Genomic DNA, 57,428 nt, shown 5'->3' with positions numbered 1-57,428 from the left:
TAATCGCCCACCAGTTGCCATCGCCTCGCCATCGCCTTGCCATCTCTCCCCGGATAAATAGCCTCCGATGACCGCCACCGATCCCGTCGCCAATCTGCAAACCCTGATCCGCTGCGCTTCCGTGACGCCGGCAGAAGGCGGTGCGCTCACCGCGCTCGCCGATATGCTGCTGCCGCTCGGCTTCAAGGTCGAGCGCATGACGGCCAGCGAGCCGGGCACGCCCGATATCGAGAACCTCTATGCCCGTCTCGGCACCGAGGGGCCGCATCTGATGTTCGCCGGCCATACGGACGTCGTTCCGGTCGGCGACGCCGCCTCTTGGAGCCATCCACCCTTTGCCGCCGATATCGCTGGTGGAGAACTCTTCGGCCGCGGCGCGGTCGACATGAAGGGCGGCATCGCCTGTTTTGCCGCCGCTATCGCCCGCCATATCGAGAAGCATGGGCCACCTGCCGGCTCCATCTCCTTCCTGATCACTGGCGACGAGGAAGGCCCTGCCATCAACGGCACGGTCAAGCTGCTGCAATGGGCAGTCGAACGCGGCGAGCGTTGGGACGCCTCCCTCGTCGGCGAACCCACCAATCCGGATCAGCTCGGCGACATGATCAAGATCGGCCGTCGCGGCTCGATCTCCGGTTTCATCACCGTTCACGGCGTACAGGGCCATGCTGCCTATCCGCATCTCGCCGACAATCCGGTGCGCAGCATCATCAAATTGACCGAAGCGCTGCTCGATCCGCCCTTCGACGCCGGCACCGACAATTTCCAGCCGTCGAACCTCGAGGTGACGACGATCGATGTCGGCAACGCCGCCACAAACGTCATCCCCGCCAAGGCGACCGCTGCCTTCAACATCCGCTTCAACGATACATGGACCGTCGAGACCCTGAGGGCGGAGATCCTCGCACGTCTCGATGCCGCTTCGGCCGACCAGACGCTTCGCCCCGGTCGTGAGCCGACTAAATATGATATCGTCTGGTCCGAACGCCCGAGCCAGGTCTTTCTTACGCGCAACAACGCGCTGATCGCCTCGCTCTCCTCAGCGGTCGAAAACGTCACCGGCAACACGCCGAAGCTTTCGACGACCGGTGGCACCTCGGACGCGCGTTACATCAAGGACTATTGCCCCGTGGTGGAATTCGGCCTTGTCGGCCAGACCATGCACATGGTCGACGAGCGGGTGGCACTGGCGGATCTCGAAACGCTGACCGAGATCTACGAGACTTTCATCCAGCGCTGGTTTGCGAATGCCGAGTTTTAAGGAAGTCCAATATTATCTGGCAGGCCTTTGGCTTCTGCTACGCATGGACGCGCGCGGCTTCCAATATCTCGACATATCGGACCGTGGCATGCTGCGCTCCTTCTGGGCGATCCTCTGGAGCCTGCCGCCGATCGGCATTTCCTGGCTCTGGTGGCAGCAGGCCTATCTTAGCGCTATGCCGCCGGAAACCTCCACCGGCATGGCCTTCTTCCTTCGCCTGGCGCTGGTCGAGGCGGCAAGCTGGCTGACGCCGCTGGTTCTCGCCGGCGTGCTACTGATGATCTTTCGCTTCGGCGACAAATTCGCGCCAGTCGTCGTTGTCGTCAACTGGCTCGGCCTGCCGATCTCCTATCTTAATGCCTTGCTGATCGCGCTGCTCGCCTTCATCCCCGGCTCCAGTGGGCTGGTAAGCTTCCTGTTGCTCGCGCTGATAATGGTGATCGTCTTTTCGCTCGCCCGCATGCTGAGGATGATCTGCGGCACGCATCCGCTCTTCAACGGTACCCTGACGCTGGTGCTGCTCATTCCGAACATGCTGCTGACCGACTTCCTCCAGCGCTTCCTCGACATCTATCCACCGGGCTAGATATCTGATCCCGGCATTTGATGGCGCATCGTTCACGTTGGAACGGAGAGATGCGCTGTGACCGGATTTTTCACGACCATAAAAGCAGTGCGCCGAGCGATATAACAAATGAAAAGAGCCGTAGCGCTCTTTCGAAGCGCTACGGCGTTGCGACCTGGTTCCACGGACGTCTCAGAGCCGATCGTGCCGGAGCACAATCAGAGCGCCATATCCGGAACATGCTGGACTGCACCCTTCGGAGCGCTCGTCCCATCAGGCTTTGCAAGCGCGGACGTATCGATGACCGGTGAAGCGATCACCAGTTGCAGCCGATCGGCCGTGGCGGCCCATTCCTCGGCAAGTGCCTGCGGGGTCTCGTTCAGTTTCACGCCGTAGCTCGGAACGATCTTGTGGATCTTTTCCTGCCATTCGGCCGTCGCGAGCCGCTCGGCGAATACCTTCTTGAGCAGATCGAGCATGATCGGTGGCGCAGTGGAAGCCCCAGGCGAAGCGCCGAGCAGTGCGGCAATGCTGCCGTCCTTCGATGCAACGATTTCGGTTCCGAGCTTCAGGACGCCACCTTTTTCTTCGTCGCGCTTGATGATCTGAACACGCTGACCAGCCTGCCACAGACGCCAATCCTCGGCCTTGGCATGCGGGAAATATTCACGCAGCGCCGCCAGACGGTCCTCATCGGATAGCATCAGCTGACCTGCCAGATATTCGACGAGGCTGAACTCATCCAAAGCCACCCGGATCATCGGCCAGATATTGTCGAGCGTCACCGAGGCAGGCAGGTCGAGGAAGGATCCCTCCTTCAGGAATTTTGTGGAGAAGGTGGCGAACGGTCCGAACAGGATCACGCGCTTTCCATCCAGCACGCGCGTGTCGAGATGCGGCACGGACATGGGCGGTGCACCGGTTGAAGCCTGGCCATAGGCCTTTGCCAGATGCAGGCTTGTCACATCGGGATTGTCGCAGACGAGGAACGAGCCGCCGACGGGGAAGCCGGCATAATCGTCGCCTTCGGGAATGCCCGACATCTGGAGCAACGGTAGCGCCGCGCCGCCGGCACCGAGGAACAGGAACTTGGCGTTGATCGTACCCTTGTTTGAGCCGTCTTTGGTATCCGTATAGGTGACGCGCCAGGTGCCGTCTTCGTTGCGCGTAATCTCCTGCACTTCCGAAGAGGTGTGCAGCTTGAAGGTCGACTGGCTCTTGAGATGCGCGACATATTGGCGGGTGATTTCGCCGAAATTCACGTCGGTTCCCAGCGGGCACCATGTGGCTGCGATGTTCTGCGAACGATCGCGCCCTTCCATCATCAGCGGAACCCATTTCGCGATCTCATCGTGATCGCGCGAGAACTTCATGCCGGAAAACAGTGGGCTCGCCTTCAGCGCCTGGTGACGCTTTTCCAGGAAGTCCGTATTCTTGTCGCCCCAGACAAAGCTCATATGGGGTGTCGAATTGATGAAGGAACGCGGGTTTTTCAGGACACCCACATCCACCTGATGGGAGAAGAACTGGCGGGAGATCTGGAAGGATTCGTTGATCTCGACCGCCTTGCTGATATGGACGACGCCGTTCTCGTCCTGGGGCGTGTAGTTGAGTTCGGCTAGAGCCGAATGGCCGGTCCCGGCATTGTTCCAGCCGTTGGAGCTTTCCAACGCGACATCGTCAAGCCGCTCGATCATTTCGATCGTCCAGGAAGGCTCGAGCTCGGTCAGGAGAACACCGAGCGTCGCGCTCATGATGCCACCGCCGACGAGGAGAACATCCACTGCCCTCTCGGCAGGGGCAGCCCAGCTGGGCAGTGCGGGAAGGCTGAAAGCAGCGGCGCTGGCGGCTGCGGATCCAGAAGTTGCCGCCGGCTCATCTCAATGGTGGGAGAGCGTTCGGCGCGCGTCTTGATGTTCTTGGGATTATTGGGCATCGCAAACCTCATATCATTCGGCTGTCGATCCTCCCGGGGAGGCCTATAAGCCATCGATTGTGCCGTGACAAGTATGCGCGCGACATAATGTAGCGCTCCACCCGGACCTAGATGGGGCACCTCATGAATCGTCGGATTCGTCATCGAGGATCGGCGGCCCGGAACCGGCATCGTCGCGATAATCCACCTGCATGAAATAAAGCCCGTTAGGCGGTGCGACTGGGCCGCAGGCCTTGCGGTCGCGCGCCTCCAGGGCGGCACGCACATCGTCCGGCGTCCACTTTCCTTCGCCCGCAAGCTTCAGCGTTCCGGCAAAGGAGCGGATCTGGTTGTGCAGGAAGCTTTGCGCCGTGGCGCGGATCTCGATCAGCTCGCCATTGCGGGTCACATCCAGCCGGTCGAGCGTACGCACAGGGCTGTTCGCCTGACAATGTACCGATCGGAACGTCGTGAAATCATGCCGGCCGACCAAGGTCTGGGCCGCCGCGTGCATGACCTCATGATCCATATCCTTCGCCACCCACCATGCTCGCCCGGCCTCCAGCGCCAGCGGCGCGCGGCGGACAATGATGCGATAGAGATAATGCCGGCGGATCGCCGAGAAGCGGGCGTCGAAGCTGACATCGACCTCCGTGACATTCAGAATGGCGACACGGTCGCCGGCCTGTCGTAGATGGGCGTTCAAGGCATTGCGCAGCTTGTGCGGCTTCCATTCCTTGGAGAGATCGGTATGGGAAACCTGGCCCACGGCATGCACGCCGGAATCGGTGCGTCCCGCGCCGCGAACAGAAACCGTCTCCCCCGTCAACGACAGGATGGCACGCTCGATTGCGCTCTGCACGGAAGCACCATTATTCTGACGCTGCCAGCCGACATAGGGGACGCCGTCATATTCGACGGTCATGCGGTAACGCGGCATCAGACAGATCCCGTCGCCAGCATCGTGCCCGGTGCAATCGGCGTGCCGCGTAGGAAATCAGCCGCCGCCATCGGCTTGCCGCCGGCCTTCTGCAGCTTTGTCAGCCTGACCGCACCGGAGCCGCAGGCAATGATAAGATCGTCGCTCAGCACTTCGCCAGGCGCGCCGGTACCTTCGGCAAGTTCGGAGCCAAGCACCTTCAGGCGTTCCGGCTTACCGGCAAGCTCTGCTTCGAACCATGCGCCTGGAAAGGGCGAAAGGCCGCGAATATGATTGTGAACATCGGTAGCCGGTTTGCCGAACTCGATGCGGGTCTCGCCCTTGTCGATCTTGGCGGCGTAGACGACGCCCTCGGCGGGCTGCTCGGTCAACGGCAGCTCATTATATTCCAGCTTGTTCATCGCCTCGGCCATGGCCTTGGCTCCACTGAGCATGAGCTTGTCGTGCAGTTCGCCGGCGGTCATGGTACCGCCGATCTCGACTTCGCGGGTCAGAGCGACCGGGCCGGTATCCAGCCCCTTGTCCATCTTCATCACCATCATGCCGGTCTTCTTGTCGCCGGCCATGATTGCCCGCTGGATGGGTGCTGCCCCACGCCAGCGCGGCAGCAACGAGGCATGGCCATTGTAGCAGCCGAGCCGCGTGCCGGTAAGGATCGCCTCGGGCAGCAGCAGGCCATAGGCGACAACCACGGCGACATCGGCATCGAGCTCGCGAAAACGCTGGCGCTCTTCCGGATCCTTGAAATTGACCGGCGTGAATACCGGCAGACCCAACAGCTCCGCCGCCTGATGCACCGGCGACTTCTGCAGGTCGAGCCCACGCCGGCCGCCTGGCCTTGGCGGCTGCGTGTAGACGGCGCGGATCTTATGACCGGCGTCGATCAGCGAGCGCAACGTCGCCACGGAAAATTCGGGCGTTCCCATAAAGATGATGCTGAGCGACATGCGATCCGTCCGGCTGAGAGGTATCTAGTTTGGCATGATCTTGTCCAAAAACCGCTCTGCAATTTTCGGGATCACGCATGCCCGTCTTCAAACGGGTTTACGAGCCTGATATCAAGCCCCTGGAAGTCTTTTATGTTCCGGGTCGCCAACGTTGCGCCGTGAGCTAGACAAACAGCAGCGATCATGGCGTCCTGGACGGAAATCTGGTGGCCGAACCGTTCGCGACGAGCACGAATGCGGCCCGTCAGCAGCGCACTGTCTTGATCAAACTGCAAAATGCGACCTGCAAATTGATGCTCCATAAGGTAACCAAGGCCTTCGAAAAATCGTTCCGAACGATCCCTCAGCAACACCTTTTCCGCACCATAGGACAGTTCCATTAGAATCGGAGAGCAAAGATAAAGGCTCTCAATATCTTGTTGCTCAAACCATTCGCCGACGTTCGGAGACAAATTGGCCTTCGTGATCTCCGAAACCACGTTCGTATCAAGAATAATCATTCGGAACCGCGGCGTTCCGCCTCTTTGCGACGCGCTTCATCCGTAGCAGACATAAACTCGCGATGTTCCTCATCGCTCAACGCAAAACCGGTAAAGGCCGAGCGTAATTGGCTCAGCGTCGAACCAGCTTTCGCGCCATCTTCCAATCGCGTGACGTTGAGGCCTTTCCGAACCTGAATCTTAATTTCTTCCGAGAGGCTGCGACCGGCTCGTTTCGCCTCATCGCTAAGCTCTCGCTTCAAGTTTTCGGACACGTCTCTGACCAAGATATCAGCCATCCGGCACCTCCATTTGATATCACTGATATCATAGGCGCTTCAGACCCATCTTTCAACAGCCGCTCCTCAGAGCACCTTCGACTTGGCCGCCTTGGTGAACTTCTTAATCACCATCTCGCGCTTCAGACGCGAGATATAGTCGATGAACAGCACGCCGTTCAGGTGGTCGATCTCGTGTTGCAGGCAGGTAGCAAGCAGGCCGTCGGCTTCGATGAGCTGTTCCTTGCCGTCGCGGTCGATATGCTTGACCGTGACGCGGGCCGGGCGCTCGACTTCGGCGTAGTAATCCGGAATGGAGAGACAGCCTTCCTCGTAGACCGAACGCTCGTCGGACGAGGCGACAACCTCGGGGTTGATGAAGACCAGCGGCTGCTTGTCTTCACCTTCACGCGCCACATCGATCACCAGCATACGGCGGGCAACGCCGATCTGGACGGCGGCAAGGCCGATGCCCGGCGCGTCATACATGGTTTCCAGCATGTCGTCGGCAAGGCGCAGAATTTCGGTATCGACGCGCTCGATGGGCTTGGAGGCCTGGCGGAGCAGCGGATCGGGCAAAATGATGAGTGGCTTGATCGTCATGACGTTTCCCATAACGCATCTTTTGGCGCGATGGAATTATCTAGTTGGCAGTCGAAGCGTGTTTTTTCAACGATTGCCGCTCCGGGTCGACAAAGACAGCCTGAAACTTTGTTCACGTTTTGATCTGGATATTCTTCGCGGTTTTGTTATGGTGCCCGCAAGAGTTCCACGAGTATATACGATATCATGTCCTTTACCCTGCTCGGCCAAGCAATTCCCGCAGTCCCGGCTCTGGCCGGCCTCACCATCCTGCTCCTGATCATCATGATCGTTCTTGTCATCAATGGCAGAAGGCGACAGTCGGAGGACGACTTGCTGCGGGCCGAAGATGCCGAGCATAACATGGCGGCGATCCTCAGGGCGCAGGCGGAGATGCAGGGGCGGCTTGCCGCCATGACGGAGGTGTTCGGCTCGCGGCAGGCGGAGCTCAATCAAGCCATTGGTCAGCGTCTGGATGGCATGTCGCAGCGGGTAACGGCGACGATCGGCGAACAGACGCGCTCGACGCATGAGAACCTCCGCCGCCTGCAGGAGCGGCTGGCCGTCATCGATGCGGCGCAGACCAATATCCAGTCGCTGGCAAAGGATGTCGTAGGCCTTCAAGCGATTCTCTCCAACAAGCAGACGCGCGGCGCCTTCGGCCAGGCGCGCATGGAAACGATCATCGCCGATGGGTTGCCGATGGGCGCCTATGCGTTTCAGCCAACGCTGTCGAACGGTTCGCGGCCGGACTGCACAATCCGCATGCCGAACGGCTCGCCGCCGTTGGTCATCGACGCTAAATTTCCGCTGGAAGCCTGGAACGCCATCCGTAACGCAACTGCGACAGGCCCAGAGCAGGGCAAGGTTGCCGCGCAGCAGTTCCGCCGGGATCTCGAGGTGCATATCCGCGATATCGCCGAGAAATATCTCATCCCGGGCGAGACGCAGGACACCGCTTTTCTCTTCGTTCCCTCCGAATCGATCTTTGCCGAAATCCACGAGAATTTCGAGGCGATCGTGCATAAGGCACAGCGCTCGCGCATCGTCATCGTCTCGCCATCGCTGCTGATGCTGTCGATTCAGGTCATCCAGGCGGTGTTGAAGGACCAGCGCATGCGCGAGCAGGCGCATGTGATCCAGGGTGAAGTAGCGCATCTGATGGACGATCTCTCGCGCCTCGACGAGCGGGTGCGCAAGCTGCAGGGGCATTTCGCCATGGCGCAGAAGGATGTCGACATGATCGTCACCTCCGCCGACAAGCTGGCGCGGCGCGGCGAGCGGATAGAAGCGCTGGAATTCGAGACCGCCGCCGAGCCGGCAAAGCCCGCCGCTGAGGACCGGCCGAAACCGATCGACAATCGCACCGGCCAACTCAAGCTAAGGGTGGTTGACGAGGACTGACCGCTTCGGGCAGTGTCGCGCCAAATCAATGCGTGCCCTGCCGAAGGATGAAGCAATTCTTGGATGGGAGCATGCAAGACCAGCAAGCAGGGCAGGACATCCCATGATCACCATTTTCGGCTCCATCAACATGGACCTCATCGCCACCACCGACCGTCTGCCGAAGCCGGGCGAGACGGTGGCCGGCAACGGCTTTTCCACCGCCGCCGGCGGCAAGGGCGCCAACCAGGCGCTGGCCGCGCGTCGTGCCGGCTCCACCGTGCGCATGACGGGCGCCGTCGGCAATGATGGCTTCGCCGAGCCCGCCCTTGCTCTGCTTGACGCTGCCGGCACCGATCTTTCCACCGTCAGCCATGTCCCCGAGCCGACCGGCACGGCACTGATCCTGGTCGGCGGTGACGGCGAGAACATGATCGCCGTCGTTCCCGGCGCCAACGGTACTAAGACGGCCGACGACGCGACCGCCGTCGTCGATGCGCTGAGCCCTAGCGATACGCTCATGCTGCAATTCGAAATCCCGGTTGCGGCCGTCGAAACGGCGCTTGTTGCCGCAAAGGCCAAGGGCGTTCGCACAATTCTCAATCTCGCGCCGCTCATTCCCGAAGCAGCGCGCCTCGGCCGCCTCGCCGATATCGTCATTGCCAATGAGACCGAATTCGAGCTGCTGGCAGGTCAGGACAATATGTCGGCCAGCGATCGCGAGGCGGCGCTGGCCCGCCTGCATGCCGAGACCGGGCAAACATTGATTGTCACCCTCGGCGGCGACGGCGTCATCGCCATCCGCAATGGCGAGCTTTCGCGCGCCAAAGGCCTCGTCATCGAACCGATCGATACCGTCGGCGCCGGTGATACTTTCTGCGGCTATTTCGCCGCCAGCCTCGACCAGGGCCTGGATTTTCACACGAGCCTGCGCCGCGCCGCCGTTGCCGGTTCGCTTGCCTGCCTGAAGCCCGGCGCACAGCCTGCCATTCCGGTTGCAAGCGAAGTCGCCGCTCGTCTTTGAGACCCCGTGCCTGAGTACCCCGTTTGCAGGCAACTCCGCCTGAAAGCGGGGGTTATTTCCCATCAAGTTAATTATTTTTTGCGCTTCACCATCACCCTCCTCTCGTCTGCCGTGTATCGCCATCTAACGGCGGCAGACGCCCTCCCGGCGAGTGCGGCAGGGGCTTTTCCGTCGTGGCGCAGGAGGTGCCTGAGCTGGCACAGAGATCCGCCAGCGCCGCCAAGGAAATCAACTCGGCGGTCAACCAGATGGACCAGGTGACGCAGCAGAACGCGCCGATGGTGGAGGAAACCACCGCCGCCAGCGTCACGCTGAAGGCGCTTGTGACCCGCTTTCGCGCCTCGCATGGTACACAGGACAAAGCCACAGCACTGCGTGCCACAGCCCAGCAGATGCGCGCACCCGCTCCTGCCCGTCGCGCTCCTTCCACTCCGCCTGCCCGCAAGGCACAGCCTCAGACTCAGGGTGCCAATGCGCTGGCTCGGGATGACTGGGAAGAATTCTGAGTCGACTAAAGAGAAATGCAAAGGCCGCCGGTTCGTCCCGGCGGCCTTTGGCGTTCATACAGGCCGACGTAAATGTCAGATGCGCGCGAAACGCTCCGTCAACAGCGCGAAGAAACCGTCGGCATCGACGTCGCGCATGACCTTGGCGTTGCTCTTGCGGTCGGTGACATGCCACCAATCGACAACGGTCATGCCAACGGTCAGTTCCGAGGTGATCTCGATCTCGACATTGCACTCCCGACCTTTGAAGAGCTCCGGCTTCAGCAGATAGGCAACAACGGTCGGGTCGTGCAGCGGACCGCCGTCGGAGCCGTACTTCTCGATGTCGAAACGCTCGAAGAATTCCAGCATCTCGACCATGGCCTTGGCCGGCGCCGAACCGATGGCAGCGATACGCGCCACGCGATCCTTGCGGGTGAGAAGCTGGTGGGTCACGTCGAGCGGCATCATGACGATGGGTACGCCAGAGCGGAAGACGACATCGGCGGCTTCCGGATCGACATAGATGTTGAACTCCGCAGCCGGCGTGATGTTGCCGCCCTCGAAGAAGCCGCCACCCATCATCACTAGTTCGCGGACACGGCCGACGATGTCGGGGGCCTTCTGGAAGGCAAGCGCGATATTGGTGAGCGGACCGAGCGTGCAGAGCGTGACGGCGCCTTCGGGCTCGCTGCGCAGCGTCTCGATGATGAAATCGGCGGCATGGCCCGGCTGGAGCGCCATGGTCGGCTCAGGCAGTTCTGGACCGTCGAGACCAGTCTTGCCGTGGACATGTTCGGCGGTAACCAGCTTGCGCTTAATCGGTGCATCGGCACCGGCGAAGACCTTGACGTCGCGGCGATTGCAAAGCTCGCAGACGATGCGGGCATTACGGCTCGTCAGCGCCAGCGGCACGTTGCCGGCGACCGTCGTAATGCCGAGAACGTCGAGTTCCTCGCGGCTTCCGAAGGCAAGCAATATCGCGGCGGCGTCATCCTGGCCGGGATCGGTATCGATGATGATTTTTCTGGGCTCGGTCATATCTGTGGCTTCCCTCCGGTGCAGATCGGCAGGTCTTGATGCGAGCCCGCCGGAGCTTTGTCAAGCAGCCACAGGGGCAGAACGACGCCTGACGTTTCCTGAGCGAAACTGATTTCGCAGGTGCGAAGCCGGACCTTCTTGCACTCCCCTCCCCATGCCCCCATATTAGCGACAGCCGGGTGCTGAAGATCAGGTCCGGAAAGGTCGCTTGCTACCCAAGGACTTGACGATGAGCCGGACGACTCCTTTTGCCAGCCCTCTTCTTCTGGGCTTCGATACCATGGAAAAGACGCTGGAGCGGATTTCCAAGGCCAGCGATGGTTATCCCCCCTACAATATCGAACGCATGCGCCCCGATCGTATTTCGGGCGAGCCCGAACGCCTGCGCATCACGCTTGCGGTTGCCGGTTTCTCCGAAGACGAGCTCGACATCACTACGGAAGAAAACCAGCTTCTCATCCGCGGTCGGCAGGTGGAGCAGGAGGAACGCGATTATCTCTATCGCGGCATTGCGGCTCGTCAATTCCAGCGCGTCTTCGTTTTGGCAGACGGCATGCAAGTGCTTGGCGCCGTTTTGAAGAATGGCTTGCTCGCCGTCGACCTCATTCGGCCGGAGCCGGCGCGTATGGTAAAGAAAATTAACATTTCGGTCTCACAGTAGGACAACGGCTGATTGCCGTTGGTCCCTCATACTGGAGGTACGAACATGCTTATGAGAGAAGCCACTGCCCGACTGACCCAATCCGAGCTCGCCCATCTGGGCAGCGGTGAGGTAGCCTATATCCGGAAAATACGGTCCGAAGAAGTTTCCCGCTGCTTCCCGGAAGCGCCTTCCGATATCGATCCCGATATCGATCTCTGGGCGCTCTTCGGCGCCGACGGCACCCCGATCCTTCTGACCGATAACCGCTCCAGCACCTTTTACAAGGCGGCCGAGGACGAGTTGAAGACGGTCAGCCTGCATTAAGTGCTGACAAGACGGTGCGGCGGAACGCATATCGCCGCGACTTTCGCAACTTCCGATGCGCGCAGCCCGATGCGGCACAGGAAGCCTTAGCCGGAACATCTGGAGATCAATCTCCGGTGCCGCCGAAACGGCCGCTCAAACTCTCTTGAATGTCAGATAGGCGGAAGACCGCCCCTCGCGCCGGGCCTTCGCCTCATAGCGCGTGCTCGGCCAGCCCTCATAGGGCGTCAGCCAGTCGGCGGCGTTTTCGGCCGTCCACTCGAAGCCGCCATGGGCATGGCAATGCTGCAGCGTCCAATTGACATAGGTGTCGATGTCGGAAGCAAAGCAGAAGCGCGCACCGGGCTTCAGGACGCGGTGGAAACGATCGAGGTTCACCTGCGAGACGAAGCGGCGCTTCCAGTGCCTCTTCTTCGGCCAGGGATCGGGATAGAGCAGATCGATCTGGTCGAGGCAGGCGTCCGGCAGCCAGTCGAGCAGCTGCGTCGCATCGTCGTTGTAGACGCGGATATTGCGCGCGCCGGTCTCACCGACGCTGGCAAGCAGCTTCTGCATGGAATTAACGAAAGGCTCGACGCCGATGAAGCCGGTTGTCGATTGCTCGAGCGCCCGGTGGATCAGATGCTCGCCACCGCCGAAACCGATTTCCAGGCGCAGACGTTCGGTCGGCACCGGAAACAGATCATTCAGCGGCTGAGGCGCCGGCGTGGAAAGGTCAACGAGATACTGCGGCAGGAGCGTTTCAAGCTTTTCAGCCTGCTGGCCGCGCAAGGCTTTACCCTTGCGCCGCCCGAAGAATGCTTCCGTCGCCCGCGACCGGCGCTCCGTATCGATCATGCAGCTTCCCGGGTGCTCACCGATTCCTTGAGCGCCTTGACGAGGTCCGTGCGCTCCCAGGAGAACGAACCGTCACGGCCCGCCTTGCGGCCGAAATGGCCGTAGGCCGAGGTCTTGGCGTAGATCGGCTTGTTGAGGTCGAGATGGCGGCGAATACCGGTCGGCGAAAGATCCATGTTCTTGCGGATCGCTTCTTCGACCTGGTCCTCGGTAACGCCGTTGCCGGTGCCATGCAGGTCGACATAGATCGACAGCGGCTGGGCAACGCCGATGGCGTAGGAAAGCTGGATCGTGCAACGGTCGGCAAGGCTGGCGGCAACGACGTTCTTTGCCAGATAGCGCGCGGCATAGGCAGCAGAACGGTCGACCTTGGTCGTGTCCTTGCCGGAGAAGGCGCCGCCGCCGTGCGGTGCAGCGCCGCCGTAGGTGTCGACGATGATCTTGCGGCCGGTCAAGCCTGCATCACCATCCGGGCCGCCGATGACGAACTTGCCGGTCGGGTTGATGTACCAATTGCAATCCGACGCAATCTTCAGCTCACCGAGGGCTTCGCGGATATAGGGCTCGACGACTTCGCGAACCTTGTTCGAATCCCAGCTATCGTCGAGGTGCTGAGTGGAAAGCACGATCGACGTCACTTCCGCTGGCTTGCCGTCGACGTAACGGACGGTCACCTGGCTCTTGGCATCCGGGCCGAGCTTGGCAACGTCGCCGTCGCCCTTCTTGCGGGCGGTCGCGAGCAGTTGCAGGATCTTGTGGGAATAGTAAATCGGCGCCGGCATGAGATCCGGGGTTTCGCGGCAGGCGTAGCCGAACATGATGCCCTGGTCGCCGGCACCCTCGTCACCCTGCTGGTCGGAGGCGTTGTCGACGCCCTGGGCGATATCGGCAGACTGCGAATGCAGGAGCACGTCGATGCGCGCCGTCTTCCAATGGAAGCCGGCCTGCTCGTAGCCGATGTCCTTGATGGCGCGGCGAGCAGCAGCCTTGAACTTCGAGGGGTTGATGACGTCGTTACCGTCCTTGTCTTTCTTCATCAAGCTCGGCGGCAGGCGAACTTCGCCGGCGATGACGACACGGTTGGTGGTGGCAAGGGTCTCGCAGGCAATGCGCACGCCCCAGGGGTTGATGCCGGTCTTTGCAGCTTCGCGATAGACCAGATCGACGATTTCATCGGAGATACGGTCACAAACTTTATCCGGGTGACCTTCGGCAACAGACTCGCTGGTAAACAGATAATTCGCGCGCATGCGGGATTCCCCTCAAAGAACAAATCTTCTCTTTTGATATTCGTGTCGGGGCCGAAAAACAAGACACAGAAGGACATAAATATATCTTTATATCCCTGTGGACGTAATAAATTTTTGCGCCAAACACGCAAAAGGCGGCCAAAATGGCCGCCTTTCGACTTTTCCATCATGACGCTACCGGAAAATTCCTACTCCGCGTCAGCCTCGGCTGCGAGCGCCTTGACGAGCTCGACCACCTTGCGGCGGACTTTGCCGTCGGAAATCTTCACGAAGGCGCGGTTAAGCTGCAAGCCCTCGGAGGACGAAAGGAAATCAACCACATAGTTGGAGCTGGAGGCCTCGGCCAAGCCGCCGGCGCTCGTCGTGTTATCGCCCGGAGCATCCTCGAAGAAGAAGGAGACGGGAACGTTAAGAATGGTGGAAATATTCTGAAGGCGGCTGGCGCCAACGCGGTTGGTGCCCTTCTCGTATTTCTGGATCTGCTGGAACGTAATTCCAAGGCTCTCGCCGAGCTTTTCCTGGCTCATCCCCAGCATCGTGCGGCGGAGGCGAATGCGGCTACCGACATGAATGTCGATCGGGTTAGGCTTCTTTTTATTCTCAATCATCTCATTACCCTAACATAGGTTGAATACAGGTCCTGTCACCCGGTGCCCTTAACCGCCCCTATTAACGCCACGTTGCAGCCGACGCCCACCCGGCTTCCAATCTACGTGCAAAATGGCGTACGGCAACCACTATGCAATTTTAGGGTTTTTTGGTCAATTCACCCTTGAAATAAAACCCATGCGTGAAATCACAGCGATCATACCGACTATCCCGATGATCAACCAGAAATAGACCTTCCTTACCCTATCGTCGATTCGCGATACGGTTGCGCTACTCAAGGTAGCATCAACGAACCCTTGCTCATTAAAATCGATTCCGGAAATCAAACGTCCATGCGCGTCGACATAGGCCGAAACACCGGTGTTCGCGCTGCGAATCAACGGCAGCCCCTGTTCGACCGCCCTCACCCGCGCCTGCAGGAAATGCTGGTAGGGGCCGGGCGTATCTCCGAACCAAGCATCGTTCGTAACGTTCAGAATGGCATCTGCCTGCCGGATTTCGGGCGTCATCTCATTCGGAAAGATGATCTCGTAGCAGATCAGCGGGTAGAGTTTGACGCTATCAGGCAGCGTCAGCAACTGCCGGCTCGCGGCGGCCGAAAAGCCGCCCGGCAGCTCGACGACATTCTGGATGCCGAGATAGCTGAGGACGTTTTCGAAGGGCACATACTCGCCGAAAGGAACGAGATGGGTCTTGTCGGAAGCGCCGATGATCTGGCCGCGACCGTCGATGACATAGACAGAATTGTAATAACGCGGCTCGACACCCGGACCCATGTCCTCGACACGAACCGCGCCGGTGATCAGGATCTGGTCGTCGTCGAGCTGGTCGGCGATGCGGGAGAGCGCATCCTGATTATCGGTCAAAATGAAGGGTATCGCGGTTTCCGGCCAAACGATGATGTCGGGCCGCTTACCGCCATTCGCCGCCGGCTGGACCGAAAGCGAAAGGTGCTTGTCGAAGATGGTGTTGCGATCGGCCGCCGTATCCATCTTGGCTTCCTGATCGATCGCCGGCTGCACGATGCGCACCACCGGGGCGGGTTTGCCAGGCACCGGCGGCTCCGGCAGATTGAGGGCGTAGTAGCCGTAGCCGAAATGCGCCGCCACGATCAGCACCGCCAACCCAATCCCCGGCACTCGGCCCTGGCGTGTTCCCAGCAAGGCCGGGGCGGCGAAAACGAAGACGGCGAGCACGGTGACGCCAAGCACGCCGATCACATGCGCAGATTGCATCATCAGCGGCATGGGCATGGCGCCATAACCGATGGCATTCCAGGGAAAGCCGGTGAAAAGAAAGCTACGCAGCCATTCCAGCAGACCGAAACCGAAGGCGAGTGCGGCAATACGCCCCATGCCATCAGACCAAAGCAAGCGGGAAAGCGCTGTCGCCAAGCCGTAAAAGATCGCCAGGAAGGCGGGCAGGCCAAGGATTGCCAGCGGCAATGCCCAGGCGAATTGATCCGCATCGATCAGAAGCGCGTGGCCGAGCCACCAGAGACCGGCGACGAAATAGCCGAAGCCGAACAGCCAGCCGGTGACGAAAGATGGCCAGAGGCGACCAATAAAACCACTGTCAGGACCGGCCGCAGCGCCATCCAGCAGCCAGACGAGCAGCGTGAAGGACACGAACATCGCCGCGAAGAAACCGAAGGGCGGCAGTGCCAGGACACCGATGGCTCCGGCAACAATCGCAAGCAGCGCGCGTTTAAAACCCCAGACGAGGATCACCTTGCCCGAAAGCCGTTCCATGCGCGCGCTCCGTCAAACTGCGAATCAATTGGCCGCAGTCTTTCAAAAAAGCAGCGATTTGTCCTGTTGAAGCACCACCTGAAGCAATTCCAGGAAAAGTGCGTAGCGGTTTTCCGTCCGGAATTGCGTCAAACAAGGGGATAGAGCGGCGAAGCGATTCCATGAAGCGCTGAACCGCTCTATTGGCTGGCGGCGTTCTGCTTGGTCGAAGATCCCTCGGAAAGAGTGTCCGGCGACGGCAGATCGCGATCAAGTGCACCTGCCTCGCCATCCGCCTTGGTCGGGCGGCGACGCGCGGCGTGACGCTTGCGGGTGATGCGCACCTTTTTGATGCGGCGCGGATCGGCATCGAGAATATGGAACTCGAAGCCCGGCAGCGCCTGGACGACCTCACCACGCACCGGAATGCGACCGAGCGCTGAGAAGATCAATCCGCCCAACGTATCGACCTCGTCCACCTGCTCGCTGATGTCGAAATCGGAGCCGATCGCGGCGGCGATCTCTTCCAACTCGACACGGGCATCGGCAACGAAGACGTCTTCGGAGACGCGCTTGAACATCACCTCGTCGTCATCATGTTCGTCGTCGATATCGCCGACGACCATTTCGACGATGTCTTCATGCGATGCGAGACCATCGGTGCCGCCATATTCGTCAATGACGAGCGCCATCTGCGTACGGTTGACCTGCATGCGACGGAGAAGATCCGAAGCAAGCATCGAGGGCGGCACGAACAGGATTTTCCTGATGATGCCGGCTTCGGCCAGCGTCTTCTGGAGATCGACGCGCGAAAGGTCGAAATTCGGCTTGGCCGAACGCGCCGGCTTTTCGGCCGGGCTTGCGGTTGATGCAGACGCAGCAGCTGCTGCTGCTGCCGTCTTGCCATTGCCGCCACGGCGCTTGTTGCGCGCCTGCTTGGCGATATAGGACAGGAGATCGCGGATATGTATCATGCCGCGCGGATCATCCAGCGTTTCGGCATAGACCGGCATGCGCGAACGGCCGCTCTCCTCGAACAGGATCATCAGCTCGCCAATGGCGATGTTCTGGTCGACCGCCTCGATATCGGCGCGCGGCACCATGACATCCTCGACACGCACTTCGCGGAAGCGGAGGATGTTGTGCAGCATCGCCCGCTCGTCCGGCGAAAAGGCATCGTCATCGGTGGCCCCGGCGATCAGCGCGTCGGCGAGATCCTCGCGCAGCCGTGCCGATCCCTGAGCCGGGCGCAGGATGCGCGCGGCGCGTGCCCAGAAGGAAGATTGCGATCGTTTGCCGTTGCTACTACTGCCCGCCTCATCGGAGGAGGCATTGTCGGCGCCGTCTTTGGCCTCAGAGGCCGGTCTTGTCGTAAAGTCGCTCATTGTTCCTGATCAGACAGGGTTCAAGTCAAATGGGGTCCTGCCCCGCATAGGGATCAGATAGGCTAAGCTCCGCCAAAATGCGAGTCTCCAGCCCCTCCATTCTTTCGGCTTCGCTATTATTCATATGGTCGTAGCCGAATAGATGCAAGAAACCATGCACCATCAAATGGGTCAGATGGTCGTCAAAGCTCTTTTCCAGCTCGACCGCCTCGCGTTCCACCGTCTCCCTGGCGATGATGATATCGCCGAGCATCGGGCCGGGCTTGCCGCCGGGCACCAGCGGAAAAGCGGGGAAAGACAAGACGTTGGTCGCCTTGTCCTGCTGGCGCCATTCCGAATTTATCTCGCGAATGGAGGCATCATCGGTGAAGACGAGCGACAATTCCGGCGCCGTTTTTGGAAAAGGCTGCTTCTCAATTTTCTTGAGATAGGTAGCCGCCGCGCCAAGAACGCGTTCCGCCAAAGCCTGCAAAGCGTCTTCGGAGGGCCAATCGCCCTCCTCGACGCTGATCTGAATATCGAGTTCGGCCATCAGATCTGCGAATCGGCCTCACTGCCACCGCCCACAGCAGGGACGGCATAGGTCGCATCATAGGCCCTGACGATGCGTCCCACCAGCGGATGGCGGACGACGTCTACGTCCTTGAAACGGACGATGGTGATGCCCTCGACACCGGCCAGAAGATCCAGGGCTTCCACCAGGCCGGATTTGACGCCGCGCGGCAAGTCGACCTGGCTCGGGTCGCCGGTGATGATCATTCGCCCATTGTCGCCGAGACGGGTCAGGAACATCTTCATCTGCATCGCCGTGGTGTTCTGCGCCTCATCGAGAATGATGACGGCGTTGGCGAGCGTGCGGCCGCGCATGAAGGCAAGCGGCGCGATTTCGATGACGCCGGCAGTAATGGCGCGCTCGACCTTGTCGGCTGGCATCATGTCATAGAGCGCGTCATAGAGCGGACGGAGATAGGGATCGACCTTCTCCTTCATGTCGCCAGGCAGGAAGCCCAGGCGCTCGCCCGCTTCAACAGCCGGGCGCGAGAGGATGATCTTCTCGACGGCGCCACGCTCCAGAAGCTGGCAGGCATGGGCGACGGCCAGATAGGTCTTGCCGGTGCCGGCCGGGCCGACGCCAAAAACCATCTCGGAACGCTCCAGCGCCCGCATATAGGCATCTTGTGTCGGTGTGCGCGCGATGATCGTCTTCTTGCGCGTCGAAATCTGCGCCATCGTCAACTTGGCTTTTTTCTCCATGGTCGGCAACGTCAGTTGGTCGTCGGCGGCAACCGCCATACGGATTGCCCCTTCCACGTCGGAGCGCTCCACATTCCCACCTTTCTGCAGCTTGTCATAGAGATAATCGAGCGTGCGGCGCGCCTGGTTGGTGGCCAAGACATCGCCGGTGATGACAACAGAGTTGCCACGGGCGCGGGCGTCTATACCCAGACGCTCCTCGAGCAGCTTTAGATTCTGATCGAACTGTCCGAAAAGTTCGCTGGCGAATCGATTGTTCTCGAACGTCAGGATGAAGTGATTGGCGTCGCTCGCGATGCGGGGCTGGCGCGATGATGAAGAAACCAATTCCTGTCCGTTCAAGCGGTGTGGCTCCTTGTGCCGTCCGAAACCTAGAGCAACTCAGCAAAAAGGCTGTTGGTGCTGGTCCCGGTGATTCGTACGTTTATAATGTCACCGATTTGCGATGCTTTTGCATCAATATTCACAGACTGAAGCCAGGGAGAGCGACCTATCAACTGTCCCGGCATGCGGCCAGGCTTTTCCAGGAGCACATCGACCACTTTGCCGACACAGGCATCGGCGAAAGCGTGTTGCTGCTTCAATAGCAACGCCTGCAACCGTTCAAGCCGTTCCGCCTTGATCTCTTCCGGCACCTGGTCTTTCAGCTCCGCGCCGGGCGTACCCGGACGAGTCGAATATTTGAACGAGAAGGCTTGCGCATAGTTCACCTCCTCCACCAGACGAAGTGTATCCGCAAAATCCTGTTCTGTCTCCCCCGGGAAACCGACGATGAAATCGCCAGAAATGGCGATATCCGGCCGTGCAGAGCGGATTTTCTCGATCAGGGCAAGATATTCGGCGGCCGTATGACGCCGGTTCATCGCCTTCAGAATACGGTCGGAGCCGGACTGTACCGGCAGGTGCAGATAGGGCATCAGCGTGCGCAGGTCGCGGTGCGCCTCAATCAGCCTGTCGTCCATATCGCGGGGGTGGCTGGTTGTGTAGCGCAGCCGGGCAAGGCCCGGAATTTCCGACAGCCGGTACAGCAGATCGCCGAGGCTCCAGGCCTCGCCATTGAGGCCAGCGCCATGCCAGGCATTGACATTCTGGCCGAGCAGCGTGATTTCGCGCACTCCGCCATCCACAAGTTTTTCAGCCTCTTCGACGATTTGAGCGACAGAACGGGAGACTTCGGAGCCGCGCGTATAGGGCACAACGCAAAAAGTACAGAATTTGTCGCAGCCTTCCTGCACCGTCAGGAAAGCCGTAACGCCGCGAGCGCGGATTTTCGACCTCTCGGGCGCCGGCAGATGTTCGAACTTATCCTCAAGCGCATATTCGGTATCGACGACCCGGTGACCTTCCTTGGCGCGGCGAAGCGCGTCCGGCAGGCGGTGATAGGTCTGCGGGCCGATGACGACATCGACGGCAGGCGCTCGGCGAAGAATTTCTTCGCCTTCGGCCTGGGCGACGCAGCCGGTGACGCCGATCATCATCTCGCGACCATCGGCGGCCTTACGCTTCTTCATATCGCGCAGGCGCCCGAGCGCGGAATAGACCTTCTCGGCGGCCTTCTCGCGGATATGACAGGTGTTCAGCAGGACCAGATCGGCATCTTCCATGTCCTCGGTCGGCTCATAGCCGTCGCGGGCGAGCGCATCGCTCATCCGCGTCGAGTCATAGACGTTCATCTGACAGCCGTAGGTCTTGATGAAAACCTTGCGGCTGTTGGAACCATCGCGGAGGCCGAGCTGCAGGGCGTTCGGCTCCGGGGCGTCGAGAATTAAGCTGTCCTTGGTCATGGCCGCTATGTAGTGGCTTTTGCTCCAAGAGAAAATGAAAAAGTTGGAATCGCCGGGATATCAGGCAATCTCGCGGCCAAGCAGCCGGCTTGAGAGCATGTTGCGGATCCGCCGCGCGACGGTGGCGCTGACATCCTTGCGTTTGGTGTCGGCGCGATACTCCACCGCTTCGCCAAAACAGACATCCACATCGATGGCGCCACAGGCGACAATATCCTTCAGGTGTGGCACCAGTTCGATATCACCGGGCCAGGCAGCGATCGGGCGATAGTAGCGGCCCATGGCGATGCCGTGAATGCGGGTATAGGCAACTGCCACCGGCTGAACATGCACGACGGCGTCAGGCGTTTTCGGCAAGGCGGCGGCAGCGGCGCCAAACAGCGAGGATTTGACCTCCAGCAGGCGGTTGCCATCCGAGGTCGTGCCTTCGGGAAACAGCACCATGATCTCGCCATTGGCCATGCGCTCGGCGATCTCGTTCACCTGATCGCCGGTCTTGCGCTTCTGCTCGCGCTCGATAAAGACGCTTTTCTGCCACTGGGCGAACTGACCGAAAATCGGCCAGTCCCGCACCTCAGACTTGGCGATGAAGGCGACGTCGACAACCGAGGACAGCACGAGAATATCCAGCCAGGATGAATGGTTGGCGGCGAGCATCAACGGCCGGCTGCGTTCCGGCTGTCCAATGACATGGACGCGAACGCCGAGCCAGTAGCAGGCGATGCGGTGCCAGTAGCGCGGCAGATAACGCCTGAGCTTCCAGTCAAAGCGCAGGCAGAGGATCTGCAGCGGCAGCATGACGAGACTGACGACGCAGATAGCGATGACGGCACAGCCGACGCGCAGCCAGGTCACCAAATCATTCGCTCCGGCACGACAGTCATCACCTCAGCCTTCGTCCTTCTTCAGCGGGATACCATAGAGCTCCAGCCGGTGATCGACGAGCTTGAAACCATGTTCGCGGGCGATACGCTCCTGCAGCGCCTCGATCTCCGGCGAGTGGAACTCAATCACCTCGCCGCTCTTCAGATCGATCAGATGATCATGGTGCTCTTCCGGCACGGTTTCGTACCGAGAGCGGCCGTCGCGGAAATCATGGCGCGCAAGAAGGCCGGCATCCTCAAAAAGCTTTACCGTGCGATAGACCGTCGAAATCGAGATCTTCGCGTCCACCTTGACGGAGCGACGATGCAGCTCCTCGACATCGGGATGGTCCTCGGAACTTTCGATGATGCGGGCAATAACCTTGCGCTGCTCCGTCATGCGCATCCCGCGCTCGGCGCAAAGCTCCTCCAGAGATTTTACGGGATCGATCATCAAATACGGTCTTCGGTCGCTTCGTCTATGACAACGGACTAGCGAAGAACGCGCCGCATGACAAGCGCCGTCGATTTCGCACCGTTTTCATCGACATAATAGGCCTTGCGCTCGCCGACCGTCTCGAAACCGAGCTTGCGGTAGAGCCCGACGGCCGGCTGATTGACGCCGTCGACCTCGAGAAACATGGTTTCGCCGCCACGATTGCGCGCCTCGCGCAACGCCGCCTGCATCAGCCTCCAGCCAAGGCCTGTACGGCCAAGCTTGGCGCTGACGGCAATCGTCAGGATCTCGGCTTCGCCCGCCATATGCCGCGCCAGCACGAAGCCCGGAAGCGACTTTTTCAGAATGGCGTTGGTCTGCCGAGCGACGAAACCGAAGGTCGTGTCCTGCGACAGCAGATCCTCGAACTCGGTATCGCCCCAGACCCGCGCGAACCGTTCGCCATGCAGGGCGGCAACTTCGACGCAATCCCGAAGCTGCATCGGGACGATCTCATATTCGGCTTTCAAGGTAAGATAGGATTCGAGCATGTCTATAGCCTGGCAACAGCGTACCCGGCCTGCGGTCTGGCATCGGGTCCGCGAAGATAAAGTGGTTTCGGCTTGTCGCTGACAGGTTTGGCAGCGCCCAGCCGGGCAACGACGGCAATCGGAAATGCGTCGGGCCGCTCCGCGGGCGGCGTATCGCTGAGCCGGGCGACAGCTGTACCAGTGACGATACCGTCGAAGGCACCAGCGATCACTAGCGCTTCATCGATCGTCACGGCACGGGCCTCGTCCAGCGGGCGGCCATCGGCGTCGAAGGACTGGAGATAGATCTCCTCGCGCTTGGCGTCGATGGCGGCCAGAACCGATTGACCCGGATTTTGCTCCCGCGCAGTGGCGGCCATGACCTCAAGGGTCGTGACGCCGATGGCGGGAATGTTGAGGGAAAGTGCGAAACCACGAGCGGCAGCGACGCCGATGCGAATGCCGGTGAAGGAGCCAGGGCCGACGGTCACGACGATGCGCTCGACCGCTGCGAGCGCTATATCGGCTTTCGCCAGCGCCGCGTCGACAACATCCATCAAATGCTCGGCATGCCCCCGCCCGATCGTCTCCGTGACCTCCCCCATCACAGAATCACTGCCGCTATCATACACCGCGGCAGCGCAATCTACACCTGCCGTGTCGAGCGCCAGTACAATCATCTTTATTTTTCCGAAATGCGAAGATTAGACGGCTTCGACTTCCTGAACTTCCGGAACGAAATGGCGCAGCAGATTCTGGATGCCATGCTTCAACGTTGCCGTGGACGACGGGCAGCCGGCGCAGGATCCCTTCATGTTGAGGTAGACCTTGCCATCACGGAAGCCGCGGAAAGTGATGTCGCCGCCATCCTGGGCCACGGCCGGACGAACGCGGGTCTCGAGCAATTCCTTGATGGTCAGCACGATCGTCTCGTCGCCTTCATCAAAGAACTCGCCGCTGGCGTCCTGCGCTTCAGAGAGGACCGATGCTGCGCCCATGACCGGCTTGCCGGACATGAAATGCTCCATGATCGAGCCGAGGATGGCGGGCTTCAGATGCTGCCACTCCTGGTCATCCTTGGAGACGGAGATGAAATCGTAGCCGAAATAGACGCCGCTGACGCCGGGGATATCGAACAGGCGAGCGGCAAGCGGCGAGACTTCCGCCTCGTCGGCGCTACGGAATTCGGCCGTGCCGCTTTCCATCACTACCTTGCCCGGCAGGAACTTCAGGGTCGCGGGGTTCGGCGTCGCTTCGGTCTGAATGAACATCTTGATCTCCATGCGGCGGGCCGAAAGCCCTGCGCCGACTTTAGAATATTTCAAAAGAAGATAGGCTTTTTGGCTGCTCTAATCAAGAGACTAGCCCTCAAGAAATGGCCTTGCCAACTCAACTCAGGGCGTCGATTTCCTCGTTCGTCAACGTATCCGGCAGCACCGTCACGGGGATCGGGAAGGCAGCGGCGCGCCCTGCGATCGAAGACACCAGCGGCCCTGGCCCTTCCTTGGCCGAACCGGCGGCCAGAACGAGCAGGGCAATATCCCGGTCTTCCTCGATCATCGCATTGATCTCATCGGCGGCCGACCCTTCGCGGATGACGATCTCCGGATCGATGCCGATATTCTCGCGCACGATCTGCGCCGCCTTTGCCGTCGTCGCCTCGGCCTCCTCACGCGCTTCCGCCCGCATGATCTCCTCGACACCCAGCCATTGCTGGAAATCGCCCTCGGGGATCACATAGAGAAGCACAAGGCCACCATTGGAATTCTTGGCCCGCCGGCCGGCATAATGGACGGCGCGCTGGCATTCAGGCGTGCCGTCGATGACCGCCATGAATTTGCGGCGGTGACCTTCGAGCCGTGAGAGACGTTTTGATACCATGGGGCGACTCTGCCACCTGAAGGAGGCGTTTTGCAAGCCCCCGTTTTTCAACGGGGGCTGCCGTCATGAGATGGTCAGTAAATAAAGCCGACGATGTCGCGAACCTGGTTCATCGTCACCTCGGCGCGGGCGCGGGCGCGGGCGCCGCCGTCGCGCAGGATCGCATCGATATGACCGGGATCTGCCATCAGGCGGCGCATCTCGCCGGTGATCGGCGACAGAACATTGACGGCGAGATCGACCAGAGCCGGCTTGAAGACGGAGAACTGCTGACCGCCAAACTCCGAGAGAACATCCGCCTTCGACTTGTCGGCAAGGGCTGCATAGATGCCGACGAGATTATCGGCTTCCGGGCGGTTGGAGAGGCCAGCAATCTCGCTCGGCAAGCCATCCGGATCGGTCTTGGCCTTGCGGATTTTCTTCGAGATGTTTTCCTCGTCATCGAGCAGGTTGATACGCGACAGGTCGGAGGCATCCGACTTCGACATCTTCTTGGTGCCATCACGCAAGGACATGACGCGCGGCGCCGGACCATCGATCAGCGGCTCGACCATCGGGAAATAGGCATGCACCGGCTCATCGCCGACCGTGATGTCGATGCCGTAGCCCGAGCGGCGGATGTGCTCCATGAAGTCCAGATTGAACTTCATGGCGATGTCGCGGGTCAATTCCAGATGCTGCTTCTGGTCGTCACCAACAGGCACATGCGTGGCGCGATAAAGCAGAATGTCGGCGGCCATCAGGCTCGGATAGGCGTAGAGGCCGAGAGAGGCCTGCTCGCGGTCCTTGCCGGCCTTATCCTTGAACTGCGTCATGCGGTTCATCCAGCCGATGCGGGCGACGCAATTGAAGATCCAGGCAAGTTCGGCATGCTGCGGCACAGTCGACTGATTGAAGACGATATGCTTTTCCGGATCGATGCCGGCGGCAAGGAAGGCGGCGGTGATCGAACGCGTCTGGCTCCGCATGTCCTCATGCACGAGCTGGGCGGTCAGCGCATGCATGTCAACGACGCAATACATGCAATCGTTATTTTCCTGCAACGCCACGAACTTGCGGATCGCGCCGAGATAATTGCCAAGATGGAGATTGCCGGTCGGCTGGACGCCGGAGAATACGAGCGGCTGGAATTCGGTCATGTCGTCCTCGAAAGGCTGGTGGAGGGCCCGGGCGAGCTCGCGCTCGACCCTTGGTGTTCGGCGGGCTTATGCACGGCGGACAGGCGGGGATCAAGAGGATATGTGGCAGGAACTCAGGAAGAATGCTGGATCAGATCCCAGCTGTTGCCGTAGGGGTCCGCGAAGACGGCGACTATACCGTAGACCTCATGGCGCGGCTCCTCCAGAAAACGGAGACCTTTCGCGACCATCGCCGCATGATCACTGGCAAAATCGTCGGTCTTGAGGAAGAAACCGACACGGCCGCCGGTTTGATTGCCGATGGCCGCCCGCTGCCCGTCGTCGGCGGCTTGTGCCAGCAGGAGCGCCGCGCCATCACCACCCTTCGGCTTCACCACGATCCAGCGTTTGCCTTCGGGCTGCGGCTCGTCAGTCACGCACTCAAAGCCGAGGCAATTGCAATAGAAGGCCTTGGCGCGATCATAGTCATCGACGACGAGGGTGATGAGGAAGAGGGATTGGGGCATGCGTGGGCTCCGGAATCAAATTGATTGCGAGTGTGTGGAGAGAGCACCCCCCTCTGTCACTTCGTGACATCTCCCCCACAAGGGTGGAGATTGGTATCGCGTCGCACCCTCTCGCACCAAACAAATCTCGCGTCTGCCGAGGCTTGGCTTATTGCTTTGCAGGGGGAACGCGACCAACTCCCAATAATCTCCCCCCTTGTGGGGGGAGATGTCCCGAAAGGGACAGAGGGGGGTGCCGGAGGTCCGACAAACACTGCTCTCTGATTTGCCTCTTACTCACCGTTCGCCGCATCCGGCGCTGGCGCTCGCGGCTTGCGCTTCACATTGCGGCGGATCATGCCGATGTCGGCGCCGCCGATGAGGAAGGCGACGGCGAAGTAGACTAACATGGAGATGCCGATCAAAAGGCCGAGCGTGCTGACCTTGGTCAATAGCGACGCGCCCGAGGCGAGCCATGGCTCCCAGCGATGCTGGAGATAGACGACCATGGCCGTCATCACGCCGGCTGAAACGAGCAACAGCGCGGCGCGACGGGCAAGCGCCCATTCCCAGGTCAGATGACCCCGACGCAATAGCGTCGTGAACAGCAGTACGGTGCTGATCCAGCCGGCCGTCGCTTCGGCCACGGCGATGCCGGGCGCCCCCATGTAAGGGAAGAGGCTGAGTGCGATCGCGCAGTTGGTGGCAACAGCGACACCGGAGAAGCGCATCGGGGTCTTGGTATCCTCGCGGGCATAGAAGCCCGGCTGCAATGCCTTGATCAGCACGAAGGCCGGCAGACCCAGGCCGTAGATCGCCAGGATCGAGCCAACGATGATGGTGTTTTCCTGATGGAAGGCACGGCGTTCGTAGAGAACGCGAATGATATCATCGGAGAGCACCCAGAGCGCCATGGCCGCCGGCAAGGTCAGGAACAGCACGAATTCTATCGAGCGGTTCTGCAAATTGCCGGCCTCTTTCAGATGGCCTGACTTCAGGGAGCGCGCCAACTCCGGCAGCAGCACCACGCCGACGGCCACGCCGACGACACCGAGCGGCAGCTGATAGATGCGGTCGGCATATTGCAGGGCTGCAATCGCGCCCTCGCGGCTGGAGGCTATCGCCTGGCCGATCATCTGGTTGATCTGGGTGATGCCGCCGGTGACGGCGGCGGGAATGGCGAGGATCAGCAGACGTTTCACATTCGGTGTGAAGTGCGGCCAGCGGAAGCCGATGTTGATGCCGGCATAACGCACGCCGATATAAACGACGAGCAATTGCAGGATACCGGCGACAAGCACGCCCCAGGAAAGATACCAGGCGGTTTGCAGCGGCACGGCGCCGAAATAGAGCGAATAGAACAGCGCTCCGATCATCACCACGTTGAGGAAGACCGGCGCAACGGCGGCGGCAAAGAAATGATGCAGCGAATTCAGCATGCCGCTCATCATCGCCGTCAGCGACATGCACATGAGATAGGGAAACATCACGGCTGCCAAGCGCACCGTGATCGAGAATTTATCCGGATCGTCGGCAAAGCCCGGCGCGATGATCCAGCGCACGATCAGCGGCATGCACAATTCCATGACGACAGTGATCAGGAACAGCACGGAGAACAGAACGCCGAAGACTTCCTCGGAAAAACGCTTGGCGCCCTCGATACCGTTCGCCTCGATCTCCTTGGCAAACAGCGGCACGAAGGCGGCGTTGAAGGCACCCTCGGCGAAAAGGCGGCGAAACAGGTTCGGAAAGCGGAAAGCGGCGTAGAAGACGTCGGCCATCGGCCCGGTACCGAGGGCGGCTGCCATCAGCGTTTCGCGGGCGAAACCGAAGATGCGGCTGCCGAGCGTCGCGCCACCAACGGTGATGAATTTCTTGACGAGGCTCATACGGCTGAACCGGCTTTCTTTTCAGTACTGGGCTTTTCGGTATTGAGCGACCGAGTTGAGGCGGGCGCGATCATACCGGACGGCATGCGCTCACGCATCTCGTCCTCCTCACCCGCCATCACCGGCTTCAGGCGCGCGGTAATGTTGGCTCGCTTGTTTTCGTTGGTGATCTTCTGTCCGACGAGGTCGGTCACATAGAAACTATCGATGACCTTCTCGCCGAAGGTTGTGATCCGCGCCGAGTGGATGTCGAGCGACAAGTCCGAAAGAACCGAAGTGATTTCCGACAAAAGACCGGTGCGGTCTAGGCATTCGACCTCGATGACGGTGAACTTGTTGGACAGACTGTTGGAGATCGTCACCGATGGCGGAATGACAAATGCCTTGTTCTTGCGGCGGTTCTTGGTGCGCGTGGCGATCACTTCCGGCAGGCGCTTGCGGCCCGCCAGCACGTCCTCGATCATCCTGCCGATGGTGCCGGCCCGGCGCAACTCGTCGGCATCGTCGGTGAATTCACGGCTGACATGGATGGTGTCGAGCGCGCGGCCATCCGCCGTCGTGAAGATCTGTGCGTCGACGATGTTGGCACCGGCAGCGGCGCAAGCGCCGGCGATGACGGTCAGAAGACGCGGGTGGTCGGGCGACAGCACGGTGATTTCGGTGATGGCGTGGAAACTGTCGGTCCGTACCATCGTCGCCAACACTTGGCCCGATTTGTCGGTCTGGCGGATGAACCGCGTATGGCGGATCTGGTCTTCCAGCGGCACGGACAGAAGATAGGGCTGGTAGTGCAGCTTGACATAGGCCTTGCGAGCCTTCTGACCCCAATCATCCAATGCCGCTTCGAGCGCCTTGGCGGCGGCTTCCGCCCGCTCCTTGCGCGATACTTCCGAGAAGCCACCAGCCAGCAGCAGCTCGGTCTCGTAATAGAGCGTGCGCAGCAACTGCCCCTTCCAGCCGTTCCAGACGCCGGGGCCGACAGCGCGGATGTCGCAGACGGTCAGGATCAGCAGCATCTTCAAGCGCTCAAGCGACTGCACCCGGTCGGCGAAATCGATGATGGTCTTGCGGTCGGTCAGGTCGCGGGTCTGGGCGACCATTGACATGGTCAGATGCTCCGCGATCAGCCAGACGACCAGCTCGGTCTGTTTTGGCGACAGGCCGAAGCGCGGGCAAAGCTTGCGCGCCACCTTGGCGCCGGCTTCGGAATGATCTTCCTCCCGGCCCTTGGCGATGTCGTGCAGCAGCACGGCAACATAGATCGCGTCACGATCCTCGATGCCGGGCATCAGCTTGTTGACAAGCGGATGGATGTCCTCGGCCTTGCCCTTGTCGATCTCCGACAGCACCTCGACGGCGCGGATCAGATGCTCGTCGACCGTATAATGATGATACATGTTGAACTGCATCATCGAGACGATCTTGCCGAATTCCGGAATGAAACGGCCGAGCACGCCGGCCTCGTTCATGCGGCGCAGGATCAGCGCCGGATCGCGCTTCGAAGTGAGGATCGCCAGGAACAGGCGGTTTGCCTCCTCGCTCTCGCGGAGATCATTGTCGATCAGGCCCAGCGAGCGGGTAACACGCTTCAGCGCATCGGGATGGAATTCCAGCCCGTTGATATCGGCGACGAAGAACAGGCGGATGAGGCTAACCGGATCGCGCTTGAAGACATCGGGATTGGCGAGCGCGATGCGGCCGCGATCCTCGACGAACTCGATCGTGCCGGGGATCTTGCGCGAGCGATGGGCAAAGCGGCTGATGACGCCGGTCAGGCCCGGCGTCGCCTTGGCCTGCTGGTCCTCGAGCGCCGCGCAGAGAATGCGGGTGAGATCACCGACATCCTTGGCGACGAGGAAATAGTGCTTCATGAAGCGTTCGACGGCGGAAAGGCCAGGCCGGGCGTGATAGCCGAGCGCCTCGGCGATCTCGCGCTGAATGTCAAAGGACAGCCGCTCTTCCGCCTTGCCCGTCAAGAAATGCATGTGGCAGCGCACGGCCCAGAGAAAATCCTCGGCCTTTTCGAAGAGGCGGTATTCCTGCTTCGAGAGCACCCCGAGCTTCACCAGTTCGACCGGATCGCGGACATGGTAATAATATTTGGAGATCCAGAACAGCGTATGCAGATCGCGCAGGCCACCCTTGCCTTCCTTGACGTTGGGCTCGACCAGATACCGGGTGTCGCCGGCCTTGCGGTGGCGCTCGTCGCGCTCAGCAAGCTTGGCGGCGATGAATTCCGGGCCGGTATTGGTGACGATTTCCTTGTCGAACCGCGTCTCCAACTCGTGCGCCAAGGGCTCGTTGCCGCAGATATAGCGCGTCTCGAGGATGGCGGTGCGTATCGTCATGTCCGACTTCGCCTCGCGTATGCACTCCTCGACGGTGCGCGTGGCGTGGCCGACCTTGAAACCCATATCCCAGAGCATATAGAGGATGAACTCGACCGCCTTGTGCGTCTCCTCCGCCGGCTTCGGCTGGAAAAGGAAGAGAAGGTCGATGTCCGAGCCCGGCGCCAGCGTGTCACGGCCATAGCCGCCAACGGCGGTGACAGTGAAGCTGCCCTTCTGCTTCGGATAGAGGTGGTGGACCGTGAAGTCGTAGAGAACGGTGATGATTTGATCCTGCAGCCAGGAAATCCTGTGCGCGCAATCCAGCCCGCCGCCATCTTGCGAGAGCAGGCGGCGTGCGTTTGCGCGGCCTTCCTGGCTCGCCTTCTTCAAGAGAGCGAGAAGGGCGGAACGCTCGTCCTTCTTGTCGTCATGACGCTTTGCAAGGGTCTCGCATTCCGCCCTTAGTGCGGGGACCTCGAGAATGACGGAGAAATCGATGTCATGCTTAACCATGCTCGGCCGACCGGAATCCTGTTCAATGACCGCGGCCAATTGCCGGCACGCCTGTCTTTTCGTCTGCATGCGCTATAGCCTCTTTGCCCGGCGATTGACACAGGCATTCTACGCCCGAATCCTGTAATCCGGCTTGAAGCCAAATTTCCCAAACCAGCGCTTTCGGGAGTTCTATCGGGTCAAGGTTGACGAAGAGTGACGGCTGTCGACGCAGAAATCGGCGGTTTTAGGGCTGCGGCACCACAAGCGACCGTCTCAACTCATTTATGCTATGCAATATGTTTCGCGATTGGGCACCGATCTGCGTCACCATTTCCCGCTCGCATTCCCAATAGCCAGCCTTGGCGATTGCCGAGGTGATGTCGGAAATCCGGCTGCAGGACAGGGCGATGTTCAGAAGCCCGCGGTCGGACTCACAGTCCGGTGCTTCCCCCCTCGCCGCAGATCTTGCCACGCGCCGCAATCGGCGAAAAACGGTCGGCGAGAACGCGGACCTCGGCAAGAAGATGTTCGATATGCATCGGATTGTCCTTGGAAATCGCCTGTTATCAGCCGGCCTTGTTCAGGGTCTTTTTCAGTTCATATAGCGCATCGAGAGCTGCGCGCGGCGTCAAATCGTCAAGATCGAGCACTTTCAGCGCCTCCTCGACCTTGGACGGCCCTCGCCTGCCGCCCGCCTCCTCGCGGCGAACCGCGATCTGGAAGAGCGGCAGATCATCGATGAGCTGGCTTGCCGGATTCTTACGGTCGGCATCCTCCAGGCGCGTCAGAACGTCGCGGGCACGCGCCACCACCGAGGCAGGCAGGCCCGCTAGCCGCGCCACCTGAATGCCGTAGGAACGGTCGGCCGCACCCGGCCCGACCTCGTGCAGGAAGATGACATCGCCGTCCCATTCCTTGACGCGCATGGTGGCGTTGGAGAGCCGCTCAAGCTTTTCCGACAGCACGGTCAGCTCGTGGAAATGCGTGGCGAACAGGCCGCGGCAACGATTGGCCTCATGCAGATGCTCGACCGACGCCCAGGCAATCGAGAGACCATCGAAGGTGGCGGTGCCGCGACCGATCTCGTCCAGGATGACCAGCGAGCGGTCGGTCGCCTGGTTGAGGATCGCCGCAGTCTCGACCATCTCGACCATGAAGGTGGAGCGGCCGCGCGCAAGATCGTCGGAGGCGCCGACGCGCGAAAACAGCCGGTCGACTATGCCGATATGAGCGGAAGCGGCGGGCACGAAGGAGCCCATCTGCGCGAGGATGGCGATCAGCGCGTTCTGGCGCAGGAAGGTCGATTTACCGCCCATGTTCGGGCCGGTCAGCAGCCAGATCGCTCCGTCCTTGCCATCTGATGTCGGCGACAGGTCGCAATTATTGGCAACGAAGGGACCGCCCGCCTGCCGGCGCAATGCCTGCTCGACCACGGGATGGCGGCCACCCTCGATGGCAAACATCCGACTGGCGTCGACCACGGGCCGACAATAGGCCTGCTCTTCAGCCAGCAATGCCAGCCCGGCGGCAACATCGATCACCGATAGTGCGCGGGCGCCAGCCTTGATCGCCTCGGCCTCGGCAACGACCGCCGCGACCATGCGATCGAAGGCTGCCAGCTCGATGGTCAGCGCCTTGTCGGCGGCATTGGCGATGCGGCTTTCGAGATCGGCAAGCTCAGTCGTGGTGAAGCGCATGGCATTGGCCATGGTCTGGCGATGAATAAAGCGCGCCTTGGCTTCGGCGCTATCGGTCATTGGCCCGGCATTGCCGGCGGTGACCTCGATGAAATAGCCGAGCACGTTGTTGTGCTTGATCTTCAGCGACTTGATGCCGGTTTCCTCGGCATATTGCAGTTGCAGCCCGGCTATGACCCGGCGCGACTGGTCGCGCAGCGCCCGCACCTCGTCCAGCTCGGCATTCGCCCCCTCCCGCAGGAAGCCGCCGTCGCGCTTCAGCAAGGGGAGTTCGTCGGCAAGCATTTCGGCAAGCAGAGCTTCGAGATCGGCGGGCAACGCCCGCAACCCGGCAAGGGCTGTTTCCAGTTCTTCCGGCAGAAGTGCCGAGCCGAGCATGCGGGCGATATCGGCGGCCGCGCCGAGACCCTGCCGGATCGCCCAGAGATCGCGTGGTCCACCACGGTCGAGCGCCAGACGCGACAGCGCGCGCGGCATGTCGGGCACATGTTTCAGCGCCGTTCGTAAATCGCTGCAAAGCGACGGCTCTTCGGCGAGGAAGCCGATCGAATCCAGCCGTTCGTTGACACGCAAGGGATCGGTCAGCGGCGACATCAGCCGCTCGGCCAGCAGGCGCGCGCCGCCGCCGGTTACCGTGCGGTCGATCGCCTTCAGCAGCGAACCATTGCGGTCGCCGGAAAGCGTGCGCACCAGTTCCAGATTGGCACGAGTGGCGGGATCGATAAACAGCGTCGAGGCGCCACTTTCGCGCTCCGGCATCCCAAGCGGCGGTCGCTCCGCGATCTGGGTCTTTTCGACGTAGGCAACCGCTGCCGAAGCGGCAGCGAGCTCGGCGCGGGTGAACGTGCCGAAGCCATCCAGCGTGGAAACGCCGAAATAACGGGTAATGCGGCCCTCGGCGCTAGCGCTGTCAAAGAGGACTGCCGGCTGCGGCACGGCCACGCGACCAAGCACATCGAACACCGGCTTCAGGTCCGGATCGTGGAACATCGTGTCCGGCAGGATCAGCTCGCGCGGATCGATGCGCAGGATATCGGCGAGCAGCCGAGATGCCTCCGTCTCCGCCAGCCGGAAAACCCCGGTCGATATATCGATCCAAGCCAACGCCAGTTGCGGCTCCGTGCCGCCGCGAATGCGGGTGAGCGCCATCAGATAGTTGGATTCCGAGGGCGAAAGCAGTTTTTCCTCAGTAATGGTGCCTGGCGTCACAAGACGGACGACATCGCGTCGAACCACCGACTTGCCGCCGCGCTTCTTCGCCTCGGCCGGGTCCTCGATCTGCTCGCAAACGGCGACGCGGAAACCCAGTGAGATCAGCTTCTGCAGATAATCATCGGCGGCATGGACCGGCACGCCGCACATCGGAATATCCTGGCCCATGTGCTGGCCGCGCTTGGTGAGCGTGATGCCAAGCGCGCGCGAGGCATCGACAGCGTCCTCGAAGAACAGCTCGTAGAAGTCGCCCATGCGATAGAACAACAGCGAACCGGGATTGTTCGCCTTGATCTCGATAAATTGCTCCATCATCGGAGTCGCGGAGGCACGACTTTCCTCCGAGGCAAGCTCGGCGGCCGAGAAAGCATCGACGCTGGTCATTATTCGTTCATTCACGGATGTGCAGTTTTTCCCAAAAATGAGGTGTCACCCTATCCGCGTGCCGCTATAGAAGACAACAGCTATCGGGCAAGAGGAACCGGTCGCCCACAGGAGGTTTGGAGGAAACATGCCTGACACCAACAGCACATCGCGTCCGGGAACGGGGATTACGGATCAGGAAGCACTCGACTTCCACAAGCAGGGCCGCCCCGGCAAGCTTGAGATCAACCCGACAAAACCGATGGCGACCCAGCGTGATCTTTCGCTCGCCTATTCGCCCGGCGTCGCCGTTCCCGTGAAGGCGATCGCCGCCGATCCGGCAACGGCTTACGACTATACCGCGCGTGGCAACATGGTGGCCGTCATCTCCAACGGCACCGCCATTCTCGGCCTCGGTAATCTGGGCGCGCTCGCCTCCAAGCCGGTCATGGAAGGCAAGGCCGTTCTCTTCAAACGCTTTGCCGACGTCGATTCGATCGATCTTGAGATCGATACCGAAAATGTCGACGAGTTCATCAATTGCGTCCGCTATCTCGGCCCCTCCTTCGGCGGCATCAATCTCGAAGACATCAAGGCACCGGATTGTTTCATCATCGAACAGCGCCTGCGCGAGCTGATGGACATTCCCGTCTTCCATGACGACCAGCACGGCACCGCGATCATCGCCGCCGCCGGCCTGATCAACGCGCTGGAGCTTACCGGCCGCGACCTCAAGACCACCAAGCTCGTCTGCAACGGCGCGGGTGCTGCCGCGATCGCCTGCGTCGAGCTGATCAAGGCGATGGGCTTCAATTCGGAAAACGTCGTGCTCTGCGACACGAAGGGCGTGATCTACCAGGGCCGCAGCGAAGGCATGAACCAGTGGAAATCGGCGCATGCGGTGAAAACCGACAAGCGGACGCTGGAGGAGGCGATGAAGGGTGCCGACGTGGTTTTCGGCCTGTCGCAGAAGGGCGCCTTTTCCGCCGAGATGATCCGCTCCATGGCCGACAAGCCGATCATTTTCGCCATGGCCAATCCCGATCCGGAAATCACGCCGGAGGAAGTCGCCCGCATCCGCGACGACGCCATCATGGCGACCGGGCGCTCGGACTATCCCAATCAGGTCAACAATGTCCTTGGCTTTCCCTACATCTTCCGCGGCGCGCTCGATGTCCGCGCCTCGACGATCAACGATGAAATGAAGATCGCGGCCGTCAAGGCCTTGGCAAGCCTGGCGCGTGAAGATGTGCCTGATGACGTGGTCGCCGCCTATCAGGGCGCAAGACCGCGTTTCGGCGCGCAATACATCATCCCCGTGCCCTTCGATCCGCGCCTGATCTCGGCGATCCCGGTTGCCGTGGCGCAAGCGGCGATCGAAAGCGGCGTTGCCCGCCTCGTCATTCCCGACATGGCAGCCTATGCCCGCGAGCTCTCGGCCCGGCGCGACCCGATCGCCTCGACGCTGTCGCAGCTTTACGAGCGCGTGCGCCAGCGTCCGAAACGCATCGTCTTTGCCGAAGCGGAAGAAGAGCAGGTCATGCGCGCGGCACTATCCTATGCCAACCAGGAGCTGGGCACCGCCATCCTGCTCGGCCGCGAGGATCTGATCCACGCCACCGCCGAACGCGCCGGCATCGACCTCAACCGTCCGGGCCTCGAAATCGTCAACGCCCGCATTTCCAAGCGGGTCGACGCCTATATCGATTATCTCTACGCCCGGCTGCAGCGTAAAGGCTATCTGCACCGCGACGTGACGCGCCTGATCCATAACGACCGCAATCACTTCGCTGCCTGCATGGTGGCGCTCGGCGATGCCGACGGCATGGTGACAGGCGTAACGCGTAACTATTCGACCGCGCTCGAAGACGTGCGCCGCTGCATCGACGCCAAGCCGGGGCACCGGGTCGTCGGCGTGTCACTGGTGCTTGCCCGCGGCCGCACCGTCTTCGTCGCCGATACTGCCGTGCACGACATGCCGACGGCGCAAGAGCTCGCCGATATCGCCGAGGAAGCCGCCGGCTTTGCGCGGCGCATGGGTTACGAGCCGCGTGTCGCCATGCTTGCCTACTCCACCTTCGGCCACCCCTCGGGCGAACGCTCCGAGCGGGTACGCGAAGCCGTCAGCATCCTCGACAAGCGCTATGTCCACTTCGAATTCGATGGTGAAATGGCGGCCGACGTGGCGCTGAACCGGAAGATCATGGAGAGCCAGTATCCGTTCTCCCGCCTCTCCGGTCCCGCCAACGTGCTGGTGATGCCGGCCTTCCACTCCGCCGCGATCTCCACCAAGATGCTGCAGGAACTCGGCGGCTCGACCGTCATCGGCCCGCTGCTCGTCGGCCTCGACAAGCCAGTGCAGATCACCTCGATGGGGGCGAAGGATTCGGACATCGTCAACATGGCGGCGATTGCCGCCTATGGCGCTGGATAGTAATCTAGAGCCAGTATCCTGGGATCGGCGGCCAAAGAAAGACCATGGCCGCCGCCTCAATTGGGTGTAGAATATCGGGATGAGTGAGGCTCGTTCCCTGTTCGGAGTGCTGCGCCATTCAGCGCGGCCAGATATTGTCGACGCTATCGAGCGGCTCGTCCTTGAGGCACCCGACCGCAAGCTCAACCGCGTGAACGCCCTTGCCTTCGCAGCCGAGCATGGCTTCGATGAAGAGCAGGTTATTAACGCATTCCTTCACGCATCCCGCCTCGGCCTCTTCGAGATATCGTGGAATGTTCTTTGCCCAGGTTGCGGTGGAGTGCTGGATGCCAATACCTCGCTGAAGACGGTACAGAGCGAAACCTACAACTGCTCGCTTTGCGCGGCTGGTTATGAGCCGACCCTCGACGAGATGGTCGAGGTCACCTTCACCATCAGCCCGCGCGTGCGCCACATCGAAGCACACAATCCGCACGAGCTGCCGCCCCTCGAATATTTTCGCCAGATCTATTGGGGCTCCGGTGTCGATCTCCCCGACGAGGGTTATGAGGCGAAGGTCGAGCAATTCGTTCTGGAGTCGCTGGAGCTGCCCGCCGGAGAAAAAGCGGTCGTATCGCTACAATTGCCGGCGGAGTTCGTCATCATCTTCGAGCCCGTCACCCACGCGGCGCAATTCCTGGACGTAAAAGGCGAGCCGTCGAAGGAGCGGCAGACAGTTTCGCTCGTCTTCGACCGCCTACATCGGCACGGCGAAGCCATTACCTTGCGCCCCGGCCCCCTGCGCATCCTGATGGAGAATCACACGGAGGTCCGCGCGCTGCCATCAATCTGCGTTGCCAACGACGCGCTTCATGCCTTGCTAAGCCGCCGTCGCCCCTTCCTGACCGCCAAGCAACTGCTTTCCAACCAGACCTTCCGCGATATCTATCGCACCGATACGATCGACGTGAACCAGCGGCTGAAAATCACCAGCCTCACCTTTCTCTTCACCGATCTGCGCGGTTCGACGGAGCTGTACGAAAGGGTCGGCGACCTCGCCGCTTTCGATCTGGTCAGAACCCATTTCAGCATCCTGCACGAAATCGTGGGCGCGGAGGCAGGCGCAGTGGTGAAAACCATTGGCGACGCGGTCATGGCTACCTTCCCCACTCCGGATCGGGCATTGGTCGCGGCCATGCGGATGCGAGACGCCATGCTCACCCTCAATAGCGAACGCGGCAACGACGATCTGCTTCTAAAAATCGGAATCCACGAAGGACCGTGCATCGCGGTCAGCCTGAACGAGCGGCAGGACTATTTTGGACAGACGGTCAACATCGCCTCTCGCGTGCAACATCTGGCTACATCACGCGAAATATTCGCGACCGGCTCGGTCGTCGATAATCCCCGCGCCGCCGAGTTCCTGACGATGCATGATCTGAAGCCGGTATCCCATCACGTCTCGCTCCGCGGCATCACGGATGAAATCGACATTTTCGCAATCCCCTGAGGAACGGCCGCCGAGCGCGTGAGGCTTGTTGATCAGCTAGCGAACCGGCCGGTCGCCGCACCGTAGTAGTTGACGTAGCGATCCGAAATGCTGGCGATCGGCAGAACGATCAGCACGTCCGTCGTGTTGAAGGCATGGTCGACGACGGCGTCGGAGCCGACCATCGCGCCGAGGCGCAGGTAGCCCTTGATCAACGGCGGCAGCGCCATCAGCGCCTTCTTGGAATTGATAGCCTCGACGGGCATCAGGTCCATGGTGCGCGCGAGCGACGGCAACGCGCCAACAGCCCACTCATCCTTGGCAACGACGTTGTGATAAAGGAAGGACAGCGCCAGCGCATGCTGCTCCGGACGGACGCCGGGGAAGGAAGCGCAACCGAACATGGCGCCCATCCCATGCTTCACCGCATAGGCCCAGTTGCCCTGCCACAGCAATTCGACGGTGCGCTTGTTACGATAGGCCGGCAGAACGCAGGAGCGGCCGAGTTCCATGAACTGCTTGTCGGGATGGCGGGCCATAAGCGCGCCGATGTCGAATTCCGACGAGGAGTAAAAGCCGCCATTTGCCATGGCCACTTCCTGGCGCAGCAGACGATAGGTTCCGACGATCTGGTCTTCCGTATCGCCTTCCAGCGACTGGTCGAGCACCAGCAAATGGTCGCAGATCGAATCATAGCTATCGACATCGCGCTGGCGACGCATGGCGTCAGCCGGCAACTGCGCGTTCATCTCCTCGACGAAAACGCGATAGCGAACGGCCTGAGCGGCGTCAATTTCCCGCGCCGTGCGAGCAAGGCGGGTCTCTAGATTTCCGATGCGTCCGAACACATCGCTTGCAACCGGTGCGATCGTCGCCTTTGAAGACTGAACCATTTCGCCCTGAGCTTCGCGATTCAAAATTTCGATGGACATGACGCCTCCCCCCTTCTGCAGGTTGATATAGCGCCATAAAGCAAATTCTTGCGACAGGAAAGTGACATGGCGCTTTGCGAAAAGCAAGAAGCGTGCCTGTTGCAAACATCTAATAAGCAGGAAGTCCCCAACTTCCGGGGGCCTTTATCGAATAGTGCCACGCGGCTTCAGCGTAAGATCGTACTTAAATAAGAAGACAAAACGAAACGTTGATTCGAAATCGAATTATTCGTTCTAGGCGCTTTCCGAAGCCACCCTGGACAGGTTTCGTACCGCGGCAATGAGGCGTTGCGGATCGACCGGCTTGACGATGACGGCATCGGCGCCGGCAAGCAGTACCTGGCGACGGATGGCGTCACGGCTGTCCGCGGTCAGCACGATCACCGGCAGAGGCGAAAGGCCGGCCTTGCGCTCCTGCGCCCGCAATTGCGCAAGCACCGTCACACCATCGCCGCCGGGCATGGTGAGGTCGGTGACGATGATATCAGGCCGGTTCTCGCCCTTTTCCACGCGGGCAAGCAAACCGGTAAAGTCCTCGACGAGGCGAACCTTGTGACCGGCCTTGGTGAGCATGGCGCGGACCAGCATCGCATTGACCGGATCGTCCTCGCCGAGCAGGACATTGAAGGCGATGTCCGTCGCTTCGGGCGCCATCAGATCGAAGCCGGGCGGATTGTCGATCAGGGCATCCCGCTTTTCCATGCCGCGCATGCGGCCGCTGAGCACATCGATCAGCGATTGTTCGCGCAGCGGCCTGATCAGCCAGGCGTCGAAAAGATCGAGCGGATGCGTGTTGCGCTCCTCCGGATTGACCAGGAAAATCTTCCGCAAGCCGGAGGCGGCCAGTTCGCTTCCCTCACGGAAGTACCATGGGGCCATGCGGTGATCGACGATCAGATCCGTCAACGGCCCGTCTTCGCCGTATGATGCGGACAGGTGCAGGCTCTCGACATCGTCGGGACCGATCAGGTGGCAGCGGCCACCAAGCGTTCGGATGGTCTCGGCGATCGCCGTGCTTGCCGCCCCTACCGGCGCGAGCAGCAGGATGCGGGAGCCCTTGAGCAGATCGTCCCGCCTGCCGGGCGCATCCTCGCCAACGACGAGGGAAACGGGGAAACGGATGGTGAATTCGCTGCCATTGCCCCGCTCGCTGGCGACGCTCAGTGCGCCGCCGAATTCGCGCAGGATGCGGGCGGAGATCGCAAGCCCCAGACCCGTGCCGGCACTTTTGTCCAGCACATTGCCGGCCTGCTCAAACTCGCCGAAGATGCGCGCCTGCTCCTCTTCCGTCATGCCCGGGCCGCTATCCCTGATGGATATCACCAGATTACCGCCATCAAGGCCGGCGCGAATGAGGACGCCTCCCGCCTGGGTGAACTTCACGGCATTGCCGATGACGTTGAACAGGACCTGGCGCAGCCGGGCCGGATCGAACTCCATGGTCTCGGGAACATCGGCCGCAACAGTCGCGGCAATCTCGATGCCCTTCTCGTGGGCGCGATGGGCGAGCATTTCGACGACGCCCTCGAGCAGGGGCCGCAGCGTTTCGGCGCGCGGGCGCAGCTGAAAGCGGCCGACTTCGATCGTCGAGAAATCCAACAGATCTTCGACCAGTTGCACCAGCGCATTGCCGGACTGGCGGATGCCGGTCAGGTAATTGGCCTGCTCCAGCGTCAGCGGCGTCTGGGCGAGCAGATGATTCATGCCGAGAATGCCGGAGAGTGGCGTGCGGATCTCGTGGCTGACGGTGGCAAGCAGGCGCGACTTGGCGGCGCTGTTATACTCGGCCTTCAGCCGCGCATCCTCGCGCAGGCGCGCGGCCTGGCGCTCTTCGGTCACGTCGCGGGCAACGCTCTGGATGCTGAGCCGGCCTGAGACCGGATCGCGGAACATGACATCGTGCCAGGCGAAGATGCGGGGGCCTTCCGGCGTGAAAATCTCGGCGTCCTGGCGCTGCGATGCCGTGACGGCGCGAAAGACGAGCCCGGCCTCCTCCAGCGTCAGGCCCTCCGGGTTGGCCTTGCCGGTCAGTTTGCGGAACGTCGCGTTGGCATGGATGATACGGCGCTCGATGCAGCGCGTGACCGTGATATCGCCGAGCGCATCATGAATGGTGGCGAACAGGCTGGTGCTCTCGTTGCTCTCCCACAGGCGGTCATGCTCGTGCTCGCTGAGCGGCGGCACATCGGCAATGACCTTGCGACCAGTCTTCCGCGTCAGGACGAAAGCGGCGACCGCGATTGCAAGGGCTATCAGGCCCAGTAGACCCGCAAGCGCCGGCAGGCCACCGGCATAGCCGACCGATAACAGCGCCACGCCGGCGATCAGGCCGCCGCCGTTCAGCCAATGGCGTTGCAGCCACTGAGAAAAGACGGGGGAGCGGATGTGATGTGCTTGGCTGGCGGCAAAATCCCGATCGGATCGGCGTCCAGGCGAGGCGCGTCTATAATTGGCCGTTCACGCGACCCGGTTTGGTCGTCGACGATGGCGGCGACAAGCTTTTCCTGCAGGTTTGCCAGAGTGCTCATGCCCGTTTTCTAACACGCGCACTCTTCCCGATGCCTTCAGGGATTCGCTAGAATTTTAGGTGTTTGCCTTTTTTGGCGAAAGAAGCTCGTCCAGAATGACGCAGCCGGCCCCAATGGTGATGAAGCTGTCGGCGAGATTGAAGACGGCGAAGGACCATGTTTCCGTGTGGAAGAGAACGTAGTCGATCACATGGCCGTAGAGAAACCGGTCGATCAGGTTGCCAAGCGCGCCGGCGATGATCAGGGCGAAGCCGAGATGGGCAATCCAGCGATGGCTGGGCGTGCGCCGCCATAGCCAGACCACGAAGGCGACGATGATGAGCCGCATGCCGACGATGAACCAGCCGTCCATGCCCGACAGCATCGAGAAGGCGACGCCAAGATTATAGGTGCGATAGAGCGCCAGCATCGGAATGACCGGCACCATCTCCTGCAGCGGGAGCCAGTGATCCACCATGATCTTGATCGCCTGATCGAGGATGACGGCGATGACAATGAAAGTCAGGATCGGCAAGGGCCGGGAAAACAATGCGGGCTTGGCAGACGCCTGTTCGTTGATGTCGCTATCAGTCATCGTGTCTCGCTGAGAGTGAGAAGATGGCGGCGGGCTTCGAACAGCATCACCGCCGTCGCCACTGCCAGGTTGAGGCTGTCGGCGCGGCCGGCCTGCGGAATGCGGGCAAGCGCATCGGCCTCTTTCGCCAGGGCATCCGGCAGGCCGGACTGCTCGTTGCCCATCAGGAGCACGACGGGCTTCTTCTTGTAGTCGATCGTGCGGTAATCGACCGCGCCGGCCAGATGCGTGGCGACGACCGAAACGCCGGCCGTCTTCTTCCAGGCCAGAAACTCTTCCAGCGTCGCCTTGACGACGGGAACGGCGAAAACCGAGCCCATGGTGGCGCGCACGGTTTCCAGCGAAAAGGGATCGGTCGTTTCGCCGACAAGGATCACGCCCGACGCGCCGGCTGCATCCGCCGTGCGGATGATGGTGCCGAGATTGCCGGGATCACGCACGCGGTCGAGCGCCACCCAGGTCTCGCCCGCTTTCGGCCTGACGTCCCGAAGTGGACGCCAGCGCTGGTCGAAGATGCCGACCACCATCTGCGGATTGTCGCGGCGGGTGATCGAGGCAATGACCTTTTCGCTGACTTCGAGCACCAGCCCGCCGGCGGCGACCGTCTTGGCGGCGACCTGCTCGACCAGCGGTTTTCCCTTGGCAGCCTTGGCATAGACCAGCGTGCGGATCGTCCAGCCAAGTTCCAGGGCGTCGATGACCAGCTTCAGGCCTTCCGCGAGGAAAGCGCCGGTCTCCTCGCGCGACTTCTTGCTGGTCAGCGCCTTGATGTCCTTGATGATCGGATTGGCAAGCGAGGTGACCTCCTTGACCTGTCCGACCTTGCGGGGGCCGTCGTTTCTATAGTCCTGGTTCATTTCGGCACCCAGCGGCTGAAGAGAGATGTGGAAAGCGCCCTGCCCGGCGTATTGCCGTCGAGACCGGCCTCGCGGATGACCAGTTCGCCGGATTCGACGACGCCGCCGGCGCCACGCATGGTTTCGCGCATCAGCTCATGGATCGAATAGAAGCTGGCGCGGATGGAATAGGCTGTCAGCACCAGGCCAAGTGCCTTGGGCGACAGGATCTCGCGGCAGATATCGAGCATCGACGGCAGGTGTTCGAACAGATGCCAGACCTCGCCGTTCGGACCACGGCCGAATTTCGGCGGGTCGGTGAGGATGATATCGTATGTACTGCCGCGCCGTTCCTCGCGCAGGATGAATTTCATAGCGTCTTCGCAGATCCAGCGGATCGGCAGCTTTTCCATGCGGCCGAGCGCCTGGTTCTCCCGCGCCCAGCCGATTGCCTTCTTCGAGGCGTCGACATGAGTGACTTCCGCACCGGCAGCGGCGGCAACCAGCGAGGCAACGCCGGTATAGCCGAAGAGGTTCAGCACCTTCAGCGGCCGCCCCGCGCGCTTCGACCTGCTGTTTCATCCAGGCCCAGTGGACGATCTGCTCGGGGAAGACACCGACATGGCGAAAGGCGGTGAAGCGGCCGAGGAAATCGACGCCGAGTAACTTCAGTGGCCAGGTTTCGCCGAGCACCTCGCGCGGAAACCGCCAGCGGCCCATGCCGTCTTCATCGGTATCACCGGTGAAGATCGAATCGGCATTGTCCCAGATATGGGCAGGAAGCGACGGCTGCCACAGCGCCTGCGCCTCCGGCCGCACGATGCGGTAGGGACCATATTGCTCGAGTTTCAGCCCGTTGCCGGTGTCGATCAGGTGGAAATCGCCGGCGCCCATCGATTCGAGGATGACGGGCACGCGCTCGACCGGACGCTCGCCGCTGCGCGAGATCATCGGGCGTTCCGGCGCGGCCGCAACAGGCGACGTATCGCGGGGCTCCGCCGCTCGCTCGCCACGGTCGCGCGCAACCGCCGCCGGCCTCGGGCCGGCATCGCGCGCGGGCTTTGCCGGTGGCTTGCCGGTCTTGACGGGCGCCTCTCGCCTGGCATCCCTTGGGGATTTTGCGCTCGCGCCGCCCGCGGCTCTCTGGCCGGGCCGGCCTTCCCTGTATTTCACCATGCTTGTCTCGAAATTGATATGTGCGTGCAAATAGCATCTGCCCGCCACTTGGCAAAGCGCTTTCCGATCTGCGATGATCCCCGGACAAAATGCCAGATCGGGAGGATTGCGCATGGACATGACCGGCGAAGAACGGATTGCCGCGCCGCGTGATGCGGTATGGGCCGCGCTGAACGACCCTGACATTCTCAAGCAATGCATTCCCGGCTGCCAGAGCCTGGAGAGAATTTCGCCGACCCAGCTGACGGCGACGGTGAAATTGAAGATCGGCCCGGTCTCCGCCTCCTTCAACGGCGACGTGACGCTCTCCAACATCAACGCGCCGGAGAGCTATACGATCTCCGGCGAAGGAAAAGGCGGCATTGCCGGTTTCGCCAAGGGCGGCGCCGATGTCGTATTGAAGGCGGATGGCGACGAGACGATCCTGCAATATCAGGCGAGAGCCCAGGTTGGCGGCAAGATCGCCCAGCTCGGTTCGCGGCTGGTCGATTCCAGCGCCAAGAAACTGGCGCAGCAGTTTTTCGCCGACTTCACCGCAGCCATCAATGGCCAGGACAGCGCCTGATTGCGAGCCTTGTCCTGCTCTCATGAAGATCGCTCATGACGCTTAAATCAGATCCCTGGACCGTCCGGCCGGCACGCGAGCGGGACACGGATATCCTTGCCGAGATCTATCTCGGCGTGCGCCGCCAGACCTTTCTCTGGGTCGATCCCGTCCGGTTCCACAGGGAGGATTTCGCCGCGCATACGCAGGGCGAGCGCGTTTTCGTCTGCGAGGACGAACATGGAACGATCGCCGGCTTCCTGACGCTATGGGAAACGGATAATTTCATCCATATGCTCTATATACTGCCGGCATTTCAGGGCAGCGGTGCCGGCAAGGCGCTGCTTGCCGCCCTGCCGGATTGGCCCAAGCGACGTTACCGGCTGAAATGCCTGGTGAGGAACACACGAGCCATCGCCTTCTACCGCGCCATCGGCTTCGAAATCGTCGGCGACGGCGTATCGCCGGAGGGCGAGTACAAGGACATGCAGCTCAACGGCGACTAGATACATCATTGGCTGGACGAGCTTAGCGTCATCCCCGCAGAGGCCTCATCAGCCCGCCAATCGACGAAGCGGCCAATCGCCGTTCTTCGATATTGCGGCGGAGTCTTGTTTCGCCGATGACGGTACCAAACGCGCTTCGAGGCTGAACAGTTTCAGCAGCTCGAAGAGTTCGTCGGCTTCGGCGGACAGGCTGCGCGCCGCGACGGCGGATTCCTGAACCAGAGCCGTATTCTGCTGTGTCCCCCTATCCAGGATCGTGACCGCACCGTTGACTTCCCGGAGAGTCACCGCCTGTTCTTTTGCGACCTGAACGATGGCGGAGACATTTTTGTTTGCCTGCTCAACCTGCGATTCGATCGTCTGCAAGGTTGTGCCGGTCTCTGCCACCAGCGCCACACCGCTCTTTACGTGGTCCTGCGACAGCGCAATCAACCCTCCGATTTCCTTGGCTGCCTTTGCCGAGCGTTGCGCAAGTTCGCGTACTTCCTGGGCAACGACGGCAAAGCCCCTGCCAGCGTCACCAGCACGGGCCGCCTCGATACCGGCATTCAGCGCCAGCAGGTTGGTCTGGAAGGCGATCTCGTCGATGACACCGATGATTTTGGATATTTCCTCGGATGAGGACTTGATCTTAGCCATGGCATCGATGGCGGAACGCACGACCATTGCGGAACGGATTGCGGTATCGCGGGTGTCGCGAACGAGTTGCCCGGCATCCTCGGCATTATGGCTGGAATCGGCGACCGTTGTGGTGATCTCCTCGAGAGCAGCGGCGGTTTCCTCGACGGACATCGCCTGCTGTTCCGATCTCATGGAAATGTCATCGGTCGCCAAATGAATCTTTTGCGCGCCGGCAGAGATTTTGCCGGCAGCCTGTGCCACCGAGCGCATGGCATCTCGAAGTTTTCCAACCGCGCCGTTGAAGTCCAGGCGGAGCCTGTCGAGGGTCGGAATGAAGGGCATGTCGAGGTGTTGCGTCAGATCGCCGTCCGACATTCGCTTGAGCGCCCCACCGAGCTGTTCGACGTTGTTGACGCGGCCGGTCACATCCGTCGCGAATTTGACGACTTTGAAGACCTTGTTGTCTATGTCGAAAATCGGATTGTAGGACGCCTGGATGAAGATCCTCCGACCGCCCTTGCCGATACGCATGAACTCGTCGGCGATAAACTCGCCCTTGGCCAGCCGCTGCCAGAATTGACGATAGCCCTCGCTGACGGCGTATGTCCCATCACAGAACAATGAATGATGCTTGCCTTGTATCTCCGATAGCTCGTAGCCCATTGTCGCCAGGAAATTTGCGTTCGCGGTGAGGACGCGGCCATCCGGCGTGAACTCGATAACGGCCTGAGAGCGCGACAGGGCATTCAGCTTGCCGGCATCCTCGACACTCTTGAGCTTTTCGGCCGTTATGTCAGTCGCGACTTTCACGACCTTGTAAGGTTTTCCGTATTTGAAAATCGGATTGTAGGAGGCTTCGATCCAGATCTCCCTGCCGCCCTTGCCGATGCGTTTGTATTGCCTCTTGTCGAATTCACCGCGCCCGAGCTTAGCCCAGAATTCGGAATAGTCAGGCGAGTTGACTTCAGCCGGTGCGACGAAGATGCGATGCTGTTGGCCAACGATTTCCGTGAGCTCATAACCGACCGTGCGGCAGAAATTCGCGTTTGCCGTCAAAATCCTTCCGGTCACATCGAATTCGATGATGGCCAGTGATTTGTCCATCGCAGCGAGCACTGCCGCCGAATCGGAACCAAAGCTCAATGATATTGCTTTCATCGGATCGTCTCCTGATGCCGCTGCACGCTGATCGCGCGGCCGAGGCAAAGTGAAATTAATAGAGACGACTTGTCTGCAATCTTCATTCTTGGAAGACGTCCCTGGAATTTACCGCCTCAGCTAATTGGGTCACGAAGATTAATCGCTCCCTAAGCTTGGCTCTCTTCAGGAAATTGCCTGCATGAAATGGATAGCGCTACGCAAAGTGTATAGCGTATTCTTGCACTCTGGCTGATCCAGAGCGCCCTATGCCGCCAATCATTGACATGAATACCTTGCTATAGCCCTCGATCGGGCGAAGAGCACGGAAACGGCCACCTAGAGCGCTTCACTGAAGCGCTCTAGCTTATTGTTTCCACGCAATTCCGGACGGAAAACCGCTACGCACTTTTCCTGGAATTGCTCTAATCACTTCGAGGGGAGCTGGCCGGCGATCTGTTCGGCACGGCTGCGGTGCTTGTCCGCTTCGGCATGCCAGTGGACGGCTTCGCGCGACTGATTGCGGGCGCGCTTGCGGTGTTTACCCTGGTTGACCCAGGTCACCGCCGCGCCGACCACCATGCCGAGGATCAGCGCGACAAATAGCAGCACGAAAAGCGGTGCGTGTAGCGACAGCACCTGATCCTCGGGCCGGAACGGATTGAGCGCAAGCGTGGCGGATTGCCGGTTGGCGACGCAGAAGACGATCAGGATGATACCGAGCGGCAGCAATATCAGCAGATTGATGATCTTCTTGGTCATTGCGCAAGCTCCTATGGTCCCGGCACATTCGCGCTATGCGCTGACATCGCCTCGAGCCGCAGAATTAATAAAGACTGGGCCGAGTTCAAGTGCCACCAGGTTGCGGCACGATGATGTCCACCGGGGATATCCACGAAGGACATCGTTCAAAACGACACTTAATTGTCGTCGTCTTCTTCGTCGCCGGCGCCGGGATTGAGGCGCTCGCGCAGCTCCTTGCCCGTCTTGAAGAAGGGAACCCATTTTTCCTCGACGAACACGGTGTCGCCGGTGCGTGGGTTGCGTCCGGAGCGCGAAGGACGGTTCTTGACGGAGAAAGCGCCGAAGCCGCGTAGCTCCACGCGGTTGCCGGCGGCGAGCGCATCCGTGATCTCGTCGAGGACCGCGTTGACGATATTTTCGACGTCGCGGTGATAGAGATGCGGGTTACGAGCCGCAACAATCTGCACCAATTCCGACTTGATCACGGTTTGCCCCCTTAAATCATTGATTTATCAATCGGCTGCACCCTGCCAAACAGAAAGCAGGCCGTCAAGAAACAACTTCTCGGTCATCATTTTCTGGAGGCCCTCGCCCTTCACAAAATCATCATAACCAAAGAGATTTAGCAACCAGGAAGCAGCGCCCGGCCAAAAGAAGGACGAGGTTTTGTTCTCTGCCTTCCAGTCGACGATCGGCAGGTCCTTGTTGACCTTGCGCGTATCGAGATAGGCGCGAATTTCGTCCTCGCCGCCGAGCGTGTCGATCAGCTTGTTCTGCAACGCCTGGCGGCCGGTGAAAATGCTGCCGTCGGCAAGTTTCAACACCTCTTCGCGCGGCAATTTGCGGCGATCGGCGACAAGATCGACAAACCAGCCATAGCTGTCCATCACCATGCTGCGGATCATATTCTTAGCGTCTTCGCTTGGCGGATGGAAAGGCGACGGCTCCGCCTTCATCGGCGACGACTTGATCTCCTCCAGCGAAACGCCAAGCTTGTCGAGCAGGTCCTTGGTCTGCGGATACTGGAAGATCACGCCGATGGAACCCGTGATCGAAGTCTCGCCGGCGACGATATCGTCACCGGCCGTCGCGATCATATAGCCGGCGGAGGCAGCGACGGTGCGGATATCGGAAACGACGGGCTTCTTGTCGGCGACGGCACGGATGGCCTTGAAGATCCGTTCGCCACCATAGGTCGTGCCACCGGTCGACGAGATCGACACGATCAGAGCCTTGACCTGGTCATTGTCCTTGATCTTCTTCAGCCGCTCCAGAAGCTCGCCATCGTCCTGGATGAGACCGGAAATGGTGACACGGGCAATCTGCGGCCCGCGCGTATCCGGCAGGTCCGCTGCAAAGAAACGGTATAGAGCAAAACCAAGCCCCACCAGAAGGAGAACGGCGATGATGCGCCAAAAACCAAGCTTGCGGCGCAATTGCCGCCGGTCTGCAATTGCAGAACTGTCCATGACGCCTTATCTCTCCCCTTGTCGTAAACTGGGCATGCTACAACCGGATATATAATACCTTGAAACGGGCGCAATCCTTCGCGAATATGTCAGCCGCCTTTTCGAGATTATACATCGGGACTTTTGACCAGTGCTTTGTCAGATAGGGCGTCACCCGATCTGATGAAACAGGCGCCCATTATGTTTTTCTGCTAAGTTTCATCGATTGCAGAAAAAAATCCATATTGGCAAGCCAATGCAATAATGCGAAACGATCCGGCGGGCTTGTTGGCACAGTCTGTGCATAACCCAATGCGGTTTTCCGGATCAGAGAACACGGACCTGTTGCATGCTCAATACTATCGAGACCACTGGCCAGGCGATCGGCTCAGAGCTGGAAAGGAACGCGTATAAGGACGCGACCTTTCATTCCACGCGCGTGCGCAAGCTGAAGATATTCCTTCCGCTGGCCGCCCTGATCGTCTCGTTGGTCTTCATAGCTGTCTCGCTGGTGCGCGCCTATCTGCCGGAAAACATCCAGATCGAAGGCGCGAGGATAGAAGACGGCAAGGTCGTGATGGAACGTCCCGCGATCGCCGGCCGCAACAAGGACGGCATCAATTATTCCATGCTCGCCGAAAGGGCGCTGCAGGATATCAAAAATCCCAACATGATCACGCTCAAGAGCATCAAGGCCTCCATGCCGGTCAATAGCGACGTGATCGCACATGTGACGGCTGAAAGCGCGGATTTCGACCGCCAGGCCGATACGCTGAAGCTCACCGATCCCTTTACCATCCTGATGGACAACGGTTTGCGCGCAGAATTCCGGACTGCCTTCCTCGATGTGAAGAAAGGCGACCTCTCCAGCCAGGATCAGGTTGCAATCTACAGGGGCGGCATGTCGGTTGTTGCGCAGTCGCTCAAGATGACGGATAAGGGGAGCGTAATCGAATTCGACGGACAGGTTCGGATGAATATTGATCCGAGCACACTCCACAATAAAGCTAGCGAACAACGGCCGGGCGGTTCATGATAAACGATTGGCGATATTCAATTTTCAATTCCAACCTGCGCAAGGCCGGTTTTCTCTGTGCGCTCGGTGCGCTGGCGTTTTTTGTAGCGCCCGGCGCTGACGCCCAGACGACGAGCAAGATGCCTGGCCTCGCTCTTTCCAGCGACCAGCCGATCCAGATCGAAAGCGACAAGCTGGAAATCCACGACGCGGAAAGCCAGGCGGTCTTTACCGGCAACGTCAAGGTTGTCCAGGGCACCACGACCATGCAGGCCGGCAAGATGACGGTCTTCTATAAGAAGAAGCAGCCCAGCGACGCTGATGCCAAGGCGGCGACCGACAATCCGGTCGCAAAAGCCGCCAAGGAGCAGAACCAGTCGCTGGTCTCCGGCGATGCGAATATCGACCACATTCTGGTCACCAACAAGGTCTACCTCGTCTCTGGCACGCAGACGGCGACGGCGGATGACGGCTCCTTCGACATGACGAACCAGCTTGCAGTCCTGAAGGGCCAGAAGGTCGTATTGACCGATGGGCCGAATGTTTTCACCGGCTGCCAGCTGACTGTGCATATGGCTACGGGCGAAGCGCAACTGGATGCCTGCGGGGGCCGGGTCCAGATTCAGCTCGATCCGAAGTCGCAGCAAGTACAGCAACAGCAAAAAAGAATTGATTCTGGCGACCCCGTGACGACATCGACAACATCTCCCTTGCCCGGCGTGTCCGGGTTGCCCGCACCGGCATCCGGTACGCCCCCGCTGACAAAGCGCGTTATCAGGGCACCCTGATTGCGCGCGGCCTCACCAAAACCTACGGTAGGCGCCGCGTCGTCAACGGCGTCTCGCTGGTCGTGCGGCGTGGCGAGGCTGTCGGCCTGCTTGGGCCGAACGGCGCCGGCAAGACGACCTGTTTCTACATGATCACCGGGCTCGTGCCCGTCGATGAAGGCACCATCGAGATCGACGGCAACAATGTCACCTCGATGCCGATGTATCGTCGCGCTCGCCTTGGCGTCGGCTACCTGCCACAGGAAGCCTCGATTTTCCGCGGCCTGACGGTGGAGGAGAACATCCGCGCCGTGCTCGAAGTCCACGAAAAGGACAAGAAGAAGCGGGAGCACAAGATCGACGAGCTGCTCGAGGAATTCCACATCCGCAATTTGCGCACGGTGCCGGCGATCGCGCTTTCCGGCGGCGAGCGGCGGCGCCTGGAAATCGCTCGCGCACTGGCGACCGACCCGACCTTCATGCTGCTGGACGAGCCCTTTGCCGGCGTCGACCCGATCTCCGTCGCCGACATCCAGAATCTCGTGCATCATTTGACGGCGCGCGGCATCGGTGTGTTGATCACGGACCACAATGTCCGCGAGACGCTCGGCCTGATCGATCGTGCCTATATTATCCATGCCGGCGAAGTGCTGACCCATGGCAGGGCCAACGATATCGTCAGCAATCCGGAAGTACGAAAACTCTATCTTGGCGACAATTTCAGCCTTTGATAGCCTAGGATTGGACCGGAGCGTGCTGTTACGTTGCCAAAAGGCACGGCGCTCCGGAAATTAATCTTCCCGCTACAGTTCCACTTGACCAAACCCAATAAAAAAGCAATTTTTGGGCCAGTTGGAACTCTGCGGCTTTTTTTCTAAAAAAACGCGGACTTTCGAAAAGATCAAGGGGAGTCCCGCGTCCGCCATGGCACTATCGGCCAATCTTTTCCTGCGCCAAAGCCAAAGCCTGGTGATGACACCGCAACTGATGCAATCCATCCAGTTGCTGCAGATGACGCATTTTGAGCTCACCCAGTTCATCGCCCAGGAAGTCGAAAAGAATCCACTGCTCGAATTTACGCCAAATGACGAGGATATAGGCAACAGCAACGAGCGCGAAGCCAAGGATGAACGTTACGATGCCACGGACGAAAACCGTGGCGACGATAGTTCCGACCGCAATAGCGGCGACCTGAAGAGCGACTGGTACGAGAGCGAGAATACCGGCCATGCGGACCGGCTGAACGATGAGCTCGACACCAATTTCAGTAGTGTCGACGATGCCGCCCCACAGCGTGCCGATGCGCCCGAGCTTCTGAGCCAGTGGAAATCCATGCCTGGCGGCGAGGCCGGCGAAAGCTATGATCTTGACGATTTCGTCGCTGGCCAGGTTTCGCTGCGCGACCACCTCAACGAACAGATCCCCTTTTCCCTGCCCGTCATGGCCGATCGGCTGATTGCCCAGCATTTTGTCGATCAGCTCGATGATTGCGGCTATCTGCAGGTTGACTTGCATGAAACCGCAGACCGCCTCGGCACGACCCTTGCCGATGTCGAACGCGTCCTTGGCGTATTGCAGGAGCTCGACCCTCCGGGCGTCTTCGCCCGCTCCCTCAGCGAGTGCCTGGCGATCCAGCTCCGTCAGAGGGATCGTTTCGATCCGGCCATGGAGCGGCTGATCCAGAACCTCGAACTTCTCGCCCGCCGCGATTTCGCGACACTGAAGCGTCTCTGCGGCGTCGACGAAGAAGACCTGCTCGATATGATGGGCGAGATCCGCCAGTTGAACCCGAAGCCCGGCAGCGGCTTCGAAGCCGGCATATCCGAGGCGATCACGCCCGATATCGTCGTGCGCGCCGCCTCCGACGGCAGCTGGCTGGTGGAACTCAATCCCGACACGCTGCCGCGCGTTCTCGTCAACCAGTCCTATTTCGCCTCCGTCACCAAGACGAGCCAGGACCACGCCTTCCTGTCGGAATGTCTGCAGAATGCCAATTGGCTGACGCGCAGCCTCGATCAGCGCGCCAAGACGATCATGAAGGTAGCAAGCGAGATTGTCCGGCAACAGGACGCTTTCCTGATCCACGGCGTCGATCATCTGCGGCCGCTTAATCTGAAGACCGTTGCGGACGCCATCAAGATGCACGAATCGACCGTCAGCCGCGTGACCTCGAACAAATACATGCTGACGCCGCGCGGTCTGTTCGAGCTGAAATATTTCTTCACGGTCTCGATCAGCGCCGTAGAGGGCGGCGACAGCCATTCCGCCGAGGCGGTACGACACAAGATCCGGCTGCTGATCTCGCATGAAAGCCCCGAGACCGTGCTTTCCGACGACGATATCGTCGATACGCTGAAGAAGGGCGGTATAGAGCTGGCTCGCCGTACGGTTGCAAAATACCGCGAAGCGATGAACATCCCTTCATCCGTGCAACGCCGCCGGGAGAAGCGAGCGATTGCGAAGGTCGCCAATTTTTAACGATCGCCGAAATTCAACCTCAGACTGCAGACTTCCTAATGGACCGTTAAGACGCAGTTGACTTTCCAATGTGGCGGGGCTAGAAGCCCGCCGCAATCGGTGCAGGACGACGGCACGACCATGAACTTATCCCCATCATCCCAAAGGCCCCGCATAAACGCAATTTGTCTTTGAGCGCGTGAAGTGCTTGGATGAGCTTGAGGCTTGGCGTAAACTGGTACGCGCAATAACCACGACAAGAAGGGAAACTCCATGAGTGTGCGTGTCTCCGGTAAACATATGGAAATTGGTGAAACCTTCCGTCAGCGGATTGAGGACCAGATCGGTATGGCCGTGACAAAATACTTCGACGGGGGGTATTCAGGCCAAGTGACGGTACAGAAATCCAGTTCCCGCTTCTCAGCCGATTGCAAGCTTCATCTCGACAGTGGCGTCGTTCTGCATGCCGCCGGCGAGGCGATGGATCCGCAATTGGCGTTTGACGCGGCGTCCGCACGTATCGAAAAGCGCCTGCGCCGCTACAAGCGCAAACTGAAAGATCACCAGGCCGCGAGCCATGCGAACGGGCATATCGAAGTCGCCTATACCGTCATGGACGGTATGTCGGACGACGACGAGGAAATGGCAGCCGATTTCGCGCCGGCGATCGTTGCCGAAAGCACGAAACAACTGAAGACTATGTCGGTCGCGACCGCCGTGATGGCGCTCGATATGACCGATGAGCCGCTGCTGCTCTTCCGCAGCCCCGGCAAGGACCACTTGAACATCGTTTACCGTCGTCAGGACGGCAACATTGGCTGGATAGACGCAGCCAATATCAAAAGCTGAGAAAAGAAGATGAGTGGCGGCCCTGCACCATGTCAGCCGGCCGCCGCTCCTCCGTCATCGGATCTCGGCGACACGAAGGATAAAGAGAATGGCATTGGCAGATTTGCTGCACCAAGATGCGATCATCCCCGCCTTGAGGGCAAATTCCAAGAAACAACTGCTTCAGGAACTGGCAGCCAAGGCCTCCAAGTTGACCGGACTGCCCGAACGCGAAATCTTCGACGTCGTGCTGCAGCGCGAACGCCTGGGCTCCACCGGCGTCGGCAATGGCATTGCCATTCCGCACGGTAAGCTCAACAGCATCAAGTCCATCATTGGTATTTTCGCGCGCCTGGAACAGTCCGTGGATTTCGAGGCGCTGGACGACCAGCCCGTTGACCTCGTATTCCTGCTGCTCGCCCCCGAGGGTGCCGGCGCCGACCATCTCAAGGCGCTGTCGCGCATCGCGCGCGTGCTGCGCGACCAGGATCTGGTCGCCAAGCTGCGCGCCACGGATTCCTCCTCGGCGATCTACTCTTTCCTCAACGAGGAACAGGCATCTAACGCGGCCTGACGGACATCAATTAATTTCGAGACGCTGAAAAAGTAAGGGCCGGATGATGTTCCATCATCCGGCCCTTACTTTTGGATATGCCTTTTGAGGCTCAGGCGTCTTTTTCGTCGAATGGGCTGTTGGCGCCCAGCTCGGAAATCTCCGTGACCTTCGGGCCGCCCTTGGCGACGCCGACCATGGCGGGGCGCAGAACGCGCTCTCCGATGACGAAGCCGGCCTGCACCACTTGCACGACCGTGTTGTTCGGCACCTCAGGGTTCGGCACTTCGAACATTGCCTGATGGAAGTTAGGATCAAACTTCTGGCCGACCGGCTCGATCTGGCGCACGCCATGGCGCTCCAGCGCCGACAGCATGGAACGCTCGGTCATATCAACGCCTTCGATCAGCGTCTTCAGGCCGGCATCGTCGCGGAGTTCCGCCGGAATGGCGTCCAGCGTGCGGCGCAGATTGTCCGATACAGCAAGCATGTCGCGGGCAAAGCCGGCGACCGAATAGGACTTGGCGTCCTTAACTTCGCGCTCGGTGCGACGACGCAGATTGTCCATGTCGGCGGCAAGACGCAGATAGCGGTCGCGCAGATCGCTATTTTCGGCCTTCAGCAGCTCGACCGGATCCGGCTGCGAGGGCTCTTCCGTCTCCACGGTTTCCACAGTGTCCTGTGCAAAGCCCGCGAGATTGTCGGTCGCCGTAGCGTCAGGTCCGGTTTTCGTTGTTTCGTCGGTCATGACGGTCTCCGAATTGTTTGTCTTTTGAATGTGCCCGATATCGAGGTTTGGCCGGAAAAAATCAAGGCTTAGTCGCGAAGAACAGCCGATTCTCGGCATTCTGGCCACTGTTGGGCGAATACCGCGGGCTCATGGCATGATCCGGGGCTGGCGGAAGCCGTTGAATGGGAACTTGTCTTTCCAATGAAGCGCTTTCCGTCAAAGCCCGGGCCGCGACATCCTGGAAATCAGCTGGGCGGTATAGTCCACCATCGGCACGATGCGGGCATAGTTCAGCCGCGTGGGACCGATGACGCCGACGGCGCCAATGATGCGATCATCGTCATCGCGATAGGGCGCGACGATCAGCGACGAGCCGGAGAGCGAGAAAAGCTTGTTTTCCGAGCCAATGAAGATGCGCACGCCGGGACCGCTTTCGGCGAGATTCAGGATCTCGATCAGGCTGTCCTTCTTTTCGAGATCGTCGAACAACAGGCGCAGCCGGTCGAGATCCTCGGCGCCACCGATTTCGGTCAGCAGATTGGCGTGGCCGCGCACGATCAGTTGCGTCGGCTTGCCCTCATCCTCGCCACCGGACCACACCGCAATGCCGCGCTCGACCAGCTCCCGCGATAGCGTATCCAGTTCGTGGCGCACGCTCTCCTTCAATGTCAGCAACTGACGGCGCAGATCCGGCAGGGTCTGGCCGGTCATGTGCGCGTTGAGGAAATTCGCGGCTTCCGTCAACTGCGACGAGGTGATGCCGGCCGGCAGCTCGATGATGCGGTTTTCCACCTGGTCGTGATCACCGACGAGTACGGCAAGCGCCTTGGTCGGCTCCAGGCGGATGAATTCGACATGCTTCAACACCGGATCGTTCTTCGAGGTGATCACCAGCCCGGCGCCGCGCGAAATGCCCGAGAGCATGCGGCTGGCCTCGGTCATGACCGATTCCATCGGCTGGTCACGATTGCTGCCACGCACCTGCCGGTCGATCGTGGCGCGGTCTTCCGCCGAGAGATCACCGACCTGCATGAAGGCATCGACGAAAAAACGCAGGCCCACCTGCGTCGGCAGACGGCCGGCGCTGATATGCGGCGAATAGATCAGGCCGAGCTCTTCCAGATCGCTCATGACGTTGCGCACCGAGGCCGGCGACAGCGACATCGGCAGCAGGCGCGAGAGGCTGCGCGAGCCGAGCGGCTCGCCATTCTCGAGATAGCCTTCGACGATGCGGCGGAAGATTTCTTTCGAGCGTTCGTCCAGCGCTGCAATGGCATCCGTAACCGACGATGTCGTGAATCCCATTTCGCTGCCAAACCCCTTCTGTTGAACCTCAGTTAAAATATAATCATTCAGTTAGCATTGGCAAAAGGGAAAAATGCCAACCCCGCCATATCAGGGCCTTCCAGCCTGCTTTTCCTTTGCAAAAGCCGCCGGTGGATCGTAGAAGCGGTCGATAAACGTTCAGGAGAGTAGAATGCGGCCTTCAGGCAGAAAAACCGACCAGATGCGCAAGGTATCGTTCGAGCGTAATTTTTCCAAGCATGCGGAAGGCTCGTGCCTGGTCAAGTTCGGCGATACGCATGTGCTCTGCACGGCAAGCCTGGAAGAAAAGACTCCGCCATGGCTGCGCAACAGCGGCAAGGGTTGGGTCACGGCCGAATACGGCATGCTGCCGCGCGCCACCGGCGAGCGCATGAAGCGCGAAGCCGCTACTGGCAAGCAGGGCGGCCGCACGCAGGAAATCCAGCGCCTCATCGGCCGGTCGCTGCGCGCCGTTGTTGACCTGAAGGAGCTCGGCGAACGCCAGATCACCATCGACTGCGACGTCATCCAGGCCGATGGCGGCACGCGCACGGCCTCGATTACCGGTGCCTGGATCGCGCTCTACGACTGCCTGAAGTGGATGGAGAGCCGCAACATGATCAAGGTCGATCGGGTCCTCAAGGATCATATCGCCGCCATCTCCTGCGGCATCTTCGCCAGCCAGCCGGTGATCGACCTTGACTACCTCGAGGATTCATCCGCCGAGACGGACGCCAACTTCGTCATGACCGGCAAGGGCGGCATCGTCGAGATCCAGGGCACGGCGGA

General features: G+C 60.4%; 53 protein-coding genes and 3 pseudogenes (1 of these 56 only partly in view). 18 read left to right on the top strand and 38 right to left on the bottom strand.

Annotated elements, in window-relative coordinates; translation table 11 throughout:
* Positions 1-67 precede the first annotated feature (67 nt).
* Positions 68-1,261, top strand: coding sequence for a succinyl-diaminopimelate desuccinylase (dapE, locus tag HB780_RS28160; protein WP_183691109.1), 1,194 nt, complete (start codon positions 68-70; stop codon positions 1,259-1,261).
* Positions 1,248-1,847 carry a hypothetical protein gene (locus HB780_RS28155; protein ID WP_183691107.1) on the top strand — a complete coding sequence of 200 codons (600 nt, stop codon included), beginning with the start codon at positions 1,248-1,250 and terminating at the stop codon, positions 1,845-1,847. Before dapE ends, HB780_RS28155 begins: the two co-directional genes overlap by 14 nt.
* A 197-nt stretch (positions 1,848-2,044) precedes the next feature.
* On the opposite strand, the gene mqo is transcribed toward HB780_RS28155, so the two are convergent.
* The 6 genes from mqo to def all read right to left on the bottom strand — a co-directional run bounded on the left by mqo (position 2,045) and on the right by def (position 6,988).
* Positions 2,045-3,643 (bottom strand): malate dehydrogenase (quinone), encoded by a 1,599-nt coding sequence (mqo, locus tag HB780_RS28150; RefSeq protein WP_435693932.1) that lies wholly within the window; start codon positions 3,641-3,643, stop codon positions 2,045-2,047.
* Between the two features lie 240 nt (positions 3,644-3,883).
* The gene (gene truA / locus HB780_RS28145; RefSeq protein ID WP_183691105.1) at positions 3,884-4,681 is read right to left on the bottom strand and encodes a tRNA pseudouridine(38-40) synthase TruA; all 798 of its coding nucleotides are present in this window, start codon (positions 4,679-4,681) and stop codon (positions 3,884-3,886) included.
* The gene (fmt, locus tag HB780_RS28140) at positions 4,681-5,628 is read right to left on the bottom strand and encodes a methionyl-tRNA formyltransferase (RefSeq protein ID WP_183691103.1); all 948 of its coding nucleotides are present in this window, start codon (positions 5,626-5,628) and stop codon (positions 4,681-4,683) included. The genes truA and fmt overlap by 1 nt, the downstream gene beginning before the upstream one ends.
* Positions 5,629-5,699: 71 nt before the next feature.
* The gene (locus HB780_RS28135; RefSeq protein WP_183691101.1) at positions 5,700-6,128 is read right to left on the bottom strand and encodes a type II toxin-antitoxin system VapC family toxin; all 429 of its coding nucleotides are present in this window, start codon (positions 6,126-6,128) and stop codon (positions 5,700-5,702) included.
* Positions 6,125-6,406 (bottom strand): FitA-like ribbon-helix-helix domain-containing protein, encoded by a 282-nt coding sequence (locus HB780_RS28130; RefSeq protein ID WP_183691100.1) that lies wholly within the window; start codon positions 6,404-6,406, stop codon positions 6,125-6,127. The genes HB780_RS28135 and HB780_RS28130 overlap by 4 nt, the downstream gene beginning before the upstream one ends.
* A 66-nt stretch (positions 6,407-6,472) precedes the next feature.
* Positions 6,473-6,988, bottom strand: a complete 516-nt coding sequence (gene def, locus HB780_RS28125; protein ID WP_183691098.1) for a peptide deformylase — start codon at positions 6,986-6,988, stop codon at positions 6,473-6,475.
* Between the two features lie 186 nt (positions 6,989-7,174).
* On the opposite strand from def, the gene HB780_RS28120 reads away from it, so the two are divergent.
* The 3 genes and pseudogenes from HB780_RS28120 to HB780_RS28110 form a co-directional block, all read left to right on the top strand.
* Positions 7,175-8,371, top strand: a complete 1,197-nt coding sequence (locus HB780_RS28120; protein ID WP_183691096.1) for a DNA recombination protein RmuC — start codon at positions 7,175-7,177, stop codon at positions 8,369-8,371.
* A gap of 103 nt (positions 8,372-8,474) precedes the next feature.
* Positions 8,475-9,374 carry a ribokinase gene (locus tag HB780_RS28115; RefSeq protein ID WP_183691095.1) on the top strand — a complete coding sequence of 300 codons (900 nt, stop codon included), beginning with the start codon at positions 8,475-8,477 and terminating at the stop codon, positions 9,372-9,374.
* A gap of 146 nt (positions 9,375-9,520) precedes the next feature.
* Positions 9,521-9,880: pseudogene (locus HB780_RS28110) on the top strand (methyl-accepting chemotaxis protein); the annotation flags it as partial.
* Positions 9,881-9,955: 75 nt separating this feature from the next.
* On the opposite strand, the gene HB780_RS28105 reads toward HB780_RS28110, so the two are convergent.
* Positions 9,956-10,900 (bottom strand): nucleoside hydrolase, encoded by a 945-nt coding sequence (locus HB780_RS28105; protein ID WP_183691091.1) that lies wholly within the window; start codon positions 10,898-10,900, stop codon positions 9,956-9,958.
* A 229-nt stretch (positions 10,901-11,129) separates the two neighbouring features.
* Here HB780_RS28105 and HB780_RS28100 point away from each other — a divergent pair, with 229 nt between their 5' ends.
* Positions 11,130-11,561: an Hsp20 family protein gene (locus HB780_RS28100; protein ID WP_183691089.1), complete on the top strand. Its 432-nt coding sequence runs from the start codon at positions 11,130-11,132 to the stop codon at positions 11,559-11,561.
* Between the two features lie 45 nt (positions 11,562-11,606).
* On the top strand, positions 11,607-11,867 hold the full coding sequence (locus tag HB780_RS28095) for a BQ00720 family protein (protein ID WP_183691087.1): 261 nt from the start codon (positions 11,607-11,609) through the stop codon (positions 11,865-11,867).
* 135 nt (positions 11,868-12,002) lie between these two features.
* On the opposite strand, the gene trmB is transcribed toward HB780_RS28095, so the two are convergent.
* The 19 genes from trmB to mutS all read right to left on the bottom strand — a co-directional run bounded on the left by trmB (position 12,003) and on the right by mutS (position 34,072).
* Positions 12,003-12,704 carry a tRNA (guanine(46)-N(7))-methyltransferase TrmB gene (gene trmB, locus HB780_RS28090; RefSeq protein WP_183691085.1) on the bottom strand — a complete coding sequence of 234 codons (702 nt, stop codon included), beginning with the start codon at positions 12,702-12,704 and terminating at the stop codon, positions 12,003-12,005.
* Positions 12,701-13,954 carry a methionine adenosyltransferase gene (gene metK / locus HB780_RS28085; RefSeq protein ID WP_183691083.1) on the bottom strand — a complete coding sequence of 418 codons (1,254 nt, stop codon included), beginning with the start codon at positions 13,952-13,954 and terminating at the stop codon, positions 12,701-12,703. The genes trmB and metK overlap by 4 nt, the downstream gene beginning before the upstream one ends.
* A gap of 188 nt (positions 13,955-14,142) precedes the next feature.
* Positions 14,143-14,562, bottom strand: coding sequence for a helix-turn-helix domain-containing protein (locus HB780_RS28080; RefSeq protein WP_183691081.1), 420 nt, complete (start codon positions 14,560-14,562; stop codon positions 14,143-14,145).
* Positions 14,563-14,715: 153 nt separating this feature from the next.
* Complete coding sequence (gene lnt / locus HB780_RS28075) at positions 14,716-16,314, bottom strand: apolipoprotein N-acyltransferase (protein WP_183691079.1); 1,599 nt, start codon at positions 16,312-16,314, stop codon at positions 14,716-14,718.
* A gap of 179 nt (positions 16,315-16,493) precedes the next feature.
* Complete coding sequence (locus HB780_RS28070) at positions 16,494-17,678, bottom strand: hemolysin family protein (protein ID WP_183691077.1); 1,185 nt, start codon at positions 17,676-17,678, stop codon at positions 16,494-16,496.
* 25 nt (positions 17,679-17,703) lie between these two features.
* The gene (ybeY, locus tag HB780_RS28065) at positions 17,704-18,210 is read right to left on the bottom strand and encodes an rRNA maturation RNase YbeY (RefSeq protein WP_183691075.1); all 507 of its coding nucleotides are present in this window, start codon (positions 18,208-18,210) and stop codon (positions 17,704-17,706) included.
* A complete protein-coding gene (locus tag HB780_RS28060) occupies positions 18,210-19,274 on the bottom strand; it encodes a PhoH family protein (RefSeq protein WP_183691073.1) in 1,065 nt (354 codons plus the stop codon). The genes ybeY and HB780_RS28060 overlap by 1 nt, the downstream gene beginning before the upstream one ends.
* A 29-nt stretch (positions 19,275-19,303) precedes the next feature.
* The gene (miaB, locus tag HB780_RS28055) at positions 19,304-20,716 is read right to left on the bottom strand and encodes a tRNA (N6-isopentenyl adenosine(37)-C2)-methylthiotransferase MiaB (RefSeq protein ID WP_183691071.1); all 1,413 of its coding nucleotides are present in this window, start codon (positions 20,714-20,716) and stop codon (positions 19,304-19,306) included.
* A 60-nt stretch (positions 20,717-20,776) separates the two neighbouring features.
* The gene (locus tag HB780_RS28050; RefSeq protein ID WP_183691069.1) at positions 20,777-21,574 is read right to left on the bottom strand and encodes a lyso-ornithine lipid O-acyltransferase; all 798 of its coding nucleotides are present in this window, start codon (positions 21,572-21,574) and stop codon (positions 20,777-20,779) included.
* A 30-nt stretch (positions 21,575-21,604) separates the two neighbouring features.
* A complete protein-coding gene (locus HB780_RS28045; protein ID WP_183691067.1) occupies positions 21,605-22,033 on the bottom strand; it encodes a Fur family transcriptional regulator in 429 nt (142 codons plus the stop codon).
* A gap of 38 nt (positions 22,034-22,071) precedes the next feature.
* Positions 22,072-22,566: a GNAT family N-acetyltransferase gene (locus tag HB780_RS28040; RefSeq protein WP_183691065.1), complete on the bottom strand. Its 495-nt coding sequence runs from the start codon at positions 22,564-22,566 to the stop codon at positions 22,072-22,074.
* Positions 22,567-22,568: 2 nt separating this feature from the next.
* The gene (gene tsaB / locus HB780_RS28035; RefSeq protein WP_183691063.1) at positions 22,569-23,225 is read right to left on the bottom strand and encodes a tRNA (adenosine(37)-N6)-threonylcarbamoyltransferase complex dimerization subunit type 1 TsaB; all 657 of its coding nucleotides are present in this window, start codon (positions 23,223-23,225) and stop codon (positions 22,569-22,571) included.
* Between the two features lie 24 nt (positions 23,226-23,249).
* Positions 23,250-23,816 (bottom strand): NifU family protein, encoded by a 567-nt coding sequence (locus HB780_RS28030; RefSeq protein ID WP_153367069.1) that lies wholly within the window; start codon positions 23,814-23,816, stop codon positions 23,250-23,252.
* A 118-nt stretch (positions 23,817-23,934) separates the two neighbouring features.
* Positions 23,935-24,426: a universal stress protein gene (locus HB780_RS28025; RefSeq protein WP_047461320.1), complete on the bottom strand. Its 492-nt coding sequence runs from the start codon at positions 24,424-24,426 to the stop codon at positions 23,935-23,937.
* A 74-nt stretch (positions 24,427-24,500) separates the two neighbouring features.
* Complete coding sequence (gene trpS / locus HB780_RS28020) at positions 24,501-25,565, bottom strand: tryptophan--tRNA ligase (protein WP_183691061.1); 1,065 nt, start codon at positions 25,563-25,565, stop codon at positions 24,501-24,503.
* A 113-nt stretch (positions 25,566-25,678) separates the two neighbouring features.
* On the bottom strand, positions 25,679-26,071 hold the full coding sequence (locus HB780_RS28015; protein WP_183691059.1) for a VOC family protein: 393 nt from the start codon (positions 26,069-26,071) through the stop codon (positions 25,679-25,681).
* A 272-nt stretch (positions 26,072-26,343) separates the two neighbouring features.
* Positions 26,344-27,939, bottom strand: a complete 1,596-nt coding sequence (gene murJ, locus HB780_RS28010) for a murein biosynthesis integral membrane protein MurJ (protein ID WP_183691057.1) — start codon at positions 27,937-27,939, stop codon at positions 26,344-26,346.
* Positions 27,936-30,851 carry a [protein-PII] uridylyltransferase gene (locus tag HB780_RS28005; RefSeq protein ID WP_183691055.1) on the bottom strand — a complete coding sequence of 972 codons (2,916 nt, stop codon included), beginning with the start codon at positions 30,849-30,851 and terminating at the stop codon, positions 27,936-27,938. Before HB780_RS28005 ends, murJ begins: the two co-directional genes overlap by 4 nt.
* Positions 30,852-31,330: 479 nt before the next feature.
* A complete protein-coding gene (gene mutS, locus HB780_RS27995; protein WP_183691053.1) occupies positions 31,331-34,072 on the bottom strand; it encodes a DNA mismatch repair protein MutS in 2,742 nt (913 codons plus the stop codon).
* A gap of 112 nt (positions 34,073-34,184) precedes the next feature.
* Here mutS and HB780_RS27990 point away from each other — a divergent pair, with 112 nt between their 5' ends.
* Together HB780_RS27990 and HB780_RS27985 are read left to right on the top strand one after the other, a co-directional pair.
* Positions 34,185-36,470, top strand: a complete 2,286-nt coding sequence (locus HB780_RS27990) for an NADP-dependent malic enzyme (RefSeq protein WP_183691051.1) — start codon at positions 34,185-34,187, stop codon at positions 36,468-36,470.
* A gap of 79 nt (positions 36,471-36,549) precedes the next feature.
* The gene (locus tag HB780_RS27985; protein WP_183691049.1) at positions 36,550-37,959 is read left to right on the top strand and encodes an adenylate/guanylate cyclase domain-containing protein; all 1,410 of its coding nucleotides are present in this window, start codon (positions 36,550-36,552) and stop codon (positions 37,957-37,959) included.
* Between the two features lie 32 nt (positions 37,960-37,991).
* Here the strand turns inward: HB780_RS27985 and HB780_RS27980 are convergent, their stop codons facing one another.
* From HB780_RS27980 to HB780_RS27960, 6 genes and pseudogenes are all read right to left on the bottom strand, one after another.
* Positions 37,992-38,870, bottom strand: a complete 879-nt coding sequence (locus tag HB780_RS27980) for a l-ornithine N(alpha)-acyltransferase (protein ID WP_183691047.1) — start codon at positions 38,868-38,870, stop codon at positions 37,992-37,994.
* Between the two features lie 234 nt (positions 38,871-39,104).
* The gene (locus HB780_RS27975) at positions 39,105-41,186 is read right to left on the bottom strand and encodes an ATP-binding protein (RefSeq protein WP_286203082.1); all 2,082 of its coding nucleotides are present in this window, start codon (positions 41,184-41,186) and stop codon (positions 39,105-39,107) included.
* A 23-nt stretch (positions 41,187-41,209) separates the two neighbouring features.
* The gene (locus tag HB780_RS33260) at positions 41,210-41,398 is read right to left on the bottom strand and encodes a hypothetical protein (RefSeq protein WP_286203081.1); all 189 of its coding nucleotides are present in this window, start codon (positions 41,396-41,398) and stop codon (positions 41,210-41,212) included.
* Between the two features lie 55 nt (positions 41,399-41,453).
* Positions 41,454-41,957, bottom strand: a complete 504-nt coding sequence (gene lspA / locus HB780_RS27970) for a signal peptidase II (protein ID WP_183697545.1) — start codon at positions 41,955-41,957, stop codon at positions 41,454-41,456.
* 11 nt (positions 41,958-41,968) lie between these two features.
* A complete protein-coding gene (locus tag HB780_RS27965; protein ID WP_183691045.1) occupies positions 41,969-42,829 on the bottom strand; it encodes a TrmH family RNA methyltransferase in 861 nt (286 codons plus the stop codon).
* Positions 42,826-43,981: pseudogene (locus tag HB780_RS27960) on the bottom strand (class I SAM-dependent methyltransferase). The gene HB780_RS27965 and the pseudogene HB780_RS27960 overlap by 4 nt, the downstream one beginning before the upstream one ends.
* A 115-nt stretch (positions 43,982-44,096) precedes the next feature.
* Here HB780_RS27960 and HB780_RS27955 point away from each other — a divergent pair.
* Positions 44,097-44,549, top strand: a complete 453-nt coding sequence (locus HB780_RS27955; RefSeq protein ID WP_183691043.1) for an SRPBCC family protein — start codon at positions 44,097-44,099, stop codon at positions 44,547-44,549.
* 35 nt (positions 44,550-44,584) lie between these two features.
* Complete coding sequence (locus HB780_RS27950; protein ID WP_183691041.1) at positions 44,585-45,034, top strand: GNAT family N-acetyltransferase; 450 nt, start codon at positions 44,585-44,587, stop codon at positions 45,032-45,034.
* Positions 45,035-45,082: 48 nt separating this feature from the next.
* On the opposite strand, the gene HB780_RS27945 is transcribed toward HB780_RS27950, so the two are convergent.
* The 4 genes from HB780_RS27945 to sppA form a co-directional block, all read right to left on the bottom strand.
* The gene (locus HB780_RS27945) at positions 45,083-46,813 is read right to left on the bottom strand and encodes a methyl-accepting chemotaxis protein (protein ID WP_183691039.1); all 1,731 of its coding nucleotides are present in this window, start codon (positions 46,811-46,813) and stop codon (positions 45,083-45,085) included.
* A gap of 408 nt (positions 46,814-47,221) precedes the next feature.
* The gene (locus HB780_RS27940) at positions 47,222-47,554 is read right to left on the bottom strand and encodes a LapA family protein (RefSeq protein WP_183691036.1); all 333 of its coding nucleotides are present in this window, start codon (positions 47,552-47,554) and stop codon (positions 47,222-47,224) included.
* Between the two features lie 158 nt (positions 47,555-47,712).
* Positions 47,713-48,021, bottom strand: coding sequence for an integration host factor subunit beta (locus HB780_RS27935; protein ID WP_168811506.1), 309 nt, complete (start codon positions 48,019-48,021; stop codon positions 47,713-47,715).
* A gap of 27 nt (positions 48,022-48,048) precedes the next feature.
* Positions 48,049-49,005 (bottom strand): signal peptide peptidase SppA, encoded by a 957-nt coding sequence (gene sppA / locus HB780_RS27930; RefSeq protein WP_183691034.1) that lies wholly within the window; start codon positions 49,003-49,005, stop codon positions 48,049-48,051.
* Positions 49,006-49,333: 328 nt separating this feature from the next.
* Between sppA and lptC the strand changes: the two genes are divergently transcribed.
* The 6 genes and pseudogenes from lptC (at position 49,334) to ptsN (ending at position 54,625) form a co-directional block, all read left to right on the top strand.
* Positions 49,334-50,020: an LPS export ABC transporter periplasmic protein LptC gene (lptC, locus tag HB780_RS27925; RefSeq protein ID WP_183691032.1), complete on the top strand. Its 687-nt coding sequence runs from the start codon at positions 49,334-49,336 to the stop codon at positions 50,018-50,020.
* Positions 50,017-50,667, top strand: a pseudogene (locus tag HB780_RS27920) (LptA/OstA family protein); the annotation flags it as partial. The gene lptC and the pseudogene HB780_RS27920, both read left to right, overlap by 4 nt.
* Before the next feature lie 74 nt (positions 50,668-50,741).
* Positions 50,742-51,497, top strand: coding sequence for an LPS export ABC transporter ATP-binding protein (gene lptB, locus HB780_RS27915; RefSeq protein WP_183697542.1), 756 nt, complete (start codon positions 50,742-50,744; stop codon positions 51,495-51,497).
* 193 nt (positions 51,498-51,690) lie between these two features.
* Complete coding sequence (gene rpoN / locus HB780_RS27910) at positions 51,691-53,244, top strand: RNA polymerase factor sigma-54 (protein ID WP_183691030.1); 1,554 nt, start codon at positions 51,691-51,693, stop codon at positions 53,242-53,244.
* A gap of 252 nt (positions 53,245-53,496) precedes the next feature.
* Entirely contained in the window at positions 53,497-54,072 is a 576-nt protein-coding gene (hpf, locus tag HB780_RS27905; RefSeq protein ID WP_183691028.1) for a ribosome hibernation-promoting factor, HPF/YfiA family, read from the top strand.
* An 88-nt stretch (positions 54,073-54,160) separates the two neighbouring features.
* A complete protein-coding gene (gene ptsN, locus HB780_RS27900; RefSeq protein ID WP_183691026.1) occupies positions 54,161-54,625 on the top strand; it encodes a PTS IIA-like nitrogen regulatory protein PtsN in 465 nt (154 codons plus the stop codon).
* A 91-nt stretch (positions 54,626-54,716) separates the two neighbouring features.
* Here ptsN and grpE read toward each other — a convergent pair whose 3' ends face one another.
* A complete protein-coding gene (grpE, locus tag HB780_RS27895) occupies positions 54,717-55,352 on the bottom strand; it encodes a nucleotide exchange factor GrpE (protein ID WP_183691024.1) in 636 nt (211 codons plus the stop codon).
* A gap of 198 nt (positions 55,353-55,550) precedes the next feature.
* Entirely contained in the window at positions 55,551-56,639 is a 1,089-nt protein-coding gene (hrcA, locus tag HB780_RS27890; RefSeq protein WP_183691022.1) for a heat-inducible transcriptional repressor HrcA, read from the bottom strand.
* Between the two features lie 172 nt (positions 56,640-56,811).
* On the opposite strand from hrcA, the gene rph reads away from it, so the two are divergent.
* A protein-coding gene (gene rph, locus HB780_RS27885; protein WP_183691020.1) for a ribonuclease PH crosses the window boundary here: on the top strand, positions 56,812-57,428 show its 5' portion. It continues 100 nt past the right edge of the window; only the first 617 of its 717 coding nucleotides appear in the window; it begins with the start codon at positions 56,812-56,814; its stop codon lies off the right edge, out of view.

The sequence above is a fragment of the Rhizobium lusitanum genome (assembly GCF_014189535.1).
Taxonomy (GTDB): Bacteria; Pseudomonadota; Alphaproteobacteria; order Rhizobiales; family Rhizobiaceae; genus Rhizobium; species Rhizobium lusitanum_C.
Note: the sequence above shows the minus strand (reverse complement) of the source record. Positions and strands in the feature narration are given on the sequence as shown.

Excerpts from the sequence above, each read along its gene's own strand:
- dapE (WP_183691109.1), top strand. The coding sequence starts at position 68 with ATGACCGCCACCGATCCCGTCGCCAATCTGCAAACCCTGATCCGCTGC.
- HB780_RS28155 (WP_183691107.1), top strand. The coding sequence starts at position 1,248 with ATGCCGAGTTTTAAGGAAGTCCAATATTATCTGGCAGGCCTTTGGCTT.
- truA (WP_183691105.1), bottom strand. The coding sequence starts at position 4,681 with ATGCCGCGTTACCGCATGACCGTCGAATATGACGGCGTCCCCTATGTC.
- fmt (WP_183691103.1), bottom strand. The coding sequence starts at position 5,628 with ATGTCGCTCAGCATCATCTTTATGGGAACGCCCGAATTTTCCGTGGCG.
- HB780_RS28135 (WP_183691101.1), bottom strand. The coding sequence starts at position 6,128 with ATGATTATTCTTGATACGAACGTGGTTTCGGAGATCACGAAGGCCAAT.
- HB780_RS28130 (WP_183691100.1), bottom strand. The coding sequence starts at position 6,406 with ATGGCTGATATCTTGGTCAGAGACGTGTCCGAAAACTTGAAGCGAGAG.
- def (WP_183691098.1), bottom strand. The coding sequence starts at position 6,988 with ATGACGATCAAGCCACTCATCATTTTGCCCGATCCGCTGCTCCGCCAG.
- HB780_RS28120 (WP_183691096.1), top strand. The coding sequence starts at position 7,175 with ATGTCCTTTACCCTGCTCGGCCAAGCAATTCCCGCAGTCCCGGCTCTG.
- HB780_RS28115 (WP_183691095.1), top strand. The coding sequence starts at position 8,475 with ATGATCACCATTTTCGGCTCCATCAACATGGACCTCATCGCCACCACC.
- HB780_RS28105 (WP_183691091.1), bottom strand. The coding sequence starts at position 10,900 with ATGACCGAGCCCAGAAAAATCATCATCGATACCGATCCCGGCCAGGAT.
- HB780_RS28100 (WP_183691089.1), top strand. The coding sequence starts at position 11,130 with ATGAGCCGGACGACTCCTTTTGCCAGCCCTCTTCTTCTGGGCTTCGAT.
- HB780_RS28095 (WP_183691087.1), top strand. The coding sequence starts at position 11,607 with ATGCTTATGAGAGAAGCCACTGCCCGACTGACCCAATCCGAGCTCGCC.
- trmB (WP_183691085.1), bottom strand. The coding sequence starts at position 12,704 with ATGATCGATACGGAGCGCCGGTCGCGGGCGACGGAAGCATTCTTCGGG.
- metK (WP_183691083.1), bottom strand. The coding sequence starts at position 13,954 with ATGCGCGCGAATTATCTGTTTACCAGCGAGTCTGTTGCCGAAGGTCAC.
- HB780_RS28080 (WP_183691081.1), bottom strand. The coding sequence starts at position 14,562 with ATGATTGAGAATAAAAAGAAGCCTAACCCGATCGACATTCATGTCGGT.
- lnt (WP_183691079.1), bottom strand. The coding sequence starts at position 16,314 with ATGGAACGGCTTTCGGGCAAGGTGATCCTCGTCTGGGGTTTTAAACGC.
- HB780_RS28070 (WP_183691077.1), bottom strand. The coding sequence starts at position 17,678 with ATGAGCGACTTTACGACAAGACCGGCCTCTGAGGCCAAAGACGGCGCC.
- ybeY (WP_183691075.1), bottom strand. The coding sequence starts at position 18,210 with ATGGCCGAACTCGATATTCAGATCAGCGTCGAGGAGGGCGATTGGCCC.
- miaB (WP_183691071.1), bottom strand. The coding sequence starts at position 20,716 with ATGACCAAGGACAGCTTAATTCTCGACGCCCCGGAGCCGAACGCCCTG.
- HB780_RS28045 (WP_183691067.1), bottom strand. The coding sequence starts at position 22,033 with ATGATCGATCCCGTAAAATCTCTGGAGGAGCTTTGCGCCGAGCGCGGG.
- HB780_RS28040 (WP_183691065.1), bottom strand. The coding sequence starts at position 22,566 with ATGCTCGAATCCTATCTTACCTTGAAAGCCGAATATGAGATCGTCCCG.
- tsaB (WP_183691063.1), bottom strand. The coding sequence starts at position 23,225 with ATGATTGTACTGGCGCTCGACACGGCAGGTGTAGATTGCGCTGCCGCG.
- HB780_RS28030 (WP_153367069.1), bottom strand. The coding sequence starts at position 23,816 with ATGTTCATTCAGACCGAAGCGACGCCGAACCCCGCGACCCTGAAGTTC.
- HB780_RS28025 (WP_047461320.1), bottom strand. The coding sequence starts at position 24,426 with ATGGTATCAAAACGTCTCTCACGGCTCGAAGGTCACCGCCGCAAATTC.
- trpS (WP_183691061.1), bottom strand. The coding sequence starts at position 25,565 with ATGACCGAATTCCAGCCGCTCGTATTCTCCGGCGTCCAGCCGACCGGC.
- HB780_RS28015 (WP_183691059.1), bottom strand. The coding sequence starts at position 26,071 with ATGCCCCAATCCCTCTTCCTCATCACCCTCGTCGTCGATGACTATGAT.
- murJ (WP_183691057.1), bottom strand. The coding sequence starts at position 27,939 with ATGAGCCTCGTCAAGAAATTCATCACCGTTGGTGGCGCGACGCTCGGC.
- HB780_RS28005 (WP_183691055.1), bottom strand. The coding sequence starts at position 30,851 with ATGCAGACGAAAAGACAGGCGTGCCGGCAATTGGCCGCGGTCATTGAA.
- HB780_RS27990 (WP_183691051.1), top strand. The coding sequence starts at position 34,185 with ATGCCTGACACCAACAGCACATCGCGTCCGGGAACGGGGATTACGGAT.
- HB780_RS27985 (WP_183691049.1), top strand. The coding sequence starts at position 36,550 with ATGAGTGAGGCTCGTTCCCTGTTCGGAGTGCTGCGCCATTCAGCGCGG.
- HB780_RS27980 (WP_183691047.1), bottom strand. The coding sequence starts at position 38,870 with ATGTCCATCGAAATTTTGAATCGCGAAGCTCAGGGCGAAATGGTTCAG.
- HB780_RS33260 (WP_286203081.1), bottom strand. The coding sequence starts at position 41,398 with ATGAGCACTCTGGCAAACCTGCAGGAAAAGCTTGTCGCCGCCATCGTC.
- HB780_RS27965 (WP_183691045.1), bottom strand. The coding sequence starts at position 42,829 with ATGAACCAGGACTATAGAAACGACGGCCCCCGCAAGGTCGGACAGGTC.
- HB780_RS27955 (WP_183691043.1), top strand. The coding sequence starts at position 44,097 with ATGGACATGACCGGCGAAGAACGGATTGCCGCGCCGCGTGATGCGGTA.
- HB780_RS27950 (WP_183691041.1), top strand. The coding sequence starts at position 44,585 with ATGACGCTTAAATCAGATCCCTGGACCGTCCGGCCGGCACGCGAGCGG.
- HB780_RS27945 (WP_183691039.1), bottom strand. The coding sequence starts at position 46,813 with ATGAAAGCAATATCATTGAGCTTTGGTTCCGATTCGGCGGCAGTGCTC.
- HB780_RS27940 (WP_183691036.1), bottom strand. The coding sequence starts at position 47,554 with ATGACCAAGAAGATCATCAATCTGCTGATATTGCTGCCGCTCGGTATC.
- sppA (WP_183691034.1), bottom strand. The coding sequence starts at position 49,005 with ATGGACAGTTCTGCAATTGCAGACCGGCGGCAATTGCGCCGCAAGCTT.
- lptC (WP_183691032.1), top strand. The coding sequence starts at position 49,334 with ATGCTCAATACTATCGAGACCACTGGCCAGGCGATCGGCTCAGAGCTG.
- rpoN (WP_183691030.1), top strand. The coding sequence starts at position 51,691 with ATGGCACTATCGGCCAATCTTTTCCTGCGCCAAAGCCAAAGCCTGGTG.
- hpf (WP_183691028.1), top strand. The coding sequence starts at position 53,497 with ATGAGTGTGCGTGTCTCCGGTAAACATATGGAAATTGGTGAAACCTTC.
- ptsN (WP_183691026.1), top strand. The coding sequence starts at position 54,161 with ATGGCATTGGCAGATTTGCTGCACCAAGATGCGATCATCCCCGCCTTG.
- grpE (WP_183691024.1), bottom strand. The coding sequence starts at position 55,352 with ATGACCGACGAAACAACGAAAACCGGACCTGACGCTACGGCGACCGAC.
- hrcA (WP_183691022.1), bottom strand. The coding sequence starts at position 56,639 with ATGGGATTCACGACATCGTCGGTTACGGATGCCATTGCAGCGCTGGAC.